The sequence below is a fragment of the Deefgea salmonis genome, from assembly GCF_020531905.1.
In the GTDB taxonomy this organism is placed as follows: domain Bacteria; phylum Pseudomonadota; class Gammaproteobacteria; order Burkholderiales; family Chitinibacteraceae; genus Deefgea; species Deefgea salmonis.
In genome coordinates, this window is record NZ_JAJAWG010000001.1 from 1 (window position 1) to 57,671 (window position 57,671).

The 57,671-nt window shown below is 49.0% G+C and carries 52 protein-coding genes, 1 other RNA gene and 1 pseudogene (1 of these 54 running past the window's edge); 24 read left to right on the plus strand and 30 right to left on the minus strand.

Annotation, left to right across the window (positions count from 1 at the left end):
* Positions 1–219 precede the first annotated feature (219 nt).
* Entirely contained in the window at positions 220–2,760 is a 2,541-nt protein-coding gene (nirB, locus tag LG219_RS00005; protein ID WP_226762503.1) for a nitrite reductase large subunit NirB, read from the plus strand.
* Between the two features lie 85 nt (positions 2,761–2,845).
* On the plus strand, positions 2,846–3,169 hold the full coding sequence (gene nirD / locus LG219_RS00010) for a nitrite reductase small subunit NirD (protein ID WP_226762504.1): 324 nt from the start codon (positions 2,846–2,848) through the stop codon (positions 3,167–3,169).
* A gap of 55 nt (positions 3,170–3,224) precedes the next feature.
* On the opposite strand, the gene LG219_RS00015 is transcribed toward nirD, so the two are convergent.
* From LG219_RS00015 to LG219_RS00030, 4 genes are all read right to left on the minus strand, one after another.
* Positions 3,225–3,557, minus strand: coding sequence for a putative quinol monooxygenase (locus tag LG219_RS00015; protein ID WP_226762505.1), 333 nt, complete (start codon positions 3,555–3,557; stop codon positions 3,225–3,227).
* A 110-nt stretch (positions 3,558–3,667) separates the two neighbouring features.
* Complete coding sequence (recX, locus tag LG219_RS00020) at positions 3,668–4,141, minus strand: recombination regulator RecX (RefSeq protein ID WP_226762506.1); 474 nt, start codon at positions 4,139–4,141, stop codon at positions 3,668–3,670.
* An 86-nt stretch (positions 4,142–4,227) separates the two neighbouring features.
* The gene (gene recA, locus LG219_RS00025) at positions 4,228–5,268 is read right to left on the minus strand and encodes a recombinase RecA (protein WP_226762507.1); all 1,041 of its coding nucleotides are present in this window, start codon (positions 5,266–5,268) and stop codon (positions 4,228–4,230) included.
* A gap of 79 nt (positions 5,269–5,347) precedes the next feature.
* Positions 5,348–7,192, minus strand: coding sequence for an ATP-binding protein (locus LG219_RS00030; protein ID WP_226762508.1), 1,845 nt, complete (start codon positions 7,190–7,192; stop codon positions 5,348–5,350).
* A 203-nt stretch (positions 7,193–7,395) separates the two neighbouring features.
* Between LG219_RS00030 and LG219_RS00035 the strand changes: the two genes are divergently transcribed.
* The gene (locus LG219_RS00035) at positions 7,396–8,655 is read left to right on the plus strand and encodes a D-amino acid dehydrogenase (protein ID WP_226762509.1); all 1,260 of its coding nucleotides are present in this window, start codon (positions 7,396–7,398) and stop codon (positions 8,653–8,655) included.
* 155 nt (positions 8,656–8,810) lie between these two features.
* Here the strand turns inward: LG219_RS00035 and LG219_RS00040 are convergent, their stop codons facing one another.
* The 9 genes from LG219_RS00040 to fliW form a co-directional block, all read right to left on the minus strand.
* On the minus strand, positions 8,811–9,632 hold the full coding sequence (locus LG219_RS00040; protein ID WP_226762510.1) for a thymidylate synthase: 822 nt from the start codon (positions 9,630–9,632) through the stop codon (positions 8,811–8,813).
* Between the two features lie 65 nt (positions 9,633–9,697).
* Positions 9,698–11,737 (minus strand): ATP-binding response regulator, encoded by a 2,040-nt coding sequence (locus LG219_RS00045; protein ID WP_226762511.1) that lies wholly within the window; start codon positions 11,735–11,737, stop codon positions 9,698–9,700.
* Positions 11,738–12,028: 291 nt separating this feature from the next.
* The gene (greB, locus tag LG219_RS00050) at positions 12,029–12,595 is read right to left on the minus strand and encodes a transcription elongation factor GreB (protein ID WP_226762512.1); all 567 of its coding nucleotides are present in this window, start codon (positions 12,593–12,595) and stop codon (positions 12,029–12,031) included.
* Between the two features lie 57 nt (positions 12,596–12,652).
* Positions 12,653–13,909 carry a pseudouridine synthase gene (locus LG219_RS00055; protein WP_226762513.1) on the minus strand — a complete coding sequence of 419 codons (1,257 nt, stop codon included), beginning with the start codon at positions 13,907–13,909 and terminating at the stop codon, positions 12,653–12,655.
* A gap of 111 nt (positions 13,910–14,020) precedes the next feature.
* Positions 14,021–14,449: a hypothetical protein gene (locus LG219_RS00060; RefSeq protein WP_226762514.1), complete on the minus strand. Its 429-nt coding sequence runs from the start codon at positions 14,447–14,449 to the stop codon at positions 14,021–14,023.
* 116 nt (positions 14,450–14,565) lie between these two features.
* Positions 14,566–17,133 (minus strand): DNA mismatch repair protein MutS, encoded by a 2,568-nt coding sequence (gene mutS, locus LG219_RS00065; RefSeq protein ID WP_226762515.1) that lies wholly within the window; start codon positions 17,131–17,133, stop codon positions 14,566–14,568.
* 50 nt (positions 17,134–17,183) lie between these two features.
* Complete coding sequence (gene tilS, locus LG219_RS00070) at positions 17,184–18,593, minus strand: tRNA lysidine(34) synthetase TilS (protein ID WP_226762516.1); 1,410 nt, start codon at positions 18,591–18,593, stop codon at positions 17,184–17,186.
* The gene (locus tag LG219_RS00075; protein ID WP_226762517.1) at positions 18,562–19,530 is read right to left on the minus strand and encodes an acetyl-CoA carboxylase carboxyltransferase subunit alpha; all 969 of its coding nucleotides are present in this window, start codon (positions 19,528–19,530) and stop codon (positions 18,562–18,564) included. The genes tilS and LG219_RS00075 overlap by 32 nt, the downstream gene beginning before the upstream one ends.
* Before the next feature lie 158 nt (positions 19,531–19,688).
* Positions 19,689–20,102 carry a flagellar assembly protein FliW gene (gene fliW / locus LG219_RS00080; RefSeq protein ID WP_226762518.1) on the minus strand — a complete coding sequence of 138 codons (414 nt, stop codon included), beginning with the start codon at positions 20,100–20,102 and terminating at the stop codon, positions 19,689–19,691.
* Positions 20,103–20,316: 214 nt separating this feature from the next.
* Here fliW and flgM point away from each other — a divergent pair, with 214 nt between their 5' ends.
* The 6 genes from flgM to LG219_RS00110 all read left to right on the plus strand — a co-directional run bounded on the left by flgM (position 20,317) and on the right by LG219_RS00110 (position 24,723).
* Positions 20,317–20,607, plus strand: coding sequence for a flagellar biosynthesis anti-sigma factor FlgM (flgM, locus tag LG219_RS00085; RefSeq protein WP_226762519.1), 291 nt, complete (start codon positions 20,317–20,319; stop codon positions 20,605–20,607).
* Positions 20,604–21,068 (plus strand): flagellar export chaperone FlgN, encoded by a 465-nt coding sequence (gene flgN / locus LG219_RS00090; RefSeq protein ID WP_226762520.1) that lies wholly within the window; start codon positions 20,604–20,606, stop codon positions 21,066–21,068. Before flgM ends, flgN begins: the two co-directional genes overlap by 4 nt.
* Before the next feature lie 428 nt (positions 21,069–21,496).
* A complete protein-coding gene (locus tag LG219_RS00095) occupies positions 21,497–22,267 on the plus strand; it encodes a (Fe-S)-binding protein (protein WP_226762521.1) in 771 nt (256 codons plus the stop codon).
* Complete coding sequence (locus tag LG219_RS00100; protein WP_226762522.1) at positions 22,264–23,649, plus strand: lactate utilization protein B; 1,386 nt, start codon at positions 22,264–22,266, stop codon at positions 23,647–23,649. The genes LG219_RS00095 and LG219_RS00100 overlap by 4 nt, the downstream gene beginning before the upstream one ends.
* Complete coding sequence (locus LG219_RS00105; protein WP_226762523.1) at positions 23,642–24,241, plus strand: LutC/YkgG family protein; 600 nt, start codon at positions 23,642–23,644, stop codon at positions 24,239–24,241. Before LG219_RS00100 ends, LG219_RS00105 begins: the two co-directional genes overlap by 8 nt.
* Before the next feature lie 74 nt (positions 24,242–24,315).
* A complete protein-coding gene (locus tag LG219_RS00110; RefSeq protein WP_226762524.1) occupies positions 24,316–24,723 on the plus strand; it encodes a ribonucleotide reductase subunit alpha in 408 nt (135 codons plus the stop codon).
* Here the strand turns inward: LG219_RS00110 and LG219_RS00115 are convergent.
* The 5 genes from LG219_RS00115 to aspT form a co-directional block, all read right to left on the minus strand.
* Positions 24,679–24,924, minus strand: a complete 246-nt coding sequence (locus LG219_RS00115) for an IS66 family transposase (protein ID WP_226762525.1) — start codon at positions 24,922–24,924, stop codon at positions 24,679–24,681. The two genes, LG219_RS00110 and LG219_RS00115, sit on opposite strands and share 45 nt — an antisense overlap.
* A complete protein-coding gene (tnpB, locus tag LG219_RS00120; protein ID WP_226762526.1) occupies positions 24,915–25,109 on the minus strand; it encodes an IS66 family insertion sequence element accessory protein TnpB in 195 nt (64 codons plus the stop codon). Before tnpB ends, LG219_RS00115 begins: the two co-directional genes overlap by 10 nt.
* Positions 25,106–25,249 (minus strand): hypothetical protein, encoded by a 144-nt coding sequence (locus tag LG219_RS00125; protein ID WP_226762527.1) that lies wholly within the window; start codon positions 25,247–25,249, stop codon positions 25,106–25,108. Before LG219_RS00125 ends, tnpB begins: the two co-directional genes overlap by 4 nt.
* 228 nt (positions 25,250–25,477) lie before the next feature.
* Positions 25,478–27,079, minus strand: coding sequence for a bifunctional aspartate transaminase/aspartate 4-decarboxylase (locus LG219_RS00130; RefSeq protein WP_226762528.1), 1,602 nt, complete (start codon positions 27,077–27,079; stop codon positions 25,478–25,480).
* A 36-nt stretch (positions 27,080–27,115) separates the two neighbouring features.
* The gene (aspT, locus tag LG219_RS00135) at positions 27,116–28,801 is read right to left on the minus strand and encodes an aspartate-alanine antiporter (RefSeq protein WP_226762529.1); all 1,686 of its coding nucleotides are present in this window, start codon (positions 28,799–28,801) and stop codon (positions 27,116–27,118) included.
* 906 nt (positions 28,802–29,707) lie between these two features.
* Here aspT and LG219_RS00140 point away from each other — a divergent pair.
* A pseudogene (locus LG219_RS00140) lies at positions 29,708–29,851 on the plus strand (transposase); the annotation flags it as partial.
* 6 nt (positions 29,852–29,857) lie between these two features.
* Here LG219_RS00140 and LG219_RS00145 read toward each other — a convergent pair.
* Positions 29,858–30,721 carry a carcinine hydrolase/isopenicillin-N N-acyltransferase family protein gene (locus LG219_RS00145; protein ID WP_226762530.1) on the minus strand — a complete coding sequence of 288 codons (864 nt, stop codon included), beginning with the start codon at positions 30,719–30,721 and terminating at the stop codon, positions 29,858–29,860.
* Between the two features lie 112 nt (positions 30,722–30,833).
* Here LG219_RS00145 and LG219_RS00150 point away from each other — a divergent pair, with 112 nt between their 5' ends.
* On the plus strand, positions 30,834–30,989 hold the full coding sequence (locus LG219_RS00150; RefSeq protein WP_226762531.1) for a hypothetical protein: 156 nt from the start codon (positions 30,834–30,836) through the stop codon (positions 30,987–30,989).
* A 120-nt stretch (positions 30,990–31,109) separates the two neighbouring features.
* Here the strand turns inward: LG219_RS00150 and LG219_RS00155 are convergent, their stop codons facing one another.
* The 6 genes from LG219_RS00155 to ssrA form a co-directional block, all read right to left on the minus strand.
* Positions 31,110–32,393, minus strand: coding sequence for a DASH family cryptochrome (locus tag LG219_RS00155; RefSeq protein WP_226762532.1), 1,284 nt, complete (start codon positions 32,391–32,393; stop codon positions 31,110–31,112).
* Entirely contained in the window at positions 32,390–33,391 is a 1,002-nt protein-coding gene (locus LG219_RS00160) for an NAD(P)/FAD-dependent oxidoreductase (protein ID WP_226762533.1), read from the minus strand. The genes LG219_RS00155 and LG219_RS00160 overlap by 4 nt, the downstream gene beginning before the upstream one ends.
* Before the next feature lie 189 nt (positions 33,392–33,580).
* A complete protein-coding gene (locus tag LG219_RS00165; protein ID WP_226762534.1) occupies positions 33,581–35,116 on the minus strand; it encodes a cryptochrome/photolyase family protein in 1,536 nt (511 codons plus the stop codon).
* Positions 35,098–35,256: a DUF2256 domain-containing protein gene (locus LG219_RS15350; protein ID WP_226762535.1), complete on the minus strand. Its 159-nt coding sequence runs from the start codon at positions 35,254–35,256 to the stop codon at positions 35,098–35,100. Before LG219_RS15350 ends, LG219_RS00165 begins: the two co-directional genes overlap by 19 nt.
* Positions 35,257–35,471: 215 nt before the next feature.
* Complete coding sequence (locus tag LG219_RS00175; protein WP_226762536.1) at positions 35,472–36,227, minus strand: SDR family NAD(P)-dependent oxidoreductase; 756 nt, start codon at positions 36,225–36,227, stop codon at positions 35,472–35,474.
* 381 nt (positions 36,228–36,608) lie between these two features.
* Positions 36,609–36,972, minus strand: a transfer-messenger RNA (tmRNA) gene (ssrA, locus tag LG219_RS00180).
* Between the two features lie 345 nt (positions 36,973–37,317).
* Between ssrA and LG219_RS00185 the strand changes: the two genes are divergently transcribed.
* Positions 37,318–43,458, plus strand: a complete 6,141-nt coding sequence (locus LG219_RS00185) for a response regulator (protein ID WP_226762537.1) — start codon at positions 37,318–37,320, stop codon at positions 43,456–43,458.
* A 55-nt stretch (positions 43,459–43,513) separates the two neighbouring features.
* Here the strand turns inward: LG219_RS00185 and LG219_RS00190 are convergent, their stop codons facing one another.
* The 5 genes from LG219_RS00190 to LG219_RS00210 all read right to left on the minus strand — a co-directional run bounded on the left by LG219_RS00190 (position 43,514) and on the right by LG219_RS00210 (position 47,136).
* The gene (locus tag LG219_RS00190) at positions 43,514–44,173 is read right to left on the minus strand and encodes an HAD family hydrolase (RefSeq protein WP_226762538.1); all 660 of its coding nucleotides are present in this window, start codon (positions 44,171–44,173) and stop codon (positions 43,514–43,516) included.
* Positions 44,170–44,880, minus strand: a complete 711-nt coding sequence (gene ubiG, locus LG219_RS00195) for a bifunctional 2-polyprenyl-6-hydroxyphenol methylase/3-demethylubiquinol 3-O-methyltransferase UbiG (protein ID WP_444542515.1) — start codon at positions 44,878–44,880, stop codon at positions 44,170–44,172. Before ubiG ends, LG219_RS00190 begins: the two co-directional genes overlap by 4 nt.
* Before the next feature lie 242 nt (positions 44,881–45,122).
* A complete protein-coding gene (locus tag LG219_RS00200) occupies positions 45,123–45,326 on the minus strand; it encodes a hypothetical protein (protein ID WP_226762540.1) in 204 nt (67 codons plus the stop codon).
* Between the two features lie 213 nt (positions 45,327–45,539).
* Positions 45,540–46,004, minus strand: a complete 465-nt coding sequence (locus tag LG219_RS00205; RefSeq protein ID WP_226762541.1) for a DUF7931 domain-containing protein — start codon at positions 46,002–46,004, stop codon at positions 45,540–45,542.
* 7 nt (positions 46,005–46,011) lie between these two features.
* Entirely contained in the window at positions 46,012–47,136 is a 1,125-nt protein-coding gene (locus LG219_RS00210) for a cupin domain-containing protein (protein WP_226762542.1), read from the minus strand.
* Between the two features lie 57 nt (positions 47,137–47,193).
* Here LG219_RS00210 and LG219_RS00215 point away from each other — a divergent pair, with 57 nt between their 5' ends.
* The 12 genes from LG219_RS00215 to LG219_RS00270 all read left to right on the plus strand — a co-directional run.
* A complete protein-coding gene (locus LG219_RS00215) occupies positions 47,194–47,667 on the plus strand; it encodes a peroxiredoxin (protein WP_226762543.1) in 474 nt (157 codons plus the stop codon).
* A gap of 18 nt (positions 47,668–47,685) precedes the next feature.
* The gene (locus tag LG219_RS00220) at positions 47,686–48,165 is read left to right on the plus strand and encodes an FKBP-type peptidyl-prolyl cis-trans isomerase (RefSeq protein ID WP_226762544.1); all 480 of its coding nucleotides are present in this window, start codon (positions 47,686–47,688) and stop codon (positions 48,163–48,165) included.
* 364 nt (positions 48,166–48,529) lie between these two features.
* Entirely contained in the window at positions 48,530–51,376 is a 2,847-nt protein-coding gene (locus tag LG219_RS00225; RefSeq protein ID WP_226762545.1) for a ribonucleoside-diphosphate reductase subunit alpha, read from the plus strand.
* A gap of 201 nt (positions 51,377–51,577) precedes the next feature.
* Complete coding sequence (locus LG219_RS00230; RefSeq protein ID WP_226762546.1) at positions 51,578–51,988, plus strand: NUDIX hydrolase; 411 nt, start codon at positions 51,578–51,580, stop codon at positions 51,986–51,988.
* 218 nt (positions 51,989–52,206) lie between these two features.
* A complete protein-coding gene (locus LG219_RS00235; protein ID WP_226763185.1) occupies positions 52,207–53,202 on the plus strand; it encodes an adenosine deaminase in 996 nt (331 codons plus the stop codon).
* Positions 53,203–53,360: 158 nt separating this feature from the next.
* Positions 53,361–53,912 carry a hypothetical protein gene (locus LG219_RS00240; RefSeq protein ID WP_226762547.1) on the plus strand — a complete coding sequence of 184 codons (552 nt, stop codon included), beginning with the start codon at positions 53,361–53,363 and terminating at the stop codon, positions 53,910–53,912.
* 10 nt (positions 53,913–53,922) lie between these two features.
* Positions 53,923–54,504, plus strand: coding sequence for a hypothetical protein (locus LG219_RS00245; RefSeq protein ID WP_226762548.1), 582 nt, complete (start codon positions 53,923–53,925; stop codon positions 54,502–54,504).
* Positions 54,505–54,514: 10 nt separating this feature from the next.
* Positions 54,515–55,597: a ribonucleotide-diphosphate reductase subunit beta gene (locus tag LG219_RS00250; RefSeq protein ID WP_226762549.1), complete on the plus strand. Its 1,083-nt coding sequence runs from the start codon at positions 54,515–54,517 to the stop codon at positions 55,595–55,597.
* Positions 55,598–55,660: 63 nt separating this feature from the next.
* Positions 55,661–55,912: a type II toxin-antitoxin system HicA family toxin gene (locus tag LG219_RS00255; protein ID WP_226762550.1), complete on the plus strand. Its 252-nt coding sequence runs from the start codon at positions 55,661–55,663 to the stop codon at positions 55,910–55,912.
* Positions 55,913–55,929: 17 nt separating this feature from the next.
* Positions 55,930–56,391 carry a type II toxin-antitoxin system HicB family antitoxin gene (locus LG219_RS00260; RefSeq protein WP_226762551.1) on the plus strand — a complete coding sequence of 154 codons (462 nt, stop codon included), beginning with the start codon at positions 55,930–55,932 and terminating at the stop codon, positions 56,389–56,391.
* 1 nt (position 56,392) lies between these two features.
* On the plus strand, positions 56,393–56,815 hold the full coding sequence (locus tag LG219_RS00265) for a hypothetical protein (protein ID WP_226762552.1): 423 nt from the start codon (positions 56,393–56,395) through the stop codon (positions 56,813–56,815).
* Positions 56,816–57,650: 835 nt separating this feature from the next.
* Positions 57,651–57,671 carry the start of a glutathione S-transferase N-terminal domain-containing protein gene (locus LG219_RS00270; protein ID WP_226762553.1) on the plus strand. 336 nt of this gene lie beyond the right edge of the window, so the window shows 21 of its 357 coding nt (coding positions 1–21); its start codon is at positions 57,651–57,653; its stop codon lies beyond the right edge, outside the window.

Sequence of the window (57,671 nt, forward strand, 5' to 3'; positions counted from 1 at the left end):
CTTGATGGGGGAAGGCTGGGATGGGGGTGTTGAGCTGCACGCCGTAGTTTCACCCTCACCCTAACCCTCTCCCATCAAGGGAGAGGGAATGCCGCGATACTTTAGCCATGATCAATACATAATCTGAGCATCACCAATAGATGTACGGCGCTGATAGGGCGTTGTGCGCGTCGATTGTGATGGATTGAAATCATCCGATGATGGGTGTGAGGAGTAGAAATGACGAAAACGCGGATCGTTGTCGTGGGCAACGGAATGGTGGGACACCGGTTTTTAGAAGAGCTGTGCGATAAAGGCAATGCCGCTGATTTTGAGATTACGGTGTTGTGTGCCGAATCGAGAACGGCGTATGACCGAGTGCATTTGTCGTCTTATTTTTCGCACCACACCGATGAAGATTTGTCTTTGGTGAAGCCGGGCTTTTTTGAAAAAAACGGCATTCAAGTGTGCGTGGGCGAAGCAGTTAAACAAATTGATGCCCAACAAAAAGTAGTGCTGACCAATAAAGGCAAAACACTGCCGTATGACAAGCTGGTGCTGGCGACGGGCTCGTATCCGTGGGTGCCGCCGATTCAAGGCAGTGCGCATCATGAATGCTTTGTGTATCGCACCATTGATGATTTGGATGCGATTGAAGACGCGGCCAAGTCGGCCAAAAGTGGCGTGGTGATTGGTGGTGGTTTATTAGGCTTGGAGGCCGCAGGTGCCCTCAAAGCCTTGGGTTTGGCAACACATGTGGTTGAATATGCGCCGGTGTTGATGGCCGAACAGCTCGATCGGATGGGCGGCGAAATGTTGCGCCGTAAAATTACGGCGATGGGTGTGACGGTGCATACCGGCAAAAACACCAGCGACATTCAAATGCATGGCGGGCAACATGCCGCGCATCGCTTGGTGTTTGCCGATGGCAGCCATTTAGAAGCCGATGTGATTGTGTTTTCGACCGGGATTCGCCCGCAAGACAATTTGGCACGCTATAGCCAGCTTGAGGTTGCCGAGCGCGGTGGCGTGGTGATTAATGATCACTGCCAAACGTCAAACGCAGAGATTTATGCCATTGGTGAATGTGCAGCATGGCAGGGACAGTATTTTGGTCTGGTGGCGCCGGGCTACAAAATGGCGCAAGTGGCGGTCGATCATTTATTAGGTCGTGACAATGCCTTTACCGGCGCAGACATGAGCGCCAAGTTAAAATTATTGGGCGTTTCCGTCGGTAGTATTGGTGATGCGCAAGGGCGTACACCTGGTTGCCATAGCTATGTATTCCAAGACGATCAAGCTGGAATTTATAAAAAAATTGTCGTTTCAAAAGACGGCACGGCGCTACTGGGCGCGGTGCTGATTGGTGACGTGGATGATTACGGCCAATTATTGCAAATGATGCTGAACGCGATGCCGGTGCCCGAGCATCCCGACGCGTTGATTTTGCCTGCTTATGCTGGCGCCAAACCGGCATTGGGCGTGGATGCCTTGCCGGCATCCGCAGTGATTTGCTCGTGCTTTGATGTGAGTAAACAAAAAATTGCCGATGCCGTCGCGGCGGGGCATCACACGCTGGCAGCGATTAAGGCCGAAACGGGCGCAGGTACTGGCTGTGGTGGCTGTGTGCCGTTGATTAGTCAGGTGCTTAATGCTGAATTGGCGCGCAATGGCGTGGAAGTTAAAAATCATTTATGCGCGCATTTCCCGCATTCACGCCAAGATTTGTATCACCTGATTAAAGTTGCTGGCGTAAAAACCTTTGACGAGGCAATTGCCCAGTTTGGCCATGGCTACGGCTGTGAAACGTGTAAACCGACCATTGGCTCGATTTTGGCCAGTGCTTGGGGCGATTATGTGCTGTCGCCAGCCAATACGCCGTTGCAAGACACTAATGATGTGTTCTTGGGCAATATGCAAAAAGACGGTACGTATTCGGTGATTCCACGGATGGCCGGTGGCGAGGTGACGCCCGAAGGCTTGATGGCATTGGCGGCGGTGGCTAAAGATTATGGCTTGTATACCAAAGTCACCGGCGCGCAGCGCATTGGTTTATTTGGCGCGCACAAAGGTGATTTGCCGGCGATTTGGACGCGCTTAATTGATGCTGGGTTTGAAACCGGCCAAGCGTATGCCAAATCATTGCGGATGGTGAAAACCTGTGTCGGCAGCACTTGGTGCCGGTTTGGTGTGCAAGACAGCGTGGGCTTAGGCGTTGATCTTGAGCATCGCTACAAAGGGATTCGCACGCCGCATAAAATGAAATTTGGCGTGTCGGGCTGTACCCGCGAATGCGCTGAAGCGCAGGGTAAAGACGTCGGCATTATCGCCACGGATGCGGGTTGGAATTTGTATGTTTGCGGCAATGGCGGGATGAAGCCGCGCCATGCGGATTTACTGGCGTCGGATTTAGACCGTGAAACCTTATTGCGCTATCTTGATCGCTTTATGATGTTTTACGTCACGACCGCCGATAAATTACAACGCACTGCCAGCTGGTTATTAAGCATGGAAGGCGGTGTGGATTATCTGCGTTCGGTGATTGTGGACGATAAGCTCGGGATTGCCGAGCAATTAGAAACCGATCTGGCGACCATCCGTAGCCAATATCAGTGCGAATGGCAAACGACGTTGAGCGATGCCAATCAATTGGCGCGTTTTTCACACTTTATTAATAGCGAAGCGCACGACCCGAATGTGCAATTTGTGCCGACGCGCGACCAAATCCGCCCAGCACAATTGGACGAGCGTAAGGTCATTGCCATTAAGCCGATTATTTAAGGTACATCTCGCTCAGCAGCGGGGCGTCGATGCCAAAGTTGGATTTGACGCCCTCGCTCTGCTTGGCGAGCGTAAGGAGATAACAATGAATTGGAATGCAGTGTGTGATTTGAATGCCATTATTCCCGGTACTGGGGTGTGCGCTTTAGTGGGCGAGCGGCAGGTGGCGATTTTTCGGCCTTATGCCGATGCGCAAGTGTTTGCGTTGGATAATATTGACCCGTTTGCTGGGGCGAGCGTGTTATCGCGTGGTTTGACGGTTGAACACGACGGCGAGCTATGGGTGGCCAGTCCATTGAAAAAACAACGTTTTCGTTTGCGCGATGGTGTTTGCTATGAAAGTACCGAGCGCTCAATCGAAAGCTTTGCCGTCCGTGTGGTTGGCCAGCAGGTAGAAGTACAAATCTAAGTTTGATACAGCCCATAAAAACCGCCGTGCGATTGAGTTCGCCCGGCGGTTTTTTTTAGGCGATCACTTGGTGGTAGGTTTCCACCTGATACGACTCAACCCATTGCGGCATGATGTGGTGGAAATAATGTTGAATGGCCGGCTTGGCGCAATGCTGCTCAAAGGCGGCAAGGTCGACAAATTTTTCGACAAAAGTCATCCGGCGCGGCTCATCGCGGCTGACATTGAGCTCGTAACGAATGCAGCCCGCTTCGCGGCGTGTATCGGCAATCAGGTCAGCCAAGGCGGCTAGTAGCTCGGTTTGATGGCCTTCTTTAGCCAGAAAGCTCGCCACACACACCAGTTGCTGTGCGTTGACGACATAATTGGTTTCAGTTGAGTTAGACATGGCTATTTATGTGGTGGATTTGAATCTACGCATTGTACGCATACGGTGCAATCACGGCCAATCCGCTGCGTTCTCGCTGTAGACCGGATATGGGTATTTCACGCTAGGCTTTATATCGAATCGATCCCATCGCTATACCCATCAAATTCATCGGCTTCGCCAACGACTTGGTAAATCACATTCAGGCTAAATCCTCGGCTGGCGAGGTAGCGTAGTTGTTTGCAACGCGCTTGATGGTCAACGGGGGCGGCGTTGAATTTTTTTTGCCAAACTTGCCGCGCGGTGTCGATTTCATTGTCGATGGCTTGCAATAGGGCGCTGGCGATCAGCTCGGCGTTGACGCCTTTTTCTTGCAGTTCATGCCGTAATCTTTGCTGGCCATAGCGCTGGCTGCGAAAGTAAACCCATTGCTCGGCAAAGCGTGCGTCCGATTGCCAGCCGCGTTCAATAAAGTCATCGAGCACGGCGTTAATTTCTTCAGCGCTGACGTCGGAATAGGCGAGCGCTAATTTTTGCGCTAGCTCTTGTCGGGAATGGTCGCGCCGGCCAAGGTATTGCAGCGCTTTATTGCGAATTGAAACCATGATGTACTCTTAATCGGATCGGCTGGCGCGCTAAAAACAACAGCCCCACCCAAGAGTGAGGCTGTTTTGGCGTGCTTGCGGTGCGTTTATTCGCCTTGTTCGTCGCCTTTATCCATTTCGATCGGCAGTGGTGCGCCGCTGAGTTTTTCTCTGACTTTGCGGGCAATTTCATCGGCCACTTCAGGATTGTCTTTCAGGTATTGACGTGAATTTTCCAAACCTTGGCCAATTTTATTGCCGCCGTAGCTATACCAAGCACCCGATTTTTCAACGATTTTATGCGTTACGCCTTGCTCGATAATTTCACCTTCACGGGAAATCCCTTCGCCATACATGATGTCAAAGGTGATGACGCGAAATGGTGGGGCTACTTTGTTTTTAGCGACTTTCACTTTGGTTTGGTTACCAATGATGTCTTCGCCTTTTTTGACTGCGCCAATCCGGCGGATGTCGAGACGAACTGAAGCATAAAATTTCAGTGCATTACCACCGGTGGTGGTTTCAGGGCTTTGGCCGGGCATCATATTGCCGATTTTCATCCGCAATTGGTTAATGAAAATCACTAAAGTATTGGTGCGCTTGATATTGCCAGTCAGCTTACGCAGTGCTTGGCTCATTAAGCGCGCTTGCAGGCCAACGTGCACATCGCCCATTTCGCCTTCGATTTCGGCTTTCGGGGTGAGGGCAGCCACCGAGTCGATGACGATGATATCCACGCCACCTGAACGGACCAGCATGTCACAAATTTCGAGACCTTGCTCGCCAGTGTCGGGCTGAGAGATCAGCATGTCCGAAACATTCACGCCGAGTTTTTGAGCGTAGATTGGATCGAGTGCGTTTTCGGCGTCGATGTAGGCGGCAACGCCGCCGAGTTTTTGTACTTCAGCCACAACATGCAAGCACAACGTGGTTTTACCCGATGATTCTGGGCCAAAAATTTCGACGATGCGACCACGCGGTAAACCGCCAACGCCCAATGCTAAGTCAAGACCGAGTGAACCCGTTGAAACGACTTGCAGATCACTTTCAATTTGATTGTCGCCCATTTTCATGATGGCGCCTTTACCAAACTGACGTTCGATTTGCGCTAATGCGGCAGTGAGCGCTTTGCTTTTATTGTCGTCCATGAAGTGGTTCCCAGTGAATTAGATTGAGTTGGCTTATTATAGAACAATCGTTCTTTTTTGCAAGTGTTCTGTGCGTGATTTATGCCGACTGTGCACTGCGGCTGTCTGGCAACGTAAAATAAAAGGTCGCGCCTTCGCCCAGATTGGACTTAACCCACAGATGGCCGTTATGCCGGCTGATAATGCGTTGCACCACGGTGAGGCCAATGCCAGAGCTACGCAATTCGTGTTGCGAGCGAAAAAACGGCGTAAATAAGCGTTTGGATTGCTCGGGGTCTAGGCCAAGACCTTGGTCGGCAATATAAAACACCGGCTGTCCATTTATGGTGTCGCAGGCAAATTCAACGTGAATCGCTTGCTCTGGTTTGGCAAATTGCCAAGCGTTTTCAAAAAAATTGTACAGCGCAATGCGCATTAAGTGACGATCGGCAAAGGCCAGCATGTTGGCTTGGATGTTGAGTGTGATCTCTCGCTCAATTTGCAATAGGCTGAGTTCTTCCATAATGTCGTGGGCCATTGCACTGAGGTTGATTTCTTCTGGTCGTAGCTCATTGCGGGAGAGTTCTTGCAGCATGAGTAAATCATCGATGCGATTACTCATGGTTTGGGTGCTGCTGCGGATGCGCAGTAGATAATTACGGGCGTTGCCGTCGAGCTTTTCGCGGTAGTCGTCAATCAAAACTTGGCTAAAGCCATCAATTGTTTTGAGCGGTGAGCGTAAGTCTTGCGCGATGGAGGTCATTAGAATCTCCAACTCATGGTTGACGGTAACTAAGGCGCGTGAGCGGCTTTCGACCACGTCTTCTAAATGGTGATGATAGTGCTCAAGTTGCTGTTCATTGTGCTTACGCGCTTGGATGTCAAATAAAAACCCTTGTAAGTGCGCTTGGCCATTTTGGTCTTGGCTTACTGTGGCAAAAAAATGCACCCAAATGGCTTTGCCACTGGCCGCGAGTAATCGGCATTCAAATTCATGGGTTTGGCCGATGGCTATTTTGTCAGCAAATAGCGGGTAGGCGAGGTGTCGATCATCGGGGTGTAGATAGTTGCTTAAAAACGCTTCGCTATACCAAACCGAGATGGGGTAGCCCAGTAGTGTTTCAGCTTGCGGCCCAACGTAAGTAAAGCGCCATTCATCTGGGCGTGCATCCCAAGGAATAATCCGCGTTGATTCAACCAGTCGGCGAAAGCGATCTTGGCTCACCCGCAGCGCCGATTCGATCTGTTGGCGGCTAATCAGGTCGGCTTCGAGTTGCACATTTTTTTGCTCTAAAGTGCCAATCAAATCATGCAAAGCTTGCCGCGTGCTTTCTAAAGATTGCCCCAAATGCCCTAATTCATCGTGGCGACGCCAGATAAAAGCTTGATTGAGCTGCCGATCCGCCAGTTGCTGCGATTGCTCGGTGAGTTTTTTAAGCGGCCGTAAAATGCGCGAGTTCAGTAACAGTAAAATTAAAACCAAGCTGAGAACGACTTGAATGATGACGGCGAGTAAATAAATTTGTAGCTTACGTTTAATGTATTGCCGGCTGATACCGTCTGAAAATTCGACACTGGCCACGCCAATATTAACCCCTTGCTTGATGACCGGCCGTGATAGCGAAGCGGTGTGTCCCATTTGGCGCTCGGGCTGTTTGGCTGATAAAAATCCACCGAGATTTTGATCGCTAATCTTAATGCTGACGATGCGCTGATCGCTCATTAATGAGTCAAGTAAAGGGCGGCCTGAGTCGGGTGCGAGATTCCAAAGTGGCTCTTGCATACCAAGGGCCAGTACGTCGGCAATCCGTTGCTGGTCGCGCGCGATTTGATTTTGGGCTGCTTGCTCTTCGTACTGCAGGCCGATATAGCCGGTGATGATGGCTGGCAAGCATAAACCCATCAAGATAGCGAGGATGACTGCGGTACGTAATGACAGATTCATTAATGCATTTTCTATAGTTGGCTTGCTAATGTCATACAGTTTAAAGCAGCTTACGCAGATTACACATGCTTGCAGTACTTTTGCAGTGTGTCTCCAACACTTCTGCTTTTGATCTGCAACATTAAAAATGCACAATCTAACGCTGACGAACGGTGCTACAGGGCATAATGGCGGACAAATAGATCGCCTTGGGAGGATGTTCGATGCGGGTCATTATTCTTGGTGCTGGTGTCATCGGCGTAACAACGGCGTGGTTTTTGGCGCAAGAAGGCCATACGGTCACGGTGATCGAGCGCGCACAAGCGCCAGCGCGTGAAACCAGCTATGCCAACGGCGGGCAGATTTCGGTGTGTCATGCCGAGCCGTGGGCCAATCCCAAAGCGCCGTGGAAAACCTTGCAATGGCTGGGCGAAGAAGACGCGCCGTTGCTATTTCGTTTAAAACTTGACTGGCATCAATGGCGCTGGGGCTTACGTTTTCTTGAGCAATGTACTCAGGCTAAAGCGAAGGCCAACTTACAAAACTTAGTGCGATTGGGCTTGTATAGCCGCGAAACATTGCAATCGGTGCGGCTGGCGACAGGAGTTGCCTATGATCAGCGCACCGAAGGGATTTTGCATTACTACACCGATAGCGCTGAGTATGAGTCAGCGATCCCCGCTGCGGCCTTAATGCGCGAAGTGGGCTTGGATCGGCAGGTCAAAACCGCCGCAGAATGTTTAGTGATTGAGCCTGCACTGGCGCAATCGCGCTATCCGATTGTGGGTGGCACGTATACGCCCAGTGATGAATCGGGCGATGCGCGAGAATTTACCAACCAATTGGCCGAGCGCTGCTTGGCGATGGGGGTTGAGTTTCGCTACGACTGCAGTATTGAAGCCTTGGAGCGAGTCGGGGACGATGTCAAAGCGGTGCGCGTGATCAGCGAAGAAAACGGCGCTGAACGCTTGGCGGCCGATGCGATTGTGGTGTGCTTGGGGAGTTACAGCCCAATTCATTTGCGGCCTTTGGGGATTACCTTAGATATTTATCCTGCCAAGGGCTATTCAGCCACGATTCCGGTGATTGACCCGGATTATGCGCCAACGGTGAGTTTGACCGATGATGGCTATAAATTAGTTTTTTCGCGCTTAGGGAATCGTTTGCGAGTGGCCGGAACGGCTGAATTTAATGGCTATAACTTGGATTTAAACCCGATTCGCTGTAAAGCCTTGATTGAGCGCACCCGCCAAATTTTCCCTGCTGGGATGGATTATCAGGCTGCCGAATTTTGGACCGGTTTACGTCCGGCAACGCCGGGGAATCTGCCGTATATTGGCCAAACTCGATTCCCAAGTTTATGGCTCAATACCGGCCACGGCACGCTGGGCTGGACTGAATGCTGTGGTTCGGCCAAAGCCATTGCCGATTTGATCGCCGGCCGCCAGCCCGAAGTGGATTACCCGTTTGTAAGGGGTATTTAACGCTGAGCATTGTTGCTTAAAGGCTAGGTGGCAATACATCCGTTACGAAATGATGGTCAACGCGATAAAGCTGTTTTGTCGGCTGGCGTGTCTGTATTTCTAGTGCGTAAAAAAACCATCTCAGAAATGAGATGGTTTTTTTATTGCCGAATCAATTAAACCGCAACAGGCGCTTTAATCGCTGGGTGAGGGTCGTAGCCTTCAAGGGTGAAGTCAGCAAATTCAAAGTCGAATAAATCGGTTTTGGCTGGGTTGAGCTTCATCGTTGGCAGGCTACGTGGTGAGCGAGAAAGTTGCTCTTTGACTTGCTCAAAATGGTTGCGATAAATGTGGCAATCGCCGCCAGTCCAAACAAAATCACCCGGTTGCAAATCACACACTTGCGCCAGCATCAATACCAAGGTGGCGTACGACGCGATATTGAACGGCACGCCTAAAAATAAATCAGCGCTGCGCTGATACAGTTGGCAGGACAGTTTGCCGCGTTGATCGGGGTCGTCTTTTTGTGCTGGGGCCACATAAAATTGGAAAAAAGCATGGCAAGGTGGTAGCGCCATGTTTTCAATTTCACCCACATTCCACGCTGAAACGATAATTCGGCGTGAATCAGGATTGGTTTTTAAGGCTTTGATCACGTCGGCAATTTGGTCGATATGGCGGCCGTCACGCGTGGGCCAGCTGCGCCATTGGTAGCCATAAATTGGCCCTAAATCACCTTCAGGACTGGCCCATTCGTCCCAGATTTTAACGCCATGCTCGTGCAGCCATTGGATATTGGTGTCGCCACGTAAAAACCACAGCAATTCATTAATGATGGATTTAAGGTGGGTTTTTTTGGTGGTGACTAAGGGAAAACCTTCGGCTAGGTTAAAGCGCATTTGATGGCCAAAAACCGAAACGGTACCGGTGCCAGTGCGATCTTCTTTGGCGACACCTTGATCGAGTACGTGTTGCAGTAAGTCTAAATATTGGCGCATCGCGGCAGCTCCAGCAATAAACCCTGCTGGCGCAGGGTTTGAGGGTAAGTAAATGAGGCTCGATTTTACAGGACAGTGGCGTTGGTGTCTGCGCGATCTATTTCGACAAATAAAGGCAGCGTAATAATAAAGCGCGCGCCGTGGCCAAATTGGCTTTCGCAGCGAATTTCGCCATTCATCGCTTCAATCAGACGTTTGGAAATCGACAAGCCCAGTCCCGTGGTGTGTTCCCCGCCGGTGGGACGGGCGGAAAGACGGCTGAATTTTTTGAATAATAGCGACATTTCATGGGGCGCTACACCCGGACCTTGATCGCTGACGCTGATTTCGATGTGATTGCCGATGTTTTCGGTACTAATAACAATCGCACTGTCGTGTGGCGCGTATTTGACGGCGTTGGAGATTAAATTATCTAACACTTGCCACAGTGCCGAGCGATCCGCGATTAATACCAAACCATGTGCTTGGTAATGGCATTGTTGCTGCTTATGCGCGAGTCGTTCTTGCCATTCATTCATCACATCTTGAATTAAGGTGTCGATGGCGATGGGGGCAAAAGCCAGCCGCACGGATCCAGTTTCTAGGGCATTGTGATCGATTAAATTACCGATAATATTTTGAATGCGTCCGGCCAATTGATTAATGCCGCTTAAGCGATTTTGAATTTTATCGCTCGGCCATTCGTGTAATCGCTCTTTGAGTAGCACCGACATGCCCTGAATGCTGGCGACGGGGTTTTTTAAATCATGCGCGGCAATGGTGAGTAATTCATTTTTTTCATGATTGAGGTATTTGAGTGCTTCATTGGCCGCTTGTAATTGCAAATTGCGGCGGGCTAATTCTTGCGTTCTTTCATTAACCAATTCTTCAAGATGATGGCGGTGCGATTGCACGGTCTGTGCCATGTCTTTAAAACTGCGTGCCAGTTCACCGATTTCATCGTCGCGATGGGTGTCGAGCTCGGTGGATGGTTTGCCTTGCGCTAAAGCTTGAATGGCATTTTTAAGCCGAGTGAGCGGCTTAATAATGTCGGTTTTAAGTACCCATGCCAATAAGCCCAATTCTAAGGCGAGGGCGATCATGCCGAGTAATAAAATAATACTGGCTGAAATAGCGGCTTTGGTTTGGAGGATTTTTTTGGGGTAAACCGTCACAAATAACCAATTGGTGCTTTTGATCGGCGCAATGCCAAGCCAGTTTTCTTGGTCCTTGCTTTCAATAAATCGATCCAGTGGCTGGGCATTTTTTAGCGCTGAAAATAAATCTTTTAATGGCGTAGCACTATCGGCAACCTGAAATTTGCCGTGTTGTTGTTGGATTTGCTGCATGTAATTAGGGTGAGAAATCAAATGGCCATCGCGGCTGATAATGAAATTGTACGTGCCAGGAATATTGATGGTATTGGTGCGGGCAATTAATTGCGTGAGTAATACGTCTTGCCCAACGCTACCAATGTATTTACCTAAATAATCAATTGGCGTAATAATCGATACCATCCACTCTAATGCTTGTTTGTCATAATAAATACCAGTCCATTGGCTGGTTCTTTGTGGATTGACTGCCGGCGTGGCAATGATTTCGGGCTCAACGGTTTCGGCAAAATCATCTAATGAACCACTGCGCGCATAATTGAGCTGCGGCAAATACATTAAATTGGCATCGGAAATATTCAGATCAATAAAGGTATCGTAATAGTTGTTGCTAAATGCGGGACCATATTGCGAAAGTAAATCATACGCCAAAATCACTTGGCGTTTAAATTCGGGCGAGCGCTTGGCGGTGGGTAAGATGGCAATGGTGGCGCGATGCTCAAAGTCATCAAATTCATATTTAATACGCCACATACCATCTTTATCTTGGCGCAGTAATTGATCGAATGCGGCACTGGGATTGGTATTTTGCGCTAAGGCGTAGCGGCGGATAAACTCATCTCGAACTAAACGGGTATTGCCCTCGGCATTAATAAATAGACTGCTTTCAATTTGGCTGCGTGCGTCGATATATTTGGCCAAATGAATCAGCGCTTCTTCTTGTAAGCGCTGATAGCTGTAGTAATAACTAATCGCTGAAATTGCAAACGCCGCTAAGGTGATGCGTAACGCCATATTGCGCAAAACGCGTCGAAATAAATGACCTGATGATGAATTGAATATCCGCATGGCGCGACAATACAATAGTCTTTTGCGCGAGGGAAAATAATTAGAACAATGGCATCGGAGTTGTTGGTTTTTTACGGAAAAGGGCAACGGGTTTTTACTGTGACGACCTTTTTATGCGAGGCGCCGTGCTGCGGTAATTCAATACGTAGCTTAAGGCAATAGACACGGCTGAGTTTAATCGGTGAGGCCAGCGGCATAAATCAAAATTGGCGAATGGCTCAAAGAGGATAATTACTCTTACTCGGCTTGCACAATTTCAATGTAGCGAATTTGAGTGACTTCAAGCTCTTCGACCCCGGCTGGGGTGCGCAATAGTACTACATCGCCTTCTCGGGCTTTGAGTAGCGCTCGGGCTACGGGCGAGGTCCAGCTGATGTGGTTGAGGGCGAGATGGGTCTCGTCAACGCCAACGATGCTAATGGTTTCACTGTGACCGTCTTCGCGCTCGTAGCTGACGGTGGCGCTAAAAAACACTTGGTCGGTGCTTTCTCGGGTGCAAGGGTCGATGACTTCGGCAATTTCTAAGCGTTTGGTTAAAAAGCGAATGCGGCGATCAATTTCGCGTAAGCGGCGTTTGCCGTATTGGTAATCGGCGTTTTCTGAGCGGTCGCCATTGCTGGCAGCCCAATTAATTAAATGGGTTAGCTCGGGCCGCTCTTTAGTGACCAGTTGATACAGCTCGTTTTTTAGACGCTGCCAGCCATGCGGGGTGATGTAGTTTTTGCTACCAGACGGAATAATTAAATCAGCCGGAATGACTTCATCGTCGTCGCCTGCTGATTCGGTGGTGAATGCTTTGCTCATAATTTATCTTGGGTATTGTTCGCTAGGCTCTGTAAATTAAAGCCTAGCGGCAGATACCTAGTCTTTTACCTGACCCATCATGGTCAGTCCGGCCCATTTGGTTGCGGCCAAGACTTCAGTTTCAGAGAGTTCATAAAACTCACCGCGCTTAAGACGACCCGGCAAGCTAAACATACCAAAGCGAATCCGCGTTAGGCGGCTGACCATGATGTTGAAGTGTTCAAACATCCGGCGAACTTCGCGGTTACGACCTTCTTTGATCACCACGTGGTACCAGTGATTACTGCCTTCGCCACCACGATCTTCGATCCGAGCAAAATGCGCTTCACCGTCGTCAAGCTTCACGCCTTGGGTGAGTTCTTTCATTTGCTCAGGGGTCAGCTGGCCATGAACGCGCACTGCGTATTCGCGCTCCACTTGAAAGCTCGGATGGGTCATCCGGTTGGCCAATTCGCCCGAGGTAGTGAATAGCAACAGGCCCGTGGTGTTAAAGTCCAAACGACCGATGGCAATCCATTTGCTGGAGTAAACTCGGCGTAAACGTTCAAACACGGTGACACGGCCTTCTGGATCATCACGGCTGACCAATTCGCCTTCTTGTTTGTGGTACATAATGATGCGCACCATGCGGTCTGGCCATTTGAGCGCCACACGTTTGCCATCAATCCGTACTTCGTCGCCCGGGCTGACTTTGCAACCGAGCGTGGCGACACGGCCACCGATGGTCACGCGCTCGGCTTCGATGACTTCTTCCATATCACGGCGTGAGCCGAGGCCAGAATAGGCCAAAACTTTTTGTAAGCGATCGTCTTCGATTTCGGTGCTGGCAAGGCGTTTTTCACGCAAGATTTGCTGAAACGCTAGCTCTTGTTGTGAGCCTTGGCGCTGCTTCATGCGTTTGGCGCGTTTGACGTTTTTACCGCTTTTATCACCATGATGAACAATGGTGGTTTGGGTGGTTTCTACCGCTTCCGTCGGTGTTTTGATGCCTTGTACTTCGCGAGCGCCGGTGGTTTTGGCGATGGCTTGGGCAATCATGCGGCTCATGCCAACGGTGGAATTGCCGCGCTTACGCGTACCGGTGGCGGGTGTTGAAGAGCGTCCCGTGTCGGGCAGGTTTTTGGCGCGGTTACGCGCGGCTTCGCTCGCTGAGACCGGTTTCTTTTTGGTCGCGCCGGTTTTGGCAAAAGGCGTTTGCAACGGTTGAGCAGCGGGTTTACCACGACTGCCCGCCTTATTGGCGCTTCGTTGCTGGTCGGCAGCACGGCCTTCACGGATCGCGGGCTGCGGACGGCGGGCTTTAACTGTTTTCATCGGGCATTCTTTCTTTGTTCTATAAGTGGCAATTATAACTGGTTTGCTTTATCGATGCTGATAAATGCCAATGGCCGCGCTCGGCGGCCATTGGCATTGACTTTGTGGTATTTATTGCGGTGATTTTGTAAAAAAGGCAATGCCGCCCAAACTGGTTAAACCAAAGTTAAAGACTTGTTGGTCGATGTTTTCGTGGCTTGCTGTGAGTTCCATTTTTCTTTGGATTTCAAATAACACCTCTAATTCTTTAAACCATTTTAGCAAGCGGGTATTTTGGTTGAGGTAGTTTTCAATCTCTTCTTTGTGTGGATGCTCGCCAACGACTTGAATTTTGCCTTCAGCCGCACTTTGTAATTGAAAGGCCGGCGGCACGGTGACTGAGGTGTACGCTTGCAAATGACTGGCTAAATCCTCGCCAAATCGACGTACTTCACTGGTCGCGCTTTGGATCAATTCAGAGAGTTGTATACCCGTCTCATCGGCAGAATTACTGCTTAACTGTGCGATATCAAGCAGCGCAGTTCCGAGTTGATCTCTCATTACTTGGGGGTTTTCAGTCGCCACAGTTTGCTCCTCTCTGCTTAGAATAATTTTAATGACTTAAATTTAGACGCTTAATTGCTGATCGCCAGTGTAATAGTTGCATTTGTTTGATCTTAAATAAGCGTTTGTAAGCGATAAATCAATGCCAGTGCATCCCGCGGGCTCAGTTCATCCGCTTTAATGTCTTGTAGAGCTTGGACCGCAGGGTGCAATTCAAGTTCAGCCGCTTCTTCAAAATGGTTGACGGCAAACAAATCTGCTTGTGGCCCATTTTGTAAGCTATTTTGTTCTAAGTCCAGTAATTTACGTTTGGCTTGACGAACTACGTCACGCGGCACGCCCGCTAAGCTGGCAACAGCAATCCCATAGCTTTGTGACGCCGGGCCTTCTTGCACTGCATGTAGAAAAACGATCTTGTCTTTGTGTTCAACTGCATCTAAATGCACATTGCTCACTTGCGGGTAATCTTGGGCGAGTCGAGTTAGTTCAAAATAGTGCGTGGCAAACAGGGTGTAGCTGCGATTTTTTTCGATTAAAGCGCGAGCGATGGACCAAGCCAGCGCTAAACCATCAAAAGTCGATGTGCCACGGCCAACTTCATCCATCAGCACCAAGCTGTATTCGTTGGCATTGTTTAAAATATTGGCCGTTTCGGTCATCTCGACCATAAAGGTCGATCGGCCACCGGCTAAATCATCGCTTGCCCCAATGCGAGTAAAAATTCGATCGACTCGGCCGATTTGGGCGCTTTGTGCCGGTACGTAGCTACCGATGTGCGCCAGCAAGACAATAAGGGCCACTTGCCGCATATACGTCGATTTACCACCCATATTCGGGCCGGTAATCAGCAGTAATTTGCGGGCTAAATGGAAGTCGGCGCTATTGGGAATGAAGTCGTCAATTTGCGCTTCAACCACAGGGTGGCGACCGGCTTCGATGTGTAATACCGCATCGTCACAAAACTGCGGGGCAATATAGCCGCTCAGTTCGGCGCGCTGCGCTAAGCAAACCAGTACGTCGAGGGTAGCGACCGCTTGGCCAGCCAGACGCAAGGTGCTGAGGTGTATTTGCAGCTTTTCGATGAGGCCTTCGTAAAGTTGTTTCTCCAGCGCCAAGGCCCGTTCATTGGCAGACAGGGCTTTTTCTTCAAACTGTTTTAATTCTGGCGTGATGTAACGCTCGGCATTTTTCATCGTTTGCCGACGGCGGTAGTCTTCGGGTACTTGGCTTAGGTATGAGTTGGTAATCTCAATAAAAAAGCCGGCTACGCGGTTATACTCCACGCGCAAACTGGCAATGCCGGTGCGTTCGCGTTCGCGTAATTCCAGCTGGGTGAGAAAGTCGCCGCAGTTGCTTTGAATATGACGTAATTCATCCAGATCGCTTGAATAGCCATCCGCAATCACGCCGCCTTCACGAATTAATACCCCCGGTTCGGCTTGAATCGCCGCGTGTAGCAAGCTGGCAATGGCGGGTTCCGCATTCAGAGCCGCCGCTAAGCCGCGAAATAATCCATTGTGCGGGAGCTGCTCGGCCAATTGCGGCAATACCTGCAAGCTGCTGCGTAAACTCGCCAGATCACGAGGACGGGCGCTGCGCAGTGCAATGCGGGAAACGATGCGTTCGATGTCGGCGATTTCACGCAGGATTGGGTAGAGCGTCTCGCAATGTGCTTGTGCAATCAGCGTGCTAATCGCGTCTTGGCGTTCGATGATTTTGTGGTGTTGGCGCAATGGATGATGCAACCAATGCGCCAATAGCCGTGAGCCCATGCCGGTTGCACATTGGTCGAGTAAAGAAAACAGCGTGGGTGTGGTTTCGCCACGAATGGTTTCGGTGATTTCAAGATTGCGCCGTGTGGCGGCATCGAGCTCAATGTATTGCGTGGTGCTTTCTACGCGTAGACCATCGAGAGCTGGCAGCGAGCCGCCTTGCGTGCTGCGAACATAATCGAGCAAAGCACCCGCAGCGCCGAGGGCCAGCATGTCATTGCTCACGCCAAAGCCGCTTAAATCATGGACGCTAAAGTGCCGGCTGAGATTGCGCTGGGCGCTGTCATTTTCAAATTGCCAGCTGGCAATTTTGCGCACCGGAATGCGCAGCTGATCAAGTAGTGCCAGCTCAGTGCCTTCGGGTACTAAGATTTCAGCAGGGCGCAGTCGCTCCAGTTCTGAGCTGATTTTTTCAACGTCGGTATCCATCAAAGCAAAGTCGCCCGAAGCCAATGACAACCAGGCCATGCCCAGTTGGCCTTTAACAAAACGCAGTGCCAACAGGCGGTTTTCTTGTTTGTCGTCCAGCAGTGCCGCATCGGTTAAAGTGCCCGGCGTGACCACGCGCATGACTTTGCGCTCGACCGGCCCTTTGCTGGTGGCTGGGTCGCCAATTTGTTCGCAAATGGCAATCGATTCACCGAGTTTGACCAATTTAGCCAGATACGGTTCAAGCGAGTGAAACGGAATGCCGCACATTTTGATCGGCTCACCCGCGCTGCTGCCACGGGTGGTGAGGGTGATATCGAGCAAGCGCGCCGCTTTGACCGCATCCTCATAAAATAACTCGTAAAAATCCCCCATGCGATAGAACACCAGCTTGTCGGTGTGATCGGCCTTGAGCGAAAAATATTGCGCCATCATGGGCGTGTGGGTTGGGGCGGCGGACGTTTTGCTGCTTTTGGCCATGATGTGTTCCGTATTGCGAGTATATGAGTGAGCGTCTTGCTGGTTATGCTTTAGCGGGCAATACCCATGTTGGGGTGATTGGCTTGCCAAATGGGTAACCAGCCGATTTGATTGGCGGCAACTTGAAAATCAGCGTGAACACCAAGACCGGGTACGGCGGCCAGTTGGCCGTTAAGGTAAATCAGCGGCGTGGTTTCGCGTAGCCATGGCGCAATCCCAAGGACTTGGCAATGGGCTTTGAGCGAGCGCGTTGGGCGATTGGCTGCCAGTCTGAGGCTTTCGCCGCCTGAGCGACCGGCGATACGGTAGCCTTGCTGTAAAAAGCGCGGATCGATGCCGTGTTCTGCTTCAATCCAGCGCAGTTCGCCATGCCAATCGGCAATCTGTGGCGCGTCTTGCCATTGACGATCTAATTGCGGCCCCGGGTTTAAGCTAGCGCGCGTGATATGCAATGCGCCTCGATAGCGGCGAATTGCGGCATTACGCCAAACCAGTGCTGGGCAAGTGTCGCTGGCAGCGTCAAAAGTGACGCGCAATAATTCGTCAAAAGCACGCAACTCGAGCGTAATGCCGTGGGTATCGAGCCAATGATGTAAGGCATTGCGTTGCCGCGCAGCGCTGAGCTGTTGAAATGGCGCGAGCTGCAACGCTTGCTCTTGCACGCACAGTACGAGGTCTTCTTGGGCGCGCTCTAATAAAATCGCCGCAGCATCGCCTTGATGTATTGCGCTGCGGGCAATAGTGGCTATGGCTTTGGGGTTAATACCCTCAAGTAAAGGGATGAGCTCATGGCGAATTTTGTTGCGTTTAAAGGCCGTGTTTTGATTGCTTTCATCCTCCACCCAAGTCAACTGATGGGCATTGGCGTAGTCCAGTAAGACCGAGCGTGGCAACTGCAGCAAAGGGCGTAGTACGTCGATGTGGGCGTTCAGCGCCCGCACGGGTTTCATGGCAGATAGGCCGGCTGGGCCGCTGCCGCGCAGCAAATTGATTAGCAACGTTTCGCTTTGATCGTTTTGATGGTGGGCGAGTACGATGGCCTCGCATGCTTGCTCGCTAAACGCACGATACCGCGCGGTACGAGCATTGCTTTCAACGCCAAGCCCGGTGCCTTTTGATACGTTGACGTGTGTAATTTGACAAGGAATCTGGTGTGCTTGGCAAAAAGCGCGCGCATGTTCAGCCCAGATGTCGGCATTGGGTGAGAGGCCATGATGGATATGCACTGCGCTTAAGCTAAAGCCCAGTTCAGTTTGCTGTTGACTGAGCCAGTGCAGCAGTACGCTTGAATCCAATCCAGCTGAAAAGCCAACGCATAGGCGAGTTGGGGAGGGCTGCGATTGAAAACGGGGGCCTTGGCCCCCGTTGCAGCAAAAATCAATGAGGTTGGCCGTTGCCGCAAGCCAGCCTTCGTGATTGAGCGCCGCCTTAGGCGACGGTTTCTTCTTTAAATTTGCCATATTCCATTAGACGCTCAAAGCGATCATCGAGAAGTTGATCAATCGATTTGGCTTGTAAGTTTTTAAGCCCATCGGCAATTGATTTTTTCATTGCGCTCATCATGAGTTGATAGTCGCGATGTGCGCCGCCAACGGGTTCACTAATCACTTTATCGACCAAACCGAGGGTTTTTAAGCGCGTTGCGGTGATGCCAAGGGCTTCGGCCGCATCGGAGGCGCGCTCGGCGGTTTTCCACAAAATGGTGGCGCAGCCTTCAGGAGAAATCACTGAATACGTTGAATATTGCAGCATTTGTACAATATCGCCGACGGCAATCGCTAACGCGCCGCCAGAACCGCCTTCACCAATAATGGTGCAGATGGTCGGTACACGCAGTTTGGCCATTTCAAATAAATTGCGACCAATCGCTTCGGACTGTCCACGCTCTTCAGCGCCGATACCAGGGTAAGCACCCGGTGTATCGATAAAGGTGATGACGGGAATGTTGAATTTTTCTGCCAATTTCATCATGCGCAAGGCTTTGCGGTAGCCTTCTGGGCGTGGCATACCGAAATTACGCAAGATTTTTTCTTTGGTATCGCGCCCTTTTTGGTGGCCAATGACCATGACACTTTGACCATTAAAGCGAGCCAAACCACCCACAATGGCCAAGTCATCGGCAAAAGCGCGATCACCGTGCAATTCTTGAAAGTCTGTAAAAATACCCGCGATATAGTCGTAGGTATATGGACGCTGCGGATGGCGCGCCACTTGAGAAATTTGCCACGGCGACAGTTTGGCGTAGATCGTTTTAGTGAGCTCTTGGCTCTTTTTTTCTAAATGCGAAATTTCAACTGAGATATCTACTGCCGAATCGTCCTGCACGTAGCGCAGTTCTTCGATCTTGTTTTCGAGTTCGGCTACAGATTGCTCGAAGTCGAGGAAGGTCGTTTTCATGCTCTTCATACTCCAGAAGTGCCACTTACAAATAGCGCACGCGCGCAGCTAGCCAGTATGGCCAGCGCGTAAAATGGCGCAATCATACAGCAAGCACGGCTGCGCTCCAAGATGCCGACGGCTTTGTGCTGAGCAATTGCCGTTCATGACAGAGTGCATTATGCATTGCGAAAAACAATATCAGCCTTTACGTCAATTTTTTGTAAGCCTTTGCGGGTGTTTAAGTTGATGACCAAGGGCGCATTGGTATTGACGCTAATGGTACCGCCCTCTGGGCGGGATAAAATTAAAAATAATTTGGCATCACTTGGCGTGGCCAATGCAATTAATTGGCATTCTGCGTCAGATAGGGTCAAGGCGTAGTTGAGTCCTAAGCGCTCAGTTTCTACCAAGGTAAACAGCACTGCCGCATCATCTAAAGATTGCAGCCACAATACTTTAGGGTTGGGTTTTTCTTCGTGAAGCAGTTTGTAATTTTTGCAATCTTCGAAGCCGGGAATGCCCAGTGGGAATTGAATGATGGTTTCGGGATCAACTTCAATTTGGCCAAAACGACTAGGATAAACTTGCATTTAAAAGGCTCCACCAAGGAATATGAAAGCCAAGGATAACGTATTCATACGCTACGTGCCGAGCTTAGGTCTATGCTGTTGTAATTCTTTGTGACTTGTGTTTTAGCGTTTGCTGATAAACAATTGAATTACTAAAGAATTTCAAACTTGGGTCGATAATTGGCATAATGGAAGAAATTGACTGTGCGCCATTAAATTGGCATAGGATGCAATCATGAAAATTGACAACTCTGGCAAGCCATTAGCCAATATCGCTACGCGGCCGCTTGAAGGGCGTGTTGCTGCGAAGGCTGAGCAAGCGACAGAAAAAAACAGCGTTAGCATCAATCCCTTAGCGGCTCAATTATCCAATGTCGCGGGGGCAGGTAAAAGCGAATCGACTTTTGATGCTGAAAAAGTGGCTCAAATTCGTCAAGCGATTGCTGATGGCCGTTTTGCAATCAAGCCAGAGGCAATTGCCGATGGCTTACTGTCGAGTGTGAAAGCACTGCTTGCTCGTCCATGAGCTCTCCGGTTGATCTGTATCCGTCAATTGCAATAGAGCTGCTCGAGGTTGAGCGGCTTGTGGCGTTAATGCAACGTGAACAAGATATTTTGGTCAATCGTCAGTTTGATCAAATGAATGATTTGCTGGTATTGAAAACACGGGCGGTGCAACAGCTTGAAATGGCAACCCAATGCCGCTTGCAATGTGCACAGCAATTGAATTTACATACCGCATCACAATTGAGTGATTATTTGCTCGGTGATCGCAAAATTGCGCCGCAATGGCAGCAATTACAGCAGCAAGCCAAGCTGGCCGAAGTGCTCAATCGCAGTAATGCACAATTGGTGCAATGCCATGAAGAGGCAAATCGCCATTTATTAAGCTTGCTTTCTAAAGAAAAAAATCAAGAAATCGCCTATAGCGCCAATGGTCGTTTACGCCATCAGCCCACTTTAGGCCGACCGCTCGATCGTGCTTAATGCCTTGCAGGTCTGATCTGCTGGCGGGCTCAATCCCTCTATTTTTAAATTCATCTCGATCCCTTGCACTTTAGCAGGCTAAAAAATCAAACCGTCGGTGCTTGTCGGTTGGATCATCAGGCTTTTTTTGAGTTGTTGCGCCTTGTATTTTGCCATTTAGCCTTGGTGTGGACGACGCGTGTGCTGATTTTATCTATGCTCAGTGTTCATTTTTACGCTTATTAATTACGACGATCTAGAGTGGTTGTCAGTGTAGACTGCGATTATATTTACAATTAACCTGTATTTTATTTTGTTGCTCGTAAGTAATTGGCGGTTTGATTGCGTGCGTGCGCTTGAGTTACAGGGGCACAGGAATGCGGTGATGGCTATTTGATGAACATGAGCGATGATAAAACATCGTTCACGATTGAAATAAGGGGTTGGTAATGACGATGACGCCGATTGCGCCACGCGTGGCTTTGTTTGTGCCGTGCTTTATTGATGCGAGCTTTCCTGAGATCGGGGTTGCGACGCTGCAATTACTCGAGCGCTTGGGGTGTATTGTGGAGTATCCATTCAATCAAACCTGCTGTGGTCAGCCGCTCGCCAATGAAGGGGATCAAAAAAATGCAGCAGCTTGCGAAGCATTATTTGTCCAAAACTTTGCGGGTTACGATTATATCGTCGGCCCATCCGCCAGCTGCATTCATCATATTCGACAACATTTAGATGCCATTGAGCAAACTGCTGACGTGACGCACGTGCGAACGCATGCGTATGAATTAGTTGAATTTTTACACGATATATTGCAAATCCATGATTTTCCTTGGGCGTCATTCCCGCACAAAGTAGCTTTGCACAATAGCTGTACTTCGTTGCGTAGTCTGCAACCACCTTTGGCATCAATGTCAGAAATTAGTGGGCCAGCTTTTTCTAAGCCGAAAGCGTTGCTGGCCAATGTACCGGGCATCGAATGGGTTGAGTTAGAGCGCGCCGATGAGTGCTGTGGTTTTGGAGGCTTGTTTTCTGTTTTTGAGGAGGGCGTGTCGGCCAAAATGGGGTATGACAAGGTGGATGATCAACGACGAGCGGGGGCGGAATATATTGTCTCGGCCGACATGAGTTGCTTGATGCATCAAAAGGGTTGCGCGCAGCGCTTAGGGTATGGACAAAAATACATTCATATTGCCCAGATTTTGAATGGAGACGCACAATGAAACCGGTTGATCAATCGGCCGCTGCAGATGTTTTTATCGCCGATGTGCAGCATGAACGTTTTCATGATCATCACTTGTGGGACTTAAGAAAAGGGCGCGATCAAGAGCGAGATCATATCCCTGAGTGGGAAACGCTGCGCCAGCTCGCGTCGGATATTAAAGCGCATACGCTGACGCATTTGGCGGACTATCTAGAAGAGTTTGAGCGCAACGCTACAGCCAATGGGGTGCAGGTGCATTGGGCACAAAATGCCCAAGAGCATAATCGGATTGTTGGCGAGATTTTTGAAGCGCGGCAAGTTAAAACCGTGATTAAAAGCAAGTCGATGCTCACGGATGAATGCCAGATGCGACCGTATTTGGCCGAGCGCGGGATTACGGTAATTGAATCGGATTTGGGCGAGCGGATTCAGCAATTGGATGATGACCAACCACCGAGTCATATCGTAGTGCCGGCAGTGCATAAATTACGAGGTGATGTTGCAAAATTATTTGCCCGGACAATTCATTCTGACCCTAATAATGACGACCCCAAAGTATTAAGTGAAGCTGGACGACAAAGCTTGCGCCCGCATTTTTTAGCCACCGATGCGGGAATGACAGGGGCGAATTACTTGATCGCAGAGACCGGTAGTTTTGTGGTGTGTACCAATGAAGGTAATGCCGACATTAGCGCCAATTTACCACCCTTGCATGTCGCCTCGGTTGGGATTGAAAAACTGATTCCGCGTATCGAAGATCTGGGGGTATTTATTCGCCTGTTGTCACGCAGTGCCTTAGGTTCGCCCATTACGCAATATACCTCGCACTTTCGCGCGCCACGCGATGGCGGTGAAATGCATATTGTGTTGGTTGATAACGGCCGCTCAGCACGATTGGGGATGACTGATTTTTGGACTTCACTCAAGTGTATTCGCTGCGGGGCGTGCATGAATACTTGTCCAGTGTATCGGCGCAGTGGTGGTTTAAGTTATGGCAGTGTATATCCGGGGCCCATTGGGGTAATTTTAAATCCAGCGATTGATTTACATCGCTATCGTGCTTTGCCCTATGCATCCACCATGAATGGCAGTTGTACCAGCGTATGCCCAGTCAAAATCAATATTCACGAGCAAATCTATCAATGGCGGCGAATTATAAGTGAAAAACAAGAGCTACCGCTATTGCGTCGAACTGCGCTGGATGTCGCCGCCAAAGTATTGGCAAGCCCGGTATTATATCGGCGCGTCATTGCTGGGCTTGATCAAGTTAGTCGCGATTTCCCACGGGCATTAATTTATAACCCACTCAATGCTTGGGGCTTGCAAAGAGAGATGCCTGAAGCGCCCCAAGCCACATTTCATCAGTGGTGGGCCAAAAACCGAGGTGCTGATCATGAGTAGTCGCGATATTATTTTGGCGCAAGTACGCGTCAATCAGCCGCCGGCAAGTGATTTACCCAAAGTGGCGTTGTTTGATGCCGATTTGCCAAGTCCATGGCCGCAATTTCAAGCGAGTTTGCGACGGATGGGCGGGCAAGTATTGGATTGTCCTGATGGTGTGCATTTGAACGCTTTACTGGCACAACATTTTCCGGAAGCTAAAATAATTGCTTCGGTCGTTCCCGAATTGGTGGGTAATTTTCGTGTTTTGCAAGGCGAAGATCCGCATCGCTTGGCCGAGGTGGATATCGCTGTGGTGCGTGCGCGGTTTGCCGTTGCTGAAACCGGTAGCGTTTGCTTTACCGAGCAAGAGCTGGTGATTAATGCACTGGCTTATTTGGCGCAGCATTTGGTCGTTTTGTTGGATGTGGATGAGATTGTTGGCAATCTACATCACGCTTATCAACGCCCTGAGTTTCGATCGGCTCGATATGCAGTACTGCATAGCGGCCCTTCGGCGACGGCTGATATTGAAGGCACTTTAGTGCATGGTGCACAGGGGGTGCGTTCATTGTCGGTCATTGCGTATCAACGCAGTCATGATATTGTGTGAGTGGGTGAGTTTTTTATGTTTTATGTCAGATTTTAACGGTACTTTTAATCACAACTAATCCTAGGGGCGTCATTATGAATATTGCCAGTTTTACTGATTTACTGACTGCTGCTCGCGCCCAGCCAACACCACAAAGGTTATTGTTTGTTTTTACAGGTGCAGGTTTGCCTGAAGGAGCGAGTGCCGAGCAAGTGGCTCAGTTTACCGCCCAGCAGGCTGGCGAACTGACGCCTTTAATGTACGTGGATAAATCGCCGCTAGAGCTAAGTACGTTCGCGGTTTTGACGGCGGAATCAACACAGTTAATTCCCACTTGGGATGTTGTCTTTGTCGCTGGTTTAGGTGGCAAGGGTCAGCTAGCGCCGACCCATGATGAAATTGAGGGCGCATTTCAACGAATGATGGCAGCAATTCAATCGGGAGCGGTCCAGCAATTTTTAGCATTTCGCCGTAATGGTGAGTTGGTGCAGTTGATTGCGTGATTTCATGTGGCGGGCAGTTACACGCTGTTTTTTGAATGGGATATTGCAACCTTTGTCCGGATCGAGTTGTTTGACTGGGGTTTCGTCGGCATGCAGCACCGTTTCGCCGTTCAGTGGTTCATGCAGCCGATCCGCCAATGGTTGCAACCACCAACTGAGGCTACCAACCCAACTGGCCAGCGTGCTTTCTGCTAAAGGCAATTCGCTGCGTTCTCCCTCAGCAGCACTTTGAAGCGATTACTGCGCTGATTGCGAAATGCATATGCTGCACCTTCGACGGGTGAACGCTGCAAACGGGCGTGAATCTTGGCCGACAAACCCTCAATGCCGAGGCGCATATCGGCTGGCTCGACGACCAATTGCAGCAAGGTGAATGGTGGCATCATGCCAAAGCGCGCAATAAAGCCGCGACCCAAGCCGGATCGATTGCCGCAGGCAAAGTAAGCGTCACACCGGAGGGGAAATTCAAGTTCAACTGCGCCGCAAAGAGGTCGCGCCATTGTGCTGGCACGATGCTCGAAGCCATCCCTGCTGCGCTCCCAAAAATCAAAAGCGCAGCATGCCTAAATTAAAACGACAATTGGGGTGGGGCGGTAACATCCTTACGCCCGGCTTGCTTTCGTGAGGCATTAACGAAAGCAGCACAATCATCAACTTGAGAAGCAGGTGTATCGTCTCACCTAAATTCAAGTTCGCAATAGTGCAAAGCGGCTGGTTATTAATGGCTGTATAAGCCGAAATCTGACACGCAAAATCAAGTGCTTAATGTGGCCTGATATTGTTGCCAATAGCCGCGTGCGACAGCGCGCACTGCACGACCAATGTCTTCATAAACCTCATCCTCCAAATTAGCAAACGAAACGCGGGCAGACCAATCTGGAGCTTCAAAACCATTGCCGTTAAGTAAAACAATGCCATGGTCTTCCGCTAGCTTAAACACGATGTCGAGCGGATGCACGTTGACCTTCATCCACGTCACCAACTCTTCGCCCATGTATTTACGAATCCAAAATTCGAAATCGATCAGGCCGTAATAGCGATCAAACAAGGGGCCGATTTCGGGGTTAATGCCCAAACCTTCGCTTAGCAAGTGAACGCGCTGATCAACAATATTAATACACGCTTTTTGATACGCTTTTTCTTCATCGATCAATTCGCTAATCGAGAATAATGTCATCATCACTTGCTGCGGCAACGATAAGCCAGCAGTGTGATTAAGCGCCACGTCACGGCTGTCGGCGACGACACGATCAATAAATTTCAGCTGGCGCGGTTCAAGCGTTAACGTGCTGTAGCGCTTATCGAGCAGTAGTTTGGTTGCTTCGGGTAGATTGGCAATTTTTTCGTCAAAAATATTGTTTTCGTGCACCGCAATTACGCCTAGGCGCCAGCCAGTACAACCGAAATATTTACTGTATGAATAAACGCCAATAGTATTCCGCGGAAATTCGCCAAGCAAAGAGCGAAAATCATTAACAAACGTGCCATAAACGTCATCGGTCAGAATGATCAGATCAGGGCGCTGCTGCATAATTTTTCCGATACGCTGGATGGTTTCAGCGGATAAGGCCACGGCAGTTGGATTACCTGGATTGACCAAGAAAAACGCTTTAATTTTTGGGTCGAGTAGCGGTTTAAGGTCTTCTTCGGTCCACTGGAATTTATTTTCCTGGTGTGCGGTGATATTAACGACGTTGAGTTGATAATCCTCTAGCAGGGGCATTTCAAGATAGGGCGTAAAAATCGGCGTTCCCAGCGCAATTGTGTCGCCGGCATTGAGTAGGCGATTCGCTTTTAGCGATTTAAATAAATAGCACATTGCTGCTGTGCCACCTTCAACGGCAAATAAATCAAATTTGCCCACCGGGCGTGGATTTCCGCACATGGCCCACTGCAAATATTCATGAACAATTTGCTCGTTATGCACGAGGATGCGATCAGGAACCGGGTAATTGTCGCCAATGATCGAATCCGTTAATTCATGAACAAACGCATCAGCATCAAAGCCAAACCGCATAATTGTCCATGGGATCGCTTTAGCTAAAAAAGCAGCGCCAGGGGTTTGATTTTGCGTTGCCAACCAATCTTGTAAACGAGCCGCTGAACCGTTGGCTTTAGGCATGCCACCTAAGCCGGCGGGTAAGTTCATTACACGTTTGCTTTCTAGTACTGCAAATTGACCAAGGAGAAAGAAACCTTCTCTCGGAGTAGTTGCAACCCAATTAGGATTGCCACGTCCGGCATTCAAAAATATTTTATGCGACGTTCTGGACACTTTTTTAGCGGCATTGATCAGAAAGTCTTTAATTTCAAACGGGCTGAGATGTTGGTATTCACGTAGCGTAGTAACGTCCATTTTGAGCTCCTTAAAGCGATAAAGTAGAGAGTAGGTTCAGCTGTGAGACATCAATAAAACAATGAGCAGACCAAAAATAGTTAGCAAGGTATTGCCAATCGCATATGGCATACCGTAGCCCAAAGCGGGTACTTTACTTTTGGCTGTTTCCTGAATCATCCCGAGCGCCGCGGTTGTGGTTCGAACGCCGGCGCAAACACCAAACAAAATAGCCGGATGAAATTTAAAGACGTAATGCCCCAGATAAATTGCAACAAGCATTGGTACTGATGTCGAAATAATTCCCCAGACAAAGAGGCTGATCCCTACATGCTGTAGACCAGCAACAAAGCCCGGCCCAGCATTAATACCAACAATGGCGATAAATACATTCAAACCTAAAGTATTCATTAGTGCTAGTGCAGGGGCTGGGATACGGCCAAAAGTTGGGTGAACAGTTCGCCCATAACTAAGGAGTAGGCCAGCCAGCAAAGCGCCACCGGATGTAGACAAACTCAATGGAATACTTCCAAGCTTGATCGACAAAGCACCAATTAAGCCGCCGATAAAAATACCACCAGCGACAGTAACTAGATCCGTATCTTGCACTGGGCGATCAGCATAGCCGAGTGCTTTGGCCGCAACAGCAATGTGGCGCTCGCTACCGATCAACGTCAGAATGTCGCCGCGCAAAATTTCGGTATTGGGTAGGATCGGAATCTCCACCATATGCCGTGTAATTTTGGAGAGGTAAATTCCGCGTGCTTGTGGGCTATCAGCAAGTTCTTTTATTGTTTTATTATTAAACGCTTTGTTGGTTATATAGACATCAACCTTATTCACTGGCGCGTTTAATAGTTCTTTATCATCAACTTCAGTGGTGTGCGGCTCAATTTGCTCTACAAGCACAGAGCGATGCCCTGATATGGCAAGGACATCTCCGCCCAAAATCACCGTGTCGCCATCGGCTTCAATAATCGTGTCGCCGCGCCGAACTCGTTCGATAAATACGCGCAAGTTGGGTGCGATGTCGCGCGCTTTTTTTCCGACTACGCGGCTATTGGAGGAGACTTTGAATGTACGAACTTCGATTTGCCGATATGCAGCGAGCTGACCTGCATCCTGACCAAGGTCACCTCCGATCTCTTTTTCATAATCAGCGCAAACTTTAACCAGATCAATGCCCAATAATTTTGGCCCAAGTTGCGCCAAAATTATGGCGGAACCTATCGTGCCGAAGATGTACGTCACTGCGTAACCAATTGGAATCGAATCAGCATACGATTTAGCTTGTTCTGGTGTTAAGCCCATATGGTTTATTTGATCGGTAGCAACACCAATCGCAGATGAAATAGTCTGCGAGCCTGCGTATAAACCAACTGCGTAACCTAAATCAAGATTAGCAAATTTGGCGCAAGCGAATGGCACCAACAGGCATAGCGCTAACACCAAAACTGAAAAAGCGATTTGGCGTGGACCATCTTTACTTAGCCCTGCAAAAAATTGCGGGCCGACACCGTAACCAACCGCAAAAAGAAACATCAAAAAGAAAGTCGATTTAATCGGGCCAGTGATTGTGATACCAAATTGGCCAATGATGACGGCAAATAGTAAAGTTGCGGTCACACTGCCGAGGCCAAAACCTGCAATTTTTTTCGGACCTAGCCAAAAACCAAAAGCTAGTGCGAGAAAAATTGATAGCTCAGGATATGAATGCAAAGTATCTAATAACCAGTTCCACATATAAATAATCCAATATTAGAAGTAAAAGTAAATTATAAATTTTTCATGTTTTTCATATTTTATTTTTCCTCATAATTTATTTGCAATTAGGTTTATCGATTTACTGAATCTGACTGCTTTGAACTTTCAGCTGGATACGAGTTAAAGTTCAAGGCAGTTATTCGGTACCAAGATTAAAACGTTGAATTTTTACTTGACTATGCCAAGCCAATATTAAAATATTTAATAGTAATACATTACAAAATCGCTTGTTTGTAAGCGATTTTTAACTAAGTGCAGAGAAAATATTATTTTTTTTACTAGAAACTGTATTTAATCGTTTGGGGTTACGCGGAGGACTTGATTTTTAAATGCTCGCTGAGTAAAAAAGCAAACTCAATTTTCAAAAATCCGAGAGCAATTTGTTGACGCGCTGAATGAACATCGTTTCAGTTACGTTTAATAGTAGGTGATATTTTTTTAATTGCCAGAGAAATAAGCTAAACCCATGAAAAACATGAGGATATCGATATGAAGCCATCTCGCTTTACTGATAGATAAATCATTATCATTATGATTAAGACTGAGACCTTTTTATTCGTTAAGTTTCTAGAATTAAGCGGACGGTTTCTACCTGTGGCACTAAGTGAATGCTGGTTTAATAAAAAATACGCCTCTTTTGTTATAAAAAATGCGCACAAATAGGATGCCTCGGCTATTTCATTATTAATTATTATTTTTTGTCATTGGACAATGATGAGGCGCAATGCCGTCGTCATCTTCTTTGTGGGTTGTCTGACTTGAGTTGACGATTTTTAGATTCAAGCTAATGCATTGCGGTTCAATTGTCAGTGGTTTGGTTATCCGCCCACCAAACCAATCTATTTTTAAGTAGAATTTTCTCGCAGTCTTTGAGGCGCATTTGACATGCAATCGACACGCTATTCCGATAGCCAAATGATGGCGATTTTAAAGCCGGCCGAAGCCGGTTCCACCGTTCCTGATTTATGCCGTGAACACGGCAGGAGCTCGGCTTCCTTTTCTCAGTGGCGAGCTAAGTTTGACGGCATTTTCGGATTATTTCGGTGCCAATACACCGTCCATTTGACGCCAGAACTTGCTGTCTAGCGTTAGATCTACAAGCTGTTCTGGCTGATTGGGGTTAGCAAGAATCAAATGCAATCGAGCCGGGCCCTGCAGAGGTAAGGCCATCTGCCAGCTTGCCAATGTATGCGCTTTGCCAAGCCGCCACAGGCTATTATCGGGGCCCGCGTTTTTGTCTCGGCTGATTAGCGTGAAATCGTCGCGTTGCCACGGCGTATCGTGCTCAGCAAGTAGGGCGTTAATGCGTGCAAGTCGGATCGCGCTACTCATGCCGACGTGCTGTGGTTGATCCAAAACGCTTTCATCCAAATAATGATTGGTATGTGCAACTGTGCCTTGATCGATGCGCTGTAACCGGTATTTACCGTGTTGCCCCACTTCAACCTGCATTAAGCCATATCTGTCTGCTAGCAGTAAAAACACTGGTTTTGCTTTGGAAAACAAATCATCCGCATGTGCGGTTACATCGTCCAAAGAGGCCGAATTTTGCAAAATTTGTGCCATTACGCCGTGACGCTCTCGGTCGGCCTCGCGAATCGAGCGGGGGAGGCTGCTGGCCGAAGCACTCAGCACCACCAGGCCTTGCGTGTTTACGCCGGCTTTGAGGCCTTTAAAATGCCCGTCATCCGCGAAGAGCCCTAGATAGCGATATCCTATTCGGGGCGTCTGTAAGCGCAATGACTGCTGGTGATTAGGCGTCCAGTCACGGTTCTTTGCGATTAGCGTTCCGTCCAGACTGGTGTTGCCAGCTACGCCCCACAAGGTACATGCATAGATCGGGGAAGACAGTTGGAAATTCAAACCAAATAGGCAAAGCAGCACGAGTTTGTGGTTCATGGCGGGGTGAGGGGTGATTTGCAATCAGCAAGATAATAATATAAATACGGCATGTCTTTGATTTGATTTATTTCTAGCGCTGCCGATAGCGCCATCGATGGTTGGTTTTTGCATGGCTTGTTTGGGCTCGGCGTTGAGTGAATATGGCGCGTCAGAAATATTAAACACCGAGCAAGGCGCCGCATTACAGCGGATCGTCTTGAACAACCGAATGACGATTACCATGCGGCAGAAAAATCCACTTTGGTCGATCCGTACACGCCAATGAGTGAAAAATAACAGGCCGCAAACCATCAGGTAGCGGCCTTAATTTGTGTGATGTAATCGGGTACTGCTCGGCCAAAGCCGTCATCTCATTATTCAGTTGGCTGCGATTGACTACACGCGTTTAATCACGCCATAACTGCATATATTCATGCTTTGGATCGTAATTTTTAATCTGTTTTTCAATATTAAAGCGCCGATTGGGTCTTGGATCTGTACCGCGACCGGCTAAATACAACCAATTACCTTGATTGCTATACACATCGTAATCAATCAGCTGAGATTCAAACCACGCCGCGCCAGCCCGCCAATCACATTGCAAATCATGAATTAAGAAGCTGGCCACATTTTGCCGCATTCGGTTGGAAAGATAGCCTGTGGCGGCCAGTTCGCGCATACCGGCGTCGATAAAAGGCTGGCCAGTTTCACCCTGACACCACTTTAAAAAATGCTCGGCTTGATGTGGCATAGTCGCTGCGCCATTTAGGCCTTGGGCACGGTACAGTTGCGCGCCAAACCGTAGATGCAATAGCCTGAAATAATCTCGCCACAGCAGTTCAAATCTAATCCAGTTGGTGCTGTCATTTGCGCCATTAGCCGCTTCATGTGCTGTTAATTGCTGATCAATTTGTCTGGCCGATAGCGCGCCGCTGGCTAGCCACGGCGAAAACTTGCTGGAGTAATCGCAGCCGATCAAACCATTGCGCGTCTGCTTATATTGATCGGCCAAGCCCGACGCCAAATAGCGCTGCAAATGCGCCAATGCCGCAGTCGCTCCGCCATGCCATTGCGGCTGATGATAGGGAAAGGCGCTTCGCGCTTCTACGCACGGCGTGCCCGCCCATTCGTTTAAATTGATGCTGTGTAGTTCTTGCGCTGCGCTCGGTGCAGCGGGCCATGTTGCACTGAAAGCCAGTGGCGCAGGTGGCACGGTGCCGGCTTGTTCAATCTGCTGGCGAAAAGTGGTGAATATCAGCGGCAAGTCTTGCGGCTGAAATGGCAGCGTAGCGGGATCGAGCAAGCTCGATTGCCAAATGGTCTCAACGCAATAGCCTTGCGCGTCAAGCGCAGCCACTTGCGCCATTTCATACGGCGCTGCAATCGCCTCGCAATACACGGTATTGGCCTTAAGATGCTGCAAAATCGACGGCAGAACAACGCTTGGCTCGCCCGCTACAATCAGCAAACGGCGGCCTTGTTGCACGCATTGCGCCGCAAGGTCAGCAAGGGTATCGGCTAGAAACGCTTTTCTGTGCTGGCCTAAACGAGTAAACCCCCATTGGGTATTTTCTTCAGGGGCCAGACAGTAAACCAAAGTCAGCTGATCCGCTTGCTGGCAAGCATGAACGAGTGCCGCGTTATCGCTGAGGCGTAAATCATTGCGAAACCAATAGATTGCTGGCTTCATGATTGATTTCTTTGTTGACCAGCCGTTGCGGCCAGCAGGGCATTTGCAGCATCGATGCCAGACAGATATGCGCCTTCAATACGGCCACCCGCGAGCCAATCGCCAGCCAATACCAAACCCGTTTCAGCCGATTGCACGACGGCTTGAGTACTGCTGCCTTGCGCGAACCGCCAGCGATGCGCGCCAGCATGCTGCCAATGAGGTTCAGCCTGCCCCCAGCGCGCTAGCAGGCGATTGAACGCCTGAATCAGTAAAGCAATCACCTCATCGGCGGAATCTTCTAAATGAGCTTGCGACCATGCCACGCTGGCATGCAGCAACCAGTGCTGGCCGGAGCGGCCGGGCTTGCTGCTGTTGTGAGCCAGCCAAGAGATCGCGCCGTCATTAATAAATGCCCCAGCGAACGGCAAATTGATGGCGTGCTCACTACTGAGCATGACCGCCCAGCAGGGCGACATGGGTATGTTTTCGGCCGCAGCCTGCATCGGGTGCGCCACGGGAATCAGTGCCGCCGCTTGCGGCGCGGGTAGCGCCAGCACCAGTTGCGGTGCTTGCCAGATTTGCTCACCCGCATTCACTTGCCAACCTTGCGCTGTGGCTTCAATTGCCGTGACTTGTACCGACAATTTCACGTCCAGCGTTGCAGCTATCGCCCCCAAGGGCGCGTTCATTTTTGGGGTGCCCACAAAACGCTGTTGCGGCGAGCTGATGCTTAGGTTTTGCCCATCCCACGCATAAATCGGCGCATGCCAACGGCCAATCAAGTTGGCGCGCAGCCAGATCGCCACTTGCCGACGAAATGCCGCCGAGCGCGCGGTAAAATATTGCGCACCATGATCCCATTGGCCGGTCTCGTCACGTCGTGTTGCCATCCGCCCGCCGATCCCGCGTGATTTTTCTAGCACTAAAACGCGTCGACCTGCCGCATGTAATTGCTGGGCTGCACTCAATCCAGCCATCCCCGCACCAATCACAATCACATCCCAACTCGCTGCCATTCGCGCACCTGATTGTTAGTTTTTTACAATGGATTCTTTTTCCTGATGCTGTCTCTACTTCAGACGCGTCATCCCCGAGTGATTTTATCGGGGGTCCAGCCGCACAAACTGGATTCCCGCCTTCGCGGGAATGACGATTGAATTAGTTTCTTTGCGTTTTCTGCTGCAGAAACTTCATCAGATTCTTTTTTACAGTTGATTAATCTGCTGCAAATACCACTCTGCCTGCGCTAAGGTGGCCGACTTTTCATCTTCGGGCATTTTTTTCCATGTTTGGTACGTCATCCCAAGTCGGGGATTTTTTTCTAATCGCTCACTATGGCGATGGTGAAAGTGCCAATACAAACTATTCAAAGGACACGCGCCATCGCCGTGGCGCTGCTTAGGCTGGTAGTGGCAGCCTTTGCAGTAATCACTCATTTTATTGATATAGCTCGCCGAACCGGCATACGGTTTACTACCCAACAGACCGCCATCGGCATACTGGCTCATGCCACGGGTATTGGGCATTTCGACCCATTCAAACGCATCCACATAAATCCCCAAATACCACGCATCAACGTCATCGGGCGCAATGCCTGCCAACAAGGCAAAGTTGCCCGTTACCATCAAGCGCTGAATGTGATGGGCATAGCCCAGTGCCAGCGATTGATCAATGGCGTGCTTGAGGCAATTCATTTTGGTTTGCCCATTCCAATACCAACGAGGCAAACGGCGCTGATGATCCAGTTCATTCAGTTGGCCATATGCGGGCATACGCGCCCAGTACACGCCACGAACAAATTCCCGCCAGCCTAAAATCTGCCGAACAAATCCCTCCACGGTAGGTAGCGAAACACCGCCAGCGGCAAACTCAGCCAATGCCGCGTGAATGACCTCCAGCGGATGCAGTAATTTAAGATTCAGTGCAAACGAAAGCCCAGCATGAAATAGAGTCGGCGAAGCCGTACTCATGGCATCTTGATACGCGCCAAAATTGGGCAAGGCGTTTTGAATGAAGGTTGTCAGTGCGTGTTTGGCTTGAGTGCGCGTGATGGGCCAAGGGAAAGATTGGGCTTGAGGCTGACCGATGGTTTTAACGCCTGCGGCAGCAATTTCATCCCATAGCAGGCTTAAATCCGCCGCGTAATTCGGCCATGCTGGCGCGGCGGGGTCTCCATTCCAGCGCTTACGATTATCCTGATCAAAATTCCACTGCCCACCCAATGGCTGACCATCGGCATCGAGTAAAATTTGGTACTGCTTGCGCAGGCCACGATAGAAAAACTCCATCCGAGGAATTTTTTGCGCAAATTGCGCGCTGATTACCGCTCGATCCACGAGAAAATGCTCGCTATCTACGACGTTAATCGGCATGCCCAATCGTGATTCAGCTGCTAAAAATTGCGTCTCTAGTCGGTACTCATCCGCTGGTTGGCGCTCTAGCTGAGTGATCTGCTGGGTTTCGATCAGCTGCATTAAGTTGCTAATAAAATCTTGCCGATTATCTGTATCGCCAATTTTGATGTAATGCACGCGGCAGCCCGCGTTTTGCAAAGCCTGAGCAAAGCCACGCATCGCAGCAAAAATACCGAGTACCTTTTGCGCGTGGTGCCAGGCGTAATCGGTTTCGCTGCGTAGCTCCATCAACACATACAGCACATCAGCACGCGCCCGCTCGGCCTCGCTAAACCAACTGTGGCGAATATTGAGTTGGTCACCCAAGATCAGTCGGAGTGTGCGCATGTTTTACCTTTTTGCCGAGCGCATCGCACGCTGCAGTATTTGACCGATGCCCAGTTTTTCTCCCATTTTTTGCGCCAAGCAAATGGGCGCAGGCAAATCGGGCAGGTTTTTTGCGGTAAATTTAGTTTATGGTGCGCCATGGATTTGAGTCAATATGTATGGGTATATCTTTATAAGCTGTTTATTTAATGAGCTACAGTGATATACCTTTATATTTTATCTGATTGTGTCTCTGCTTCAGCAAACCACAAAAAAACCATTCAATCGTCATTCCCGCGAAGGCGGGAATCCAGTTTGTGCCGCTGGATTCCCGATTAAAGCACTCGTGGATGACGCTTCTGAAGCAGAGGCATAGTCAGGATATTTTAGGCAAGGGATGCAAATGCGCGTGTCCACCATCAACGCCAATCATCTGCCCCGTAATCCAACGCGCTGCGTCGCTGAGTAAAAAAGCAATCAGTGCGGCGCTGTCCTGGCCTTCTCCAATCAAGCCCATCGGATTCATTTTGGCATTGCGCGCCAATGCCTCAGGCGTCCCAGTCAAACGCGCCGAGAGCGCCGAGCGAGTCAAGCCCGGCATCACTGCATTCACCCGAATGCCTTTGTCGGCATACGTCGCGGCCGCCGTCTGCGCCAAACTGGCCACCGCCGCTTTGGCGCTGGCAATCGCTTCATGATTGGCAAAACCGGCGCTAGCGACCAGCGAGCCAATTAACACCGCCGAGGCCGGCGTTTTGGTTTTCAGCTGCAGACTGACAAAGGCTTTGAGCGCATAAAAAGCCGAAAAATAGTTTTGGGCAAACAGCGCCTCGCAATCATTGGCGGAAGTTAGATGCAAGGGGCGAATCAATGTCGAGCCGACGCAATGCGCAAAACCCGTGGGAATAAAATTGAGTTGCTGTGCCGTTTGTAAAATCACTTCCGCCGTAGGGACCAAACTCAAATCCCCCGGCACAACCAACGTCTCGCCATTGATCTGGGCCGCTAAGCTCAGCAATTTTTCTTCATTGCGGCCACTCAAAATCAGCCGACAACCTAGGCTCGCTAGCTCATGCGCCAAAGCCGCGCCAATCGCGCCGGTCGCACCGGTAATCCAGATCGTTTGTGACATTGTTCGCCTCCAGCCTACGCATACGGTTTAAGTGCTACTGGTCTAGTCGCTACTGATTGGTATAAATATACACTGACAAGTAGCTTTGTGCGAGAAGTACTGCACGCCAAATCGAGATTGGCACGAATGAGGGGCACGCCTGAGCGCTTAAAATGGAGGTCAAAAACACATTTGCAATGTCCACTGCGGCTGAGGTATTGATGCCGAAGCTTGAAATATGAAGGGCAGTAAACCATCAGTTTGCGGCCTGCATTATTTTTAGGCCAAGCACTGCTGCATAGCGCTTCTTTTAACTTCGATTACATATGGGTGGATTGCCATGGCGGCAAGGTCTTTGAATGTAAAAAAGCCCTGAATAATCAGGGCTTTAGCCTTAAATGCTGGTGGAGGCGGGGGGAGTCGAACCCCCGTCCGGAAGCACTCTACGAAGAGTTCTACATGTTTAGCCTTATCTTTTGGGTTTTAACTCCCTTTCACGCCGATGGGCAGGCTTGAGGAGAGCGAGTTACCTAAATTTAACCCTAACCCAAGTAACCCGAGTTAAGGCGATTCCATCTAAATGACTCTACTGCTGGTTTGACCCAGCCCACCCGATGGACCCTGTGGTGTAGAGTCTAGCGCGATTAAGCGGCTAGAGCGTAAGTTTCGTCGTTTGCGACTATATAAATACAGTGTTTAACGGGAATCTGCGATCCCGACATGCCCTCACCCGCTTTGCAACCCCCGTCGAAACCATGGCGCCCCCGATCGGTAGTCTTCAAGTTGGACAAGAAGAAGGGCGATTATACCTGCTTATTCTTGCTTTGGGCTAGCTGTTCACGGGCTAACTGATTGGGTCTAAGTCAATGGGCTTTGATATTAAAGGTTTATTTTTTTACTGCTGTTGATTTTATGGTTAATGGAGCCCAATTTCGGCACTTTTTGGCGAAATTTTTGCAGAATTCTTTCTGCCTGTTTGTTTTTGTTGACGCTAACTTGTTCGATTGCTGCCTTTTAAAGTCATAAATTCTGACTACACTCATTAAGTGATGGTTGTGGTGGTTGTTCGCTTTGCCGTGTGATTTGATGTCAGACATGCCATAGGTGGCTTATGAAGCAGATTATTTTGGCGCTTGAAAATGCGCTTGAGTTACTCGATCATCTGAGTGTTTATCATGCTGATGGGAATCATCATGGTGCGATTACTTTGGCGAATTTACGGTTTAATGAGCGTCGTTTAGTCGGTTTGATTGCCCCGCCGGCAGTGCGGTCTGAGCTAATTAGTGTTGAGGATTTGTGCTTTGCATCGCCTGAGCAGGCAGGCAGAATGTGGGATAAAGTCAGTCCGCGTAGCGATTTATATTCGGTGGGCTGCTTGCTGTATACCTGGCTTAATGATTCACCTCCCTTTGTTGCGAATGATTTGTTGGCTTTGGTGCATGCTCACTTGGCGCTGCCCCCTGCAGCAATGCCAAACACCCAGTTGATCCCTCCCATATTACGTCGCATTGTGCTAAAGCTACTTGAAAAACCAACGATGGGGCGTTATGCCTCTGTTGCTGGGTTAAGTGCGGATTTACGTGAGTGTTTGCAGCGGATGCAGTCTGGCTTGGTCGAGGATTTTTTGCTGGGTACGCATGATGAATCTGGGCGCTTTGTCATTTCTAACAAGCTGTATGGCCGTGATGCGGATGTAGCACAACTACAGCATCTTTTTGAACGAGCCTGTCAAGGTGAGGGAGTATTGTGCACCATTGGTGGCTATTCGGGGATCGGAAAAACCAGTTTGGTTCGTAGCTTACGCTCGGCTGTTGTTGCGTCGCGTGGGGCGATGGCGGAGGGTAAGCATGACCAATTTCGTCGGCAAGTCCCTTACTCAGCGTTAACTGAAACGTTTACTGCTTTATTGCGACGAATTTTGTCTGGAGATCGTGCTCATTTGGCTTTATGGCGTGAGACTTTAATCGATGCGCTGGGCGAAAATAGTACTGTGATTGCTGAGTTAATCCCCGATATTACGCGAATTATTGGTCCGCAAGCCAAACCCTGCGTATTGGAAGGGCCGGCAGGGCAACATCGTTTTAATATGGCATTTACCGCGCTGTTAAAAGCATTTTCTAATTCAAATCATCCATTGGTCTTGTTTTTAGATGATGTGCAATGGGCTGATTTTGCCTCCTTGGCTCTAATTCAAAGCTGTCTCTCGGACGGTGATGTTGGTTATTTATTGGTCTTGTGCGCTTATCGAGATAATGAAGTTGATGAGCAGCATCCACTGGCATTGATGTTTGCCGAACTTAAAAAGAAGGGTGTAGCGATTCAAGCCGTTAGCGTTGGGCCACTTGCTACATTACATTTGGCTGAATTGGTCTGTGATAGTTTTCCGGGATTGGACGATTTGCCCTTGTTTTACGATATGTTAATGCGTAAAACGCAAGGGAATCCGTTCTTTTTACGGCAGTTTTTACAAGAGCTGTACGATGAAAAAATCTTATCATTTCACCCTCAACGCCGCTGGTGGGTTTGGTCTAAAGCGCGTGCTTTAGCACTCACGCACACTGAGAATGTGATTGACTTAATGGTTCGGCGCATTCGGCGTTTGCCGCCAGATACCCGCAATATCTTGAATATGGCCGCCAGTATTGGCAATCGTTTTGATTTGGCAACCTTGTCTATGGTTGGTGAGCTTGATCAAGCTACAATTTTGACGATGTTGGCGCCAGCATTGCAAGAAGAAATTGTATTGCCTATTACCGATGGTAAAGATAAGCACGAATTTAAATTTTTACATGATCGAGTGCAGCAAGGCGCTTATGTTTTAGAGTCGGATGAATATACCAATCAGTTGCATTTGCGGATTGGCCGTTTGATGCTTGAGCGGATGCGGGTGAGTGATATTGAGCCGAAATTATTTGAAATCGTTGATCATCTTAATGCGGCGCAGCATTTAATTGGCGCGCCAGATGAACGCTTGCAATTGGCCGAGCTCAACTTGCAGGCAGGGGTTAAGGCAAGGCAGGCCATGGCTTATCAGGCGGCGCTCAGTTATTTAGAAACTGGAATTGCCCTGCTGAATGATGCGTTTTCGCCGAATAATTTTGATCTTTCATTTAGTCTTTATTTAAATGCGGCGCAAGTGTTTGAGCTCGCTGGCTCATATGAACGTTTTGCAGATTATATTCAATTGCTTGAGCAGCATGCTCAAACGCCATTACAGCAAGTTGAGCTGTATTTTTTGCGGATTGCCCATCTGAATCATGATAGTCGCTTGGCTGAAATCAATGCGCTTGGCCGTGAGGCTTTGGCTTTGTTTGATATTGATATTCCGCCACTGGATGACGCGAGTGCGCTAATGGTGCGATATCAGCAAGAGCTCGAACAATTTGAATTAACAATGCAGTCGAAATCTTACGTATCGCTGAGTGATGTATCGGCCAGTGATGATGCGGCGCATGACGCTATTCTCAAAGTGCTCTCACAGGTCTCAGAACCGGCTATTTTTGTGAATTTCCCGTTTTTTTCTGTGATTGCAGTAATTGGCGTCAATCGATCGATTCGCTATGGCTATACGCGGGTTTCGCCGATGTTTTTTACTTTGCTGGGTATTGCGTTAATTGCGCATCATCGCCGATACCAAGACGCCTGCAAAATTGCCGAAGTGGGCATTCGCTTACTCAATAGCAATAGCAAAACCTATGATTTATACGGCTATGAGCGCTGTTTAGCTTATCACGGTTGGAATATTACCCATTGGGCCGAACCGGCTCAACGCGCAGTCCCGCTTTTGAATGAAGGCTATAGCGTCGCATTGCGTGCACATGACCCCTTGTATGGCGGCTATATGCTGGTCGGTATTCCGTGGGTGAGTTTATTTTTATGCCGTGATGTGACCGATTTGCAGTCCACCGCGCAGCGAACACTTAATTTTTGTGCCAGCAATGAACTGCCTTTTGTCGGTAGCTTGAGTTTGCCATTTGCCGCCACTGCCGCCGCTTTACATGGTGATACGGCGGGCTTAGGGGTGTTGGATCATAGCGAGTTTTCTGAGGCCGAATTTCTTGAGGCATGGCAGTCTGTCCCGATTACCATTGCCGGCCTTAATATTTGCCGAATGATGCTGTATACCCTTGAGGGACGTTTTGATGATGCGATTCGTTTGTATGCTAGCGTTAAAGCGGCATGGCCAGCGACGTACTTATTGAGTTTACATCATCCATTTTGGCATGGGGTGGCTTTAGCCGGAAAGGCAAGGGTCGCCGAGTCCAATAGTCAGGCAAAATTGTTGTGTGAGTTAAGGGAAATTGAAGGTTTTTACCAGTCGGTCTATGTTGCAGGTTGCGCTGAAAATGTTGAAGACAAGTTGTTTTTTTTACGTGCATTATTGGCCGATTTAGACGGCGAAGAAGAGCAAGCGGTTTCTTTGTGTCAGCAAGCGATTCATAGTGCTCAGCATCATTGCTTTTTGCTCAATTTGGGTTTTTTCAATGAAACATTGGCGCAAATGCATCAGCGCCGGCGCAATTCTGCGGCAAGTACTTTAGCGCTTGAGCAGGCCGCTCTGGCCTATGTTGAATGCCAAGCACTGGCTTTGGCGCAAAGAGTGAAATCGCGTATCTTGCCGAAAATCGAACTGGCCAGAACGGCCAATACGGTATCCAATGAATTTGGTTTAGATGCCATTGATGTTTTGGCCATTTTACGGGCAGTGCAGACCATCTCGAGTGAGAGCAAGCTCGATGGTTTGCTATCGAGATTGTTAAAAATCATACTGGAGTCATCTGGCGCAGAGCAGGGTTGTATTGTTTTGGATTTAGATAATCGGCTGTATATCGAAGAATCTGCCGGCTCAATGCACGCCGATACCGGTTTGGTGGAGTCGGTCATCCGCTTGGTCAATAACACCCGAGAAGCCATTGTGCTGGAAGATGCGAGCCAGTCGATTGAGTTTGCCGATGACCCACAAATTAACATTAGAAAAATCAAATCGTTGCTTTGTATGCCGGTGGGTCGGCAAGGTAAAACGCAGCGTGTACTGTATTTAGAGCATGGTTCGGTTGAGGGCGTTTTTTCAGTGAAGCGTTGCCAGGCCATTAGTTGGCTTGCTGCGCAAGCGGCAATCTCGATTGAGAATTTAACCGCTTATGCCGAACTCGATGCGTATAAAAATCACCTAGAGGCCTTGGTTGAAGAGCGTACCGGTGAGCTTGAAGTCGCCAAAGACGCCGCCGAAGAGGCGACTCGCGCTAAAAGTGATTTTTTGGCCAATATGAGCCACGAAATTCGTACCCCAATGAATGCCATTATTGGGATGTCACAATTGGCTTTAGAGCTACCACTGGAAGCCAAAGCACGAAATTACGTGAGTAAAGTCAATAAAGCGGCGGAAAATTTACTGGGCATTATTAATGACATTTTGGATTTTTCTAAAATCGAAGCTGGCAAACTAGATATGGAATTGGCTGGTTTTGGCTTAGAGGATGTGCTCGATCATTTGGCTAATCTGGTTGCCGATAAGGCTTCAGACAAAGGACTTGAATTACTATTTGAAGTACCCATGGATTTGCCGATGTCTTTAGTTGGGGATTCATTACGCTTAGGGCAAATTTTGGTTAATTTAGGTAATAACGCCGTTAAATTTACCGAAAAAGGGCAAGTTGTCGTTGGGGTTGAAAAAGTCAGTACCAATCGTGAATTAATTGAACTGCATTTTTGGGTGCGTGATTCTGGCATTGGCATGAGTCCAGCACAATGTGACAAATTATTTCAATCGTTTAGTCAGGCCGATAGTTCAACCAGTCGCAAATATGGTGGTACCGGTTTGGGTTTAGTGATTTCCAAAAAATTGGTTGAATTAATGAATGGCCGAATTTGGGTAGAAAGCCAAGAGGGCGTCGGGACGACATTTCATTTCCATGCTTTTTTTGGCTTGCAGGCGAGCCAAAAAGCGCCAAAACGCATGTTTCTTGCTGAGGAATTGTCCGGTTTACGCGTATTGATTGCCGATGATAATCCGACGGCCAGAGAGATTTTAGCGCGGATGGTTAGCAGTTTTGGGATGCAGATTGATCAGGTGAGTAATGGGCATTTGGCCATCGGTATGATTGCTAATTCGATGAGTGGTGGCCAACCGTATCATTTGGTGTTGATGGATTACAAAATGCCAATGCTCGATGGCTTGCAATGCATTTTGCAATTACAAGCCGCGTTTGCCACTGGCTTACCGCCGATGATTTTAATCTCCGCCTATGGACAAGATGTGGCTGCATTGGCCGAGCAATATGGCGCGCGAGTGCGCGGTGTGATGAACAAGCCCGTTTCGAGATCGTCTTTATTAGAGGCGATTGGTCTGGCTTTAGATAAAGGCCAGTTGGCCGAAACCCGTTTTGAACAAAGGGCTGAAACGCAAAGTGAGGCCATGCTAAAACTGCATGGCGCACGGATTTTATTGGTCGAAGACAACGAGCTCAATCAAGAATTGGCGATTGCGCTGCTGGAAAAAGCAGGGGTTGAAGTGCGCTTGGCCGAAAATGGTCAGATTGCTTTGGATATTTTGGCAGAGCAGCATGATTTTGACGGCATTTTAATGGATTGCCAAATGCCGATACTGGATGGTTATGCCGCTACCAAAATGATTCGCAATCAAACAGCATGGGCGCATTTGCCAATTATTGCCATGACCGCCAATGCGATGGCGGGGGACCGTGAAAAGGTGTTGGCAGCAGGAATGAATGACCATATTGCCAAGCCACTCAATGTCGGTGAAATGTTTGCTACGATTGCGCGTTGGATTAGTCCGCAAAAAAATCGTTTGCTGGCCGATCCCGCTGGTGTGGACGAAGCCATTGTTCTTGCTACAGCGCTGACACCGCAACGCTCTATTTATAATTTGCCTAGCATTGATGCGGCCAGTGGTTTGGCGTGCTGTATGTCTGACGAAGGTTTGTATATGAAACTATTGCTATTGTTTTCTAATAGCATTAGTCAGTTTGCCACTGACTTTTCGACAGCACAAGTGGCGAGCGATCCAAATGCCGCGATGCGCTGCGCGCACTCTTTAAAAGGCATGGCCGTTAATTTGGGCGCGATCCAGATTCAGCAAGTGGCTGGTGAGTTAGAGCAAGCCTGTCTTGAGCGGCAACCGAATGAGCAGATTGCCAAGCAGTTGGCCATCGTCGTTGCTGCATTGCAGCCAGTGCTGGTCGGCCTGCGGCAATTGCAGGCGACGCAACAAGAGAGTGAGTTGATCGGTTAAATCAATGCTGCTCAGCAATGAAATGAATGCCTCGCTGACTCGATTTTCGTAGTGATTATTGTAATGGTGGTAAGTATTGAAGTAATTCCAGCGGATGTTCAATCAGGATATCTGCGCCCCAGCTTTGCGGCTGATCAGACGCGCGTATGTAGCCATAATTGGCCAGTACGGTCGTCATACCCACATTGCGTCCCGCTTCAATGTCGCGTTCAGCATCGCCAACATACAAGCAATGCGCCGGATCAATGCCCAGTTCGGCTGCGGCATAGAGCATGGGCTCGGGCGCTGGCTTGGGTATGCCTACCGTGTCGCCTGAAACACAGGTTTTTGGCGCAATAGGGAAGGGGAGTCGTTGAACCAGCGGATCTGTAAAGCGCATTGGTTTATTGGTGATAATCCCCCAAGCCAAACCCCGTGCGTTAATCTGCGTGATGAGTTCGCTGATGCCATCAAATAACACCGTATCTTGGCAGACTTGATTTTGATAGTGATCCAAAAAGCGTGCTAATAAGGGCGAAAATTCAGCGTCAGCAGGGGTTAAGCCAAATCCCAACTCCAAAATGCCGCGCGCACCGTGACTGGCTAAGGGGCGAATAGCCGCATAAGGCTGCGGCTCGCGCCCTTCTTCGAGTAGCAGCCGATTGAGCGCGCCAGCTAAGTCGGGTGCGGTGTCGGCAATCGTGCCGTCGAGGTCAAATAAAACGGCGCGGATCATGCGTTTTTCTGCGTGGCAACGATGTAATTGACATCGGTGTCATCACTGAGTTTATAAATATCCGTGATCGGGTTGTAGGTCATACCCGTAATGGCGACGGTATTTAAGCCCACCGCGCGGGTCATGCGCGCTAATTCAGAAGGCTTAATGAATTTTTTATATTCATGTGTGCCGCGCGGGAGCATATTTAACACGTACTCAGCGCCAAGGACGGCCAACAAATAGGACTTCGGGTTGCGATTGAGCGTTGAAAAAAACACCCAGCCGCCGGGTTTTACCAAGCGAGCGCAGGCCTCGATAATGCTGGCCGGTGATGGCACATGCTCGAGCATTTCCATGCAAGTGACGACATCAAAAGTTTCAGTTTGTTCGGTAGCGAGTTGCTCAACCGGGATATTTTGGTAATTAACAGTTAAACCCGATTCAAATAAGTGCAACTTGGCGACTTTGAGTGATTTTTCGGCCAAATCAATGCCGGTAACGATCGCGCCGCGCTCGGCAAGTCCTTCGGACAAAATGCCGCCACCACACCCCACGTCTAGCATGGTGAGTCCTTTGATGCCGGCGTATTGCTCGATAAAGCCGATTCGAAGCGGGTTAATTTCGTGTAAGGGTTTGAATTCGCTGCTTTTATCCCACCATTTATGCGCAAGAGCAGAAAATTTTTCGATCTCAGCTTGATCGACATTAATATGGGTATCGGTCACAACGGTATTCCTTATGAGGCTTGGGTGGCAATACATGCCAAAACGATATCAAGTTGTCGGTGATGCAGTGTGCAAGTAAAAGCCAGACAAAAGCTCAAATCGATTGGTAATAAAAACGAGCCATCAATCGTAGCATGCCTAAGACGTGTGCGCAGCATGACGCAGGCTTGGGTACTTGGGTATTTCTTACAGACGTAAAAAAACCGACCTAAGGCCGGTTTTTCTATACTGCGAAGAGCTAATTACTTAGCTTCAACAGCAGAAGCAACATCAGAAGCTGCTTGAGCAACGTCAGAAGCTACAGCGTCAACAGCAGAAGCTGCAGTTGCTTCAACAGCAGAAGCTGCTTCAACAACAGCAGAAGCGGCATCAGCAGCTACTTCTTTTTTACCGCAAGCAGACAAAGCAACAGCTAACAAAGCAGCAACGAGTAGAGTTTGTTTCATTTTTAAGACCTTTTAGCTAAAAAGTGAGGGTAATTTCAAATCAAAGCAGCAAAATGTTTTGCCGAATTGATTCAAATAAATTTCTTGAGTTGTTATACACAACCGACAGGACGAATTCTAAGCACTGCGGAACAAAATGGCTAGTGCCCAAGCGGCAAAAACAGGGGGTATTTAGATTGAATCTCGCTACTTCGTGTAACCGTGTGTACAGCCTTATAAATAAAGGCGTTGCAAGCTATCTGGTTGGCTGGCCTGCTCCCAGAGCAAGGCAAAATCGTGTTGCAAATTCGCGACGATGCTAGGGTTTTCCCCAGCCTCGCCACGAAAGCTAGAGAAATGATGCCGTTGTAAAAAAAATTGCCGATCTGCTACGACAAATCCTTTTTCTTTGCCTTGTAAAAAATCATTGCCTTGTCGGATTTCGATCAAATGCGCAAATCGATCGCGTAATTGCAATAAGCGTGGGCAGCGCGTGGCCAGAAAATCGGCATTTTGCACCCATATTTTGAGTCGACCCGATGGCGTGGCGGTAAAAAAATCCCACAGCGCGTCATGGCAGGCGCGACTGCCGATGTCGCTTTCACAAAAATCGCGCTCGCAGAGGATGAGTTCGCGCCGCGCCAAACGTAAAGTCGCTAAAAATGCCGCTTGATAACTGAGCTTGCGATCAAACGGCACCAGGGCTTCATTGGATGGGTTTAAGGGTGATGTAGCCATATTCATAATAAGTGAACAAGGTTTCTAAAAGTTCTTCAGTATAAATCCCCGCACCAAGCTGTCTATTGTTTGCTAACTCTTGTAATGCACCGAGCGCGTCGGCGTGACATTCCAAGACTTCACCATTAATAAACAGAGCATCGTCGCTGTAGAGCATTTGGCTTTTTAGATCGAGCATCACGCCCGATGTCGCCACTGCGGCGGCAAAGTCATCAAAGTCGAGCAGATCTTCCGTTTGATCAAAAAACACATGCGGTGGTGGCTCAGTAAAGTAGCGCCCGATAAAGTCTTTAACGCGCTCATCATCCCATTGGATGTTTTGCAGCATTTGGCTAATGCGGTCGGTAAATTGCGCATCAATCCGCGCAGGTACCGTGGTTACGGTGGCATCTGGGTCGGCATACATACCATCAAGGCAGATTTCGTCTTGCAGATACTCTAAAAATTTGACGGCGATTTCTTGCGTTTTAGGCGCGCGAAAGCCAATCGAGTAAGTCATGCCCGGCTCAAGTGCCACACCGTAATGCGCGTATTGCGGCGGCAGATACAGCATGTCGCCATGCTCTAAAATCCATTCTTGCTCGGGATTAAAGTCTTTCAGCACGCGAATCGGCGCATCTTCGATAAAGCCGCTGGCGTCGTCGCTAGAAATTTGCCAGCGTTTTTTACCACCCACTTGCAGTAAAAACACATCGTAAGAATCGTAATGTGGGCCGACCGTACCGCCGGGCGGGGCATAAGAAATCATCAGATCGTCGAGACGCGTGTAAGGTAAAAAATTAAAGCGATACAATAATTCAGAAATATGCGGAATTAAATGATTCACGCTTTGAACCAAAATAGTCCAGTCGGTTTCGCCCAGCCGCTTGAGGCGTGAAGGCGTGAACGGACCGCTTTCGAGTCGCCATTGCTCATTTTTGTATTCAATTAGGCGAGATTGCACGTCGTCGCGCTCGGCCAATTGGGCCAAACGGGCGTAGTCGATGATTTCGGGGAAGTCTGTCCACGCTTGGCGAATGAGCAAAGGTTTTTTTTGCCAATATTCACGTAAAAATTCTTCGGGTGAGATGGCGCCTAATAGTGTTTTACGCATGGCTGATGACTATAACGAGAAAATAAGAAGTTAATTATCGCACTGACTGGAGCATTTATGCTGAATTCTGGAGATGTCGCACCACAGTTTTCTTTGCCTGACGCACAAATGAATGCAGTGCAACTGACTGATTTTTTGGGTAAAAAAATCGTGATCCTGTATTTTTTTAATGGTGACAAAACGCCAGGTGGTATTTTAGAGGCGATTGAGTTCTCTGATCGGGTTGCCGCATTTGCGAAATATGGCGCTGTTATTCTGGGCGTGAGCCGTGATGATTGCATGGCGCACGAACTTTTTATTGATGAGCATGGCTTGGAATTTGAGCTGCTCTCGGACGCCGAAGGCGAAGTGATTGCCTTGTATCATGCGCAACACCGATGGGAAGCGAAGGGCATGGTAAGATACGGCATCGATCGCTCGACGTTTGTGATTGATCCAACGGGCATCATTCGGCATGCTTTCTACCACGTGACTCCCAAGGGTCATGCGGCTGAAATACTCGAACTCGTTAAACAGATCGAGATTCATTAACTATCAGGACTAAATACAATGCAAATTGCAAAAAATTCCGCAGTGACCATTAACTATGAAATGTACAACGCAGAAGGCGTACAAATCGACAAAACCGAAGAGCCGATTGCTTACTTGCACGGTGGCTACGACAATATCTTGCCGTTGGTTGAAGAAGCTTTGCACGGTAAAGCCGTTGGCGATACGGTTGAAGTGACTATGTCAGCTGAAGACGCCTTTGGCGAATTCGAGCCAGAATTGGTGCGTGAAGAAGATAAAGACGTGTTCCCACCTGAAGTTGAAGTGGGCATGATGTTTGAAGCGGATGATCCTATCTCGGGTGATGTGATCTTGTTCCGCGTGACTGAAATCAACGAAGGCACCGTGACGGTCGATGGTAATCATCCATTTGCTGGCATGAGCATTCGCTTTGTTGCTTCAGTGATTGATGTTCGTGATGCAACTAGCGAAGAATTGTCGCACGGCCACGTGCACGGCGCGCATGGTCATCACCACTAAGATTTAAATCGATTGAGTTTTGATTAAAGAAAGGCAGCTTTGGCTGTCTTTTTTTGTGGCTGCGTGTTGATGAATACGCGGATCGACTTGATCTTGTTGCAAACTTGCAACTGGCTTTCTTTGGCCTGCGTTGCTCCATGTCAATGGATTTAAGCCGTGCAAGGATTTTGATTTTTTTACCCCGCCATTGATCGACTAGCACAGAGCAGGCCACTTGCACCAGATCCCCTCTTTACCCTAGTATTTGTGTCTATAAGCAGGAAGCAACACAAGATGTAGTGTTTTCTGCACAAATAACCCACAAAATTATCCACAAGCAGCGCCGCAAGTAAATGCACTTGCGAACTGCACGACTGGTGAACGAATGACTGATACAGCGAAACTTTCTCACATCACACTTGATGCCGCGGCCTACGCAAATTATAAAATTATTCGCCGAAATGGCTCGGTGGTGGCGTTTGAACCGTCGAAAATCTCGGTCGCCTTAAGCAAAGCATTTATTGCGGTGCAAGGCAGCCATGCTGCGTCGAGCGCCGCCGTGCGCGACCAAGTGCATCTGCTGACCGATTCTGCCGTGTCGGCCTTGATGCGTCGCAAGCCAGAAGGCGGTGCGATTCACATTGAAGATATCCAAGACCAAGTTGAACTGGCTTTGATGCGCTCAGGTGAGCACGATGTCGCGCGCGCCTATGTGCTTTATCGCAGTGAACGTCAGCGTGAACGCGCCGCTGCACGCCACGAGAACGAGCCAGAACACACGATTAATGTCGCGTTTGAAGATGGCAGCTTGCGCCCACTGGATTTAGATAAAGTTAAAGCCTTGATCGCCTCGGCGTGTACCGGCCTTGAGCAATACACCGATCAAGCGGTGATTTTGGCTGAAATGCTTAAAAACGTTTACGACGGTGTTTCCGCCGATGAACTGCGTAAATCAGCCGTACTGGCCGCGCGAACTTTTCTTGAGAACGACCCCGCTTACGATTTAGTTACCGCGCGTTTGTTGCTCAATACCATTCGCCGTGAAGTATTAAGCGCTGAAACCAGCCACGAAGAAATGGCTGAACGCTACGCGACGTATTTCCCGCAATTTATCAAAAAAGGGATTGCGGCTGAATTACTCGATGAAAAACTCGGTCAGTATGACTTAAGCAAAATCGCTGCAGCACTCGATCACAATCGCGATTACCAATTTGGCTATCTTGGCCTACAAACGCTATACGATCGTTATTTCTTGCATATCGACGAACAGCGCATTGAATTGCCGCAAGTGTTCTTTATGCGCGTGGCGATGGGCTTGGCGCTGAACGAAGTGCATCGTGAAGATCGCGCCATTGAGTTTTACAATGTGCTGTCGAGCTTTGACTTTATGAGCTCAACGCCAACGCTATTTAATTCCGGCACCCGCCACAGCCAAATGTCGAGCTGCTACTTGACGACGGTGCCCGATGATTTGGACGGTATTTTTGAAGCGCTAAAAGAAAACGCCTTGTTGTCTAAATTTGCCGGCGGTTTGGGCAATGACTGGACTTCAGTTCGCGCCATGAATAGCCACATCAAAGGCACCAATGGTAAGTCGCAAGGCGTTGTGCCATTCCTGAAAGTGGTCAACGACACCGCCGTCGCCGTCAACCAAGGTGGTAAACGTAAAGGTGCCGTCTGCGCCTACCTCGAAACTTGGCACGCCGACATCGAAGAATTCCTAGAGTTGCGTAAAAATACCGGTGACGACCGTCGCCGCACGCACGATATGAATTCGGCCAACTGGATTCCTGACTTGTTTATGAAACGAGTGATGGATGGTGGCGAATGGACGTTGTTTAGCCCATCTGAAGTGCCTGATTTGCACGATAAAGTCGGTAAAGCCTTTGAAGCCGCTTACACCGCCTACGAAGCCAAAGCCGCACGCGGTGAAATGCGCGTTGCTAAAACGATTTCGGCGCTGGGCCTGTGGCGCAAAATGTTGACCATGTTGTTTGAAACGGGTCATCCATGGATCACCTTTAAAGACCCATGCAATATTCGTAGCCCACAGCAACACGTTGGCGTAGTGCACTCTTCAAACTTGTGTACTGAAATCACACTCAACACCAATGAAGAAGAAATCGCCGTATGTAATCTCGGCTCGATTAACTTATACAACCATTTGAAAAATGGTCAGCTCGACGCCGAAAAACTCTCGCGCACCGTGAAAGTAGCGATGCGGATGCTGGATAACGTGATCGACATTAACTTCTACCCAGTTCGCAAAGCGCGCACGTCGAACTTGAAGCACCGTCCAGTGGGCTTGGGCATTATGGGTTTCCAAAACTGCTTGCACGAATTGAGCATTCCATATGCTTCGCAAGCGGCGGTTGAATTTGCTGACGTTTCAATGGAAACCGTGGCGTATCACGCTTACTGGGCGTCCACTGAATTGGCACAAGAGCGCGGTATTTACGCTTCGTACAAAGGCAGCTTGTGGGATCGCGGCATCTTGCCACAAGACTCATTGCGCTTACTGGAAGAAGAGCGCGGCGGCTACTTAGAAGTCGATCGCAGCTCACGTCTGGATTGGACCATGTTGCGTGATCGCATTGCCGCCTACGGTATGCGTAACTCAAACTGCTTGGCGATTGCGCCAACCGCAACGATTTCGAACATTGTTGGCGTGGATGCGTGTATTGAGCCGACTTACCAAAACTTATTCGTGAAATCGAATTTGTCAGGCGAATTTACCGTCATCAACGAGCATTTGGTGCGTGATTTGAAAGGTCTTGGTTTGTGGGACGAAGTGATGGTCTCTGACTTGAAGTACTTCGATGGCTCAGTCGCGCAAATCGATCGTATTCCACAAGAATTCCGTGAGCTGTACGCTACGGCGTTTGAAATGGATCCGAAATGGTTGGTTGAAGCGGCAAGTCGCCGTCAAAAGTGGATCGACCAAGCGCAATCGCTCAATATCTATATGGCCGGTGCATCGGGCAAGAAATTGGATGAATTGTATAAGTTCGCTTGGTTGCGCGGCCTAAAAACCACGTATTACCTCCGTACTTTGGCAGCGACATCAGCAGAGAAATCAACGGGTCGCGGTGGCGAATTAAACGCCGTCGCCGTGGATGGCACCAGCCACCCAACGCCTGTGACTCAAGCTGCGGAAGTGGTGGATAACACGCCAGCCACTGATGCGAAGTTCTGCTCGATTGATAATCCAGATTGCGAAGCTTGCCAATAAAACTGTAGGGTGGGTTAGGCCGAAGGACGTAACCCACCAGTTCGCTGATGTTAATTGGTGGGTATCTGTTTATAGACGTCTTTAGAACTTGCTTTGAGCAATATACCCTCGGTATCGCTTTTGCGGTGCCGATATTTAAATGGATTGATCAGTGCATTTAAATATCGGTCATCCCGAACTCTGTGTTGAAAGGTGTAATGAATGACTGAAACGCTGTCGCTTATTCGGGTGGTGACTTTGCTTTGTGTACAGCAAAACCGTGTATTACTGGTGCGTAAGCAAGGATCGGCATATTGGATGCTGCCTGGTGGCAAGCCCGATGAAAATGAAGCGCCGCTCAAGACCTTGCTGCGTGAAGTTCAAGAAGAATTAGGTGTCGATGTTGTTGAGCCTCGCTGGTTTGGGCGCTTTAGTGCGCCAGCGGCCAATGAGACGGGGTTTACTGTGCAGGCAGAAGTGTATTGCGCTGCACTTACTGGACCAGCCCAAGCCAGTGCCGAAATTGCAGAGGTTTGCTGGTTCGATTTAAATCAGCTCGATTCAGCTAAACTGGCGCCTTTGTTGCGCGAACATATTTTGCCCGCGCTGGTTTCAAGGCGTAGTGAGGGTTAGGTCACCAGACCGCGTACCCACCAGCTCGCGGACGTTCATTGGTGGGTATCTGTTTGTAGACGTCTTTAGAACCCGCTTTGAGCAATATACCCTCGGTGCCGCTTTGCGGTGCCGATATTTAAATGGATTGGATTGATTAGTGCATTTAAATATCGGTGATCCCGTATTGAGAATAAATAGGAATGATTGTGAACCAACACCCACTCGACCAATTGATTATGGCTTTGCCAAAAACTGAATTGCATTTGCATATTGAGGGCTCGCTTGAGCCGGAGATGATGTTTGCCTTGGCGCAAAAAAACGGAGTGGCGCTGCCGTATGCCGATGTGGATGCGGTGCGGGCGGCGTATCAGTTTGATAGTTTGCAATCGTTTTTGGATTTGTATTACGCCGGTGCGTCGGTATTAATCACTGAACAAGATTTTTACGATCTCACTTGGGCGTATGTGCTGCGCGCTCATGCTGACAATATTGTCCATACCGAGATTTTTTACGATCCGCAAACGCATACTGCGCGTGGTATTGCTTTTGCTGTGCCGCTGGCGGGAATTCGCCGCGCTTTGGCTGATGCCTTTACGCAATTTGGCATGACGTCCAAATTGATTTTGTGCTTTTTGCGCCATCTAAGCGAAGCCGATGGCTTTGCCACGCTAGAGCAAGCCATGCCGTATTTGGCGCAAATCGACGGGGTGGGTTTGGATTCGAGCGAATTGGGCCATCCGCCAAGTAAATTTGCGGCGCTGTTTGCCCGTTGCGCTGAGCTCGGTTTGCCTGCGGTGGCGCATGCTGGCGAAGAAGGTCCGGCTGCGTATATTTGGGAAGCGCTGGATTTACTCAAATCAACGCGGATTGACCACGGCGTGCGCTGCACGGAAGACGCCGCTTTGGTGGCGCGTTTGGCCGCTGATCGCGTGCCACTCACCGTTTGCCCCTTATCGAATTTAAAGCTGTGCGTGGTGGATGATTTAGCGGCGCATAATCTACGTACGCTACTGAATGCGGGTTTGTGCGCCATGGTGAACTCAGATGATCCTGCTTATTTTGGCGGTTATCTCAACACCAATTTACTCGCTTGCCGCGCGGCGCTGGATTTAAATAAAGCTGAAATCGTGCAATTGATTTTAAACAGCTTTGAAGCCAGCTGGCTCAGCGCCGAGCAAAAAGCCGCTTGGCAGCAAAAGGTATTGGCGATGGCCGATGCGGCGATTTGTTAATGCTTGCGGCGGTTGCCGGTGTTTGCTGATGTTTGCTGTTTGGCGTTAGAACGGCGATCTGCGGTTGATGCCGGTAGCGTATGCTTTACGGATTGATATTGCGATGCGGTCACGGATTGATCGCTAGCGATCACACTACGACCCAAAGGAGTTCAGCCATGCGCCGTTTATTTGCTTTGTTTGTTTGTGTCTTATTCACCGCTTGCGCCAGCCCATTGCCATTGCAAGATGGGCGGTTAAATCCACCCGCAGGGCAGGGGATGGTGCTGCTGTCGTTAACGGGGCAAGCCAATTACTTAATGGGCGCGTCGCTGAGCCTCGATATCGCCGGCCCCGCGCCGCAGCAACTCACTACGCGACTGGGTACCGATATGATTCAAGCGCCCGGTAGCGAGGAAAACCCCGCGGGCAAACTGTTTGCGCTTACCCTGCCGGCAGGGGACTATCGCACCAGCCAAGTGCGCGGCAGCTTTATTGTGGTTGGGGTGCATGCGGGCGAGGCGCGTTATGTGACTTTGCCACTCAATACGGATTTTCGCGTGGTTGCTGGGCAAGTGGTGTATTTGGGCAATGTGAATGTGGCGCTCAATTTTGCTTCGACACTGCGTTTAAGCAATACCGCAGAGCGTGATTTTTATGCTTTAAAACAGCGCGATGGTGTGACCGACACCCGCAATATTTTGATCGAACCGTTGCGCGTTGCGCAGTAAGGAGCTGGCCATGTTCAAATCGTTCAGATCAATATTGAGTGCCATGCTGGTGCTGCTACTGAGTGCCTGCGCCAATCTGCAGTTGCCAGTGGTCAATGGCCAGCTCACGCCAGCGGCCGGGCAAGGCTTGGCGATTATTGGCCTAACGGCGCAATCGTTTGATAACGACACTGCCAGCGCCAATTTAACGCTGCAAGGCCCGAGTGGTAATATCAACCTGTATACGCGGCTAGTCACCGATTTTATTCGTGCACCGGGCAATACCCCCAATGCAACGGGTAAGTTATTTGTCGTGCCTTTGCTGCCGGGCCAGTATCGCGTGGTCGCTGCCGATGGGCAATGGCGGCGAGATAGTGCCAATTTAATGATGAATATGTACCAATACGTCACCGTGCCACTCAATCTGCCGTTTCAAGTCAAAGCCGGTGAAGTGGTGTATTTGGGCGACGTTCATCTGAATATGAATTATGACTCGAGCGTGAATTTGAGTAATGATCACGCCCGAGATTTTTTTGATCTGCAAGCCCGTCATGGCGTAAGCAATTTTAACAATATCGCAATACAGCCGCTCAATCGCGGCCTGAGTCAATAAAGGAAAAACAATGATTAATTTTGATGACGAAGTGATCGCCAGCCCAAGTTCAACCGCCGCTACCCCGGCCGCGACCACTAAACGCATTAGCGCCGACGACAAGCGCGTAATCAATGGCACCACCGACGTTAACCAATTGGTGCCATTCAAGCACAAATGGGCGTGGGAAAAATACCTCGCGCAGTGCGCAAACCACTGGATGCCGCAAGAAGTCAACATGCAGCGCGACATCGAGCAATGGAAAACCGGCCAGCTCACCGAAGACGAAATGCGCTTGGTAACGCGTAATCTGGGCTTTTTTACCACCGCCGACAGCCTTGCCGCCAATAACATCGTGCTCGGTACGTATCGCCAAATTACATCACCAGAATGCCGCCAGTTTTTGCTGCGCCAAGCCTTTGACGAAGCCATTCATACCCACGCCTATCAATACATTGTTGAATCGCTGGGCATGGACGAAGGCGAAATCTTTAACGCGTATAACGAAATCAAATCAATTCGCGATAAAGATCAATTCTTAATGCCGTTTATTGATGTCTTGACTAATCCCGAATTCAAAACCGGCACATTAGAAACCGACCAACAATTATTGCGCTCGATTATTGTCTTTGCCTGCATTATGGAAGGCTTGTTCTTCTACGTTGGCTTTGTGCAAATCTTGGCACTTGGTCGTCAAAATAAAATGACCGGCGCGGCCGAGCAATATCAATACATCCTGCGCGATGAATCGATGCACTGCAATTTTGGGATCGATTTAATCAATACCATTAAAATGGAAAATCCAGAATTGTGGACCGAAAGCTTTAAAGCTGAATTGGTCGGTCTATTCCAACGCGCGGTTGAGCTGGAATACGCCTATGCCGAAGACACCATGCCCCGCGGTGTATTGGGCCTGAATGCCGCGCAATTTAAAGAATACCTACGCTTTATCGCCAACCGCCGCATGCAACAAATCGGCCTAAATGAATTATTCCCCGGGGTGACTAATCCATTCCCATGGATGAGTGAAATGATTGATTTAAAGAAAGAGAAAAACTTCTTTGAAACGAGAGTGACTGAATATCAGACGGGTGGGGCGTTGAGCTGGGATTAATGGGTAACATTACCTTGTAACTGAAAAGTAGTTACCTATAATCCTCGTTCTGGTACTATCAATATGTCGAAAGCGGGAAAACTATTGCAGCGACTAAAATCGCTGCCACGAGATTTTACTTGGGATGACTTGAAGTCTGTGATGAGTCAGCATGGTTTTGAACTTCATACAGGTGCGGGCTCTGCTCGGAAATTTATTTACAAGAAAACTAACTACCCTTTTGCTATACATGAGCCGCATCCTGGTAGCATTATGAAACCATACGCTTTAAAGGCTGCTGTTAGTGCGTTAAAAGATGTCGGCGAAATCGATTAGTGGAGTGACAATTAATAATGAGTGATTTGCTTGAGCACAATGGTTTCTTTGGGACGGTGGAATATTCTAAGGATGATCAGTGTTTGATTGGCGAGGTTTTGTTCATCGAAGGTAAGCTGGTTTATGCTGCGGATTCACTTCCTGAGTTGAAGCTTTGTTTTGAAAATGCTGTGGACGAATACTTGCAGATGTGTTCAGAAAGAGGGATTGATGCACAGAGACCATTCAAAGGAATGTTCAACGTCCGCCTTGATCCTGCTTTGCATAAGTGTGCTTCTTTGAAGGCAAGGCAACAATCGATTTCCTTAAATCAATTTGTAACAAGGGCAATTGAGCAAGCAGTGGAAGAACCTAAGCCACATGTACATCAACATTTTCACGTTGGAGCCTCTCATGAGCAGGTTTATGAAATGGGACTTTCAAGAGTGTTTGTACATGGTGATTCTCGGTCATCACTAAGCTATGGAGTTAAGCACTAAAATGTCCTTGGCAAGATATAATTTAGCTAGTTACAAAGTTGTTGAATCGAAATTCGTTAATGAGCAGGAGTCGATTGAATCAGCAAATATCGAATTCACGCCTACATCACGAGTTGTTTATCATCCTAATGAGGGTGAACCTTCAATTATTGTCGAGCTTGAAGTTCAGATGATCGTTCGGGAGGCGGAGGAAGATATTCCTGTTTCAGGAGTAGAAGGTTCTTGGAAATTTAAGGCGCATTTTACGGCTGGTCATGGAGTTGATTTTGGCGATTTAGTTACAGATTCATCATTCAGAGTTGAATTATGCGCAGTCGTTAATAGTTTAGCGCTAAAAGATTTAAGATATTTTCTTTCATCATCGGGATTGTCAGTGAGTGGAATGCCTTTCTCATTCGAAGTGCTTTCAACATCTGAAGTCTGATCCCTTTGATTGAGAGCGAATTTACGGTGAAACCATGTAAACAGCACCGTAGCGCCGTAGGTTGGGCTAAGCTTGCACAGCCCAACGTTTACCGTGATGAACAAACCGCCGGATTGATTCTGGCGGTTTTGTTTTATGCGGCTGCGCCGCGTGGTTTTTGGTGCGCGTTCCGCCGCGCGGGCAGGAAGGGGGTTTTGCTTCTGCAAAGCCCCCTTCACCCCAAAGCAGCCCCGAGCGCGCATCGGTCCCCGATGCCCTCGATTGTCGCGAGCCAAACGATAAAACTGTTCGTCTCGCTCCTCACTCGGAATCAAAGGGGTCAGACTCGATTGATTTCTAGTTTTCCGTGGAATCAATCGAGTCTGACCCCTTTGGTTTCCATAAGCCCCAGACCCACGATCAAGACGATATAAAGATGTATTGCCATCAAGGCTTTGTAATATATTGGTTTGATGGCAATACCTCGTTCCGTAGGGCGTAATCGCCGAAGGCATTACGCCGCATCAAACGCTGGCGTATTGCCGCTGCGCGTCGAATACACCCTACTCGTAAGCCACAATCAAACCCGATTCGATGCAATGTAGGGTGCAATGAGCGTGAGCGAATTGCGCCGTTTTTTGCGTGGATTGCACAAAAGGCCTGTTTAAAACCGCACGCGCGGGTTGCTTCACGCGTTGTCTGGCGCAATTCGCTGCGCTCATTGACGCCCTACGTATTGCATTTCTTACTTTTTCTGAATTGGCCGCGCCTTACTCGGTTTAACAAAGCCGTAGCCCAAATGCTGGCGATTGGATAAAATCGCGGCTTAAAAATAATTACATCATTCGAGATATTTATGAAGGCATTCCGTTGGGTC

Excerpts from the sequence above, each read along its gene's own strand:
- nirB (WP_226762503.1), top strand. The coding sequence starts at position 220 with ATGACGAAAACGCGGATCGTTGTCGTGGGCAACGGAATGGTGGGACAC.
- nirD (WP_226762504.1), top strand. The coding sequence starts at position 2,846 with ATGAATTGGAATGCAGTGTGTGATTTGAATGCCATTATTCCCGGTACT.
- LG219_RS00015 (WP_226762505.1), bottom strand. The coding sequence starts at position 3,557 with ATGTCTAACTCAACTGAAACCAATTATGTCGTCAACGCACAGCAACTG.
- recX (WP_226762506.1), bottom strand. The coding sequence starts at position 4,141 with ATGGTTTCAATTCGCAATAAAGCGCTGCAATACCTTGGCCGGCGCGAC.
- recA (WP_226762507.1), bottom strand. The coding sequence starts at position 5,268 with ATGGACGACAATAAAAGCAAAGCGCTCACTGCCGCATTAGCGCAAATC.
- LG219_RS00030 (WP_226762508.1), bottom strand. The coding sequence starts at position 7,192 with ATGAATCTGTCATTACGTACCGCAGTCATCCTCGCTATCTTGATGGGT.
- LG219_RS00035 (WP_226762509.1), top strand. The coding sequence starts at position 7,396 with ATGCGGGTCATTATTCTTGGTGCTGGTGTCATCGGCGTAACAACGGCG.
- LG219_RS00040 (WP_226762510.1), bottom strand. The coding sequence starts at position 9,632 with ATGCGCCAATATTTAGACTTACTGCAACACGTACTCGATCAAGGTGTC.
- LG219_RS00045 (WP_226762511.1), bottom strand. The coding sequence starts at position 11,737 with ATGGCGTTACGCATCACCTTAGCGGCGTTTGCAATTTCAGCGATTAGT.
- greB (WP_226762512.1), bottom strand. The coding sequence starts at position 12,595 with ATGAGCAAAGCATTCACCACCGAATCAGCAGGCGACGACGATGAAGTC.
- LG219_RS00055 (WP_226762513.1), bottom strand. The coding sequence starts at position 13,909 with ATGAAAACAGTTAAAGCCCGCCGTCCGCAGCCCGCGATCCGTGAAGGC.
- LG219_RS00060 (WP_226762514.1), bottom strand. The coding sequence starts at position 14,449 with ATGAGAGATCAACTCGGAACTGCGCTGCTTGATATCGCACAGTTAAGC.
- mutS (WP_226762515.1), bottom strand. The coding sequence starts at position 17,133 with ATGGCCAAAAGCAGCAAAACGTCCGCCGCCCCAACCCACACGCCCATG.
- tilS (WP_226762516.1), bottom strand. The coding sequence starts at position 18,593 with ATGGCAAATTTAAAGAAGAAACCGTCGCCTAAGGCGGCGCTCAATCAC.
- LG219_RS00075 (WP_226762517.1), bottom strand. The coding sequence starts at position 19,530 with ATGAAAACGACCTTCCTCGACTTCGAGCAATCTGTAGCCGAACTCGAA.
- fliW (WP_226762518.1), bottom strand. The coding sequence starts at position 20,102 with ATGCAAGTTTATCCTAGTCGTTTTGGCCAAATTGAAGTTGATCCCGAA.
- flgM (WP_226762519.1), top strand. The coding sequence starts at position 20,317 with ATGAAAATTGACAACTCTGGCAAGCCATTAGCCAATATCGCTACGCGG.
- flgN (WP_226762520.1), top strand. The coding sequence starts at position 20,604 with ATGAGCTCTCCGGTTGATCTGTATCCGTCAATTGCAATAGAGCTGCTC.
- LG219_RS00095 (WP_226762521.1), top strand. The coding sequence starts at position 21,497 with ATGACGATGACGCCGATTGCGCCACGCGTGGCTTTGTTTGTGCCGTGC.
- LG219_RS00100 (WP_226762522.1), top strand. The coding sequence starts at position 22,264 with ATGAAACCGGTTGATCAATCGGCCGCTGCAGATGTTTTTATCGCCGAT.
- LG219_RS00105 (WP_226762523.1), top strand. The coding sequence starts at position 23,642 with ATGAGTAGTCGCGATATTATTTTGGCGCAAGTACGCGTCAATCAGCCG.
- LG219_RS00110 (WP_226762524.1), top strand. The coding sequence starts at position 24,316 with ATGAATATTGCCAGTTTTACTGATTTACTGACTGCTGCTCGCGCCCAG.
- tnpB (WP_226762526.1), bottom strand. The coding sequence starts at position 25,109 with ATGATGCCACCATTCACCTTGCTGCAATTGGTCGTCGAGCCAGCCGAT.
- LG219_RS00125 (WP_226762527.1), bottom strand. The coding sequence starts at position 25,249 with ATGGCTTCGAGCATCGTGCCAGCACAATGGCGCGACCTCTTTGCGGCG.
- LG219_RS00130 (WP_226762528.1), bottom strand. The coding sequence starts at position 27,079 with ATGGACGTTACTACGCTACGTGAATACCAACATCTCAGCCCGTTTGAA.
- aspT (WP_226762529.1), bottom strand. The coding sequence starts at position 28,801 with ATGTGGAACTGGTTATTAGATACTTTGCATTCATATCCTGAGCTATCA.
- LG219_RS00145 (WP_226762530.1), bottom strand. The coding sequence starts at position 30,721 with ATGAACCACAAACTCGTGCTGCTTTGCCTATTTGGTTTGAATTTCCAA.
- LG219_RS00150 (WP_226762531.1), top strand. The coding sequence starts at position 30,834 with ATGGCTTGTTTGGGCTCGGCGTTGAGTGAATATGGCGCGTCAGAAATA.
- LG219_RS00155 (WP_226762532.1), bottom strand. The coding sequence starts at position 32,393 with ATGAAGCCAGCAATCTATTGGTTTCGCAATGATTTACGCCTCAGCGAT.
- LG219_RS00160 (WP_226762533.1), bottom strand. The coding sequence starts at position 33,391 with ATGGCAGCGAGTTGGGATGTGATTGTGATTGGTGCGGGGATGGCTGGA.
- LG219_RS00165 (WP_226762534.1), bottom strand. The coding sequence starts at position 35,116 with ATGCGCACACTCCGACTGATCTTGGGTGACCAACTCAATATTCGCCAC.
- LG219_RS15350 (WP_226762535.1), bottom strand. The coding sequence starts at position 35,256 with ATGGCGCACCATAAACTAAATTTACCGCAAAAAACCTGCCCGATTTGC.
- LG219_RS00175 (WP_226762536.1), bottom strand. The coding sequence starts at position 36,227 with ATGTCACAAACGATCTGGATTACCGGTGCGACCGGCGCGATTGGCGCG.
- LG219_RS00185 (WP_226762537.1), top strand. The coding sequence starts at position 37,318 with ATGAAGCAGATTATTTTGGCGCTTGAAAATGCGCTTGAGTTACTCGAT.
- LG219_RS00190 (WP_226762538.1), bottom strand. The coding sequence starts at position 44,173 with ATGATCCGCGCCGTTTTATTTGACCTCGACGGCACGATTGCCGACACC.
- LG219_RS00200 (WP_226762540.1), bottom strand. The coding sequence starts at position 45,326 with ATGAAACAAACTCTACTCGTTGCTGCTTTGTTAGCTGTTGCTTTGTCT.
- LG219_RS00210 (WP_226762542.1), bottom strand. The coding sequence starts at position 47,136 with ATGCGTAAAACACTATTAGGCGCCATCTCACCCGAAGAATTTTTACGT.
- LG219_RS00215 (WP_226762543.1), top strand. The coding sequence starts at position 47,194 with ATGCTGAATTCTGGAGATGTCGCACCACAGTTTTCTTTGCCTGACGCA.
- LG219_RS00220 (WP_226762544.1), top strand. The coding sequence starts at position 47,686 with ATGCAAATTGCAAAAAATTCCGCAGTGACCATTAACTATGAAATGTAC.
- LG219_RS00225 (WP_226762545.1), top strand. The coding sequence starts at position 48,530 with ATGACTGATACAGCGAAACTTTCTCACATCACACTTGATGCCGCGGCC.
- LG219_RS00230 (WP_226762546.1), top strand. The coding sequence starts at position 51,578 with ATGACTGAAACGCTGTCGCTTATTCGGGTGGTGACTTTGCTTTGTGTA.
- LG219_RS00235 (WP_226763185.1), top strand. The coding sequence starts at position 52,207 with ATGGCTTTGCCAAAAACTGAATTGCATTTGCATATTGAGGGCTCGCTT.
- LG219_RS00240 (WP_226762547.1), top strand. The coding sequence starts at position 53,361 with ATGCGCCGTTTATTTGCTTTGTTTGTTTGTGTCTTATTCACCGCTTGC.
- LG219_RS00245 (WP_226762548.1), top strand. The coding sequence starts at position 53,923 with ATGTTCAAATCGTTCAGATCAATATTGAGTGCCATGCTGGTGCTGCTA.
- LG219_RS00250 (WP_226762549.1), top strand. The coding sequence starts at position 54,515 with ATGATTAATTTTGATGACGAAGTGATCGCCAGCCCAAGTTCAACCGCC.
- LG219_RS00255 (WP_226762550.1), top strand. The coding sequence starts at position 55,661 with ATGTCGAAAGCGGGAAAACTATTGCAGCGACTAAAATCGCTGCCACGA.
- LG219_RS00260 (WP_226762551.1), top strand. The coding sequence starts at position 55,930 with ATGAGTGATTTGCTTGAGCACAATGGTTTCTTTGGGACGGTGGAATAT.
- LG219_RS00265 (WP_226762552.1), top strand. The coding sequence starts at position 56,393 with ATGTCCTTGGCAAGATATAATTTAGCTAGTTACAAAGTTGTTGAATCG.